This is a genomic window from Nocardia jejuensis NBRC 103114, from assembly GCF_001613145.1.
Classification (GTDB): Bacteria; Actinomycetota; Actinomycetes; order Mycobacteriales; family Mycobacteriaceae; genus Nocardia; species Nocardia jejuensis.
The window spans coordinates 55,782-110,162 of the sequence record NZ_BDBU01000002.1 but is presented as its reverse complement, the minus strand read 5'-3'; the positions used below and the strand labels follow the sequence as shown (position 1 = coordinate 110,162).

64 protein-coding genes (1 of these 64 cut by a window edge) are annotated in these 54,381 nt (G+C 65.8%); 29 read left to right on the top strand and 35 right to left on the bottom strand.

All coding sequences use genetic code 11. The features are described 5' to 3' along the window. Positions 1-908, bottom strand: the 5' portion of a protein-coding gene (locus NJ1_RS00940; RefSeq protein WP_067686009.1) for a KasA/KasB family beta-ketoacyl-ACP synthase. Its footprint begins 337 nt before the window's first position; only the first 908 of its 1,245 coding nucleotides appear in the window; the start codon lies at positions 906-908; its stop codon lies off the left edge, out of view. 39 nt (positions 909-947) lie between these two features. Here NJ1_RS00940 and NJ1_RS00935 point away from each other — a divergent pair, with 39 nt between their 5' ends. From NJ1_RS00935 to NJ1_RS00910, 6 genes are all read left to right on the top strand, one after another. Further along, entirely contained in the window at positions 948-1,517 is a 570-nt protein-coding gene (locus NJ1_RS00935) for a TetR/AcrR family transcriptional regulator (protein ID WP_067686793.1), read from the top strand. Positions 1,518-1,668: 151 nt separating this feature from the next. Beyond that, entirely contained in the window at positions 1,669-2,073 is a 405-nt protein-coding gene (locus NJ1_RS00930; protein ID WP_067686007.1) for an NUDIX hydrolase, read from the top strand. A 120-nt stretch (positions 2,074-2,193) separates the two neighbouring features. Continuing rightward, entirely contained in the window at positions 2,194-3,315 is a 1,122-nt protein-coding gene (locus NJ1_RS00925; RefSeq protein ID WP_067686005.1) for an NAD(P)H-dependent flavin oxidoreductase, read from the top strand. A 141-nt stretch (positions 3,316-3,456) separates the two neighbouring features. Continuing rightward, the gene (locus tag NJ1_RS00920) at positions 3,457-3,954 is read left to right on the top strand and encodes a hypothetical protein (RefSeq protein ID WP_245717162.1); all 498 of its coding nucleotides are present in this window, start codon (positions 3,457-3,459) and stop codon (positions 3,952-3,954) included. Positions 3,955-4,322: 368 nt separating this feature from the next. After that, positions 4,323-5,123, top strand: a complete 801-nt coding sequence (locus tag NJ1_RS00915) for an HNH endonuclease family protein (RefSeq protein ID WP_067686001.1) — start codon at positions 4,323-4,325, stop codon at positions 5,121-5,123. 35 nt (positions 5,124-5,158) lie between these two features. Beyond that, the gene (locus tag NJ1_RS00910; protein ID WP_084477609.1) at positions 5,159-5,383 is read left to right on the top strand and encodes a hypothetical protein; all 225 of its coding nucleotides are present in this window, start codon (positions 5,159-5,161) and stop codon (positions 5,381-5,383) included. A 64-nt stretch (positions 5,384-5,447) separates the two neighbouring features. Here the strand turns inward: NJ1_RS00910 and NJ1_RS00905 are convergent, their stop codons facing one another. Further along, entirely contained in the window at positions 5,448-5,894 is a 447-nt protein-coding gene (locus NJ1_RS00905) for an SRPBCC domain-containing protein (RefSeq protein WP_067685997.1), read from the bottom strand. A gap of 98 nt (positions 5,895-5,992) precedes the next feature. Between NJ1_RS00905 and NJ1_RS00900 the strand changes: the two genes are divergently transcribed. After that, positions 5,993-6,523: an NUDIX hydrolase gene (locus NJ1_RS00900; protein WP_067685995.1), complete on the top strand. Its 531-nt coding sequence runs from the start codon at positions 5,993-5,995 to the stop codon at positions 6,521-6,523. 66 nt (positions 6,524-6,589) lie between these two features. On the opposite strand, the gene NJ1_RS00895 is transcribed toward NJ1_RS00900, so the two are convergent. The 3 genes from NJ1_RS00895 to NJ1_RS00885 form a co-directional block, all read right to left on the bottom strand. Then, positions 6,590-7,747, bottom strand: a complete 1,158-nt coding sequence (locus tag NJ1_RS00895) for a serine hydrolase domain-containing protein (RefSeq protein ID WP_067685993.1) — start codon at positions 7,745-7,747, stop codon at positions 6,590-6,592. Between the two features lie 139 nt (positions 7,748-7,886). Further along, complete coding sequence (locus NJ1_RS00890) at positions 7,887-9,296, bottom strand: MFS transporter (RefSeq protein WP_067685991.1); 1,410 nt, start codon at positions 9,294-9,296, stop codon at positions 7,887-7,889. A gap of 14 nt (positions 9,297-9,310) precedes the next feature. Beyond that, positions 9,311-10,117: an acyl-CoA thioesterase gene (locus tag NJ1_RS00885; protein WP_067685989.1), complete on the bottom strand. Its 807-nt coding sequence runs from the start codon at positions 10,115-10,117 to the stop codon at positions 9,311-9,313. A 53-nt stretch (positions 10,118-10,170) separates the two neighbouring features. On the opposite strand from NJ1_RS00885, the gene NJ1_RS00880 reads away from it, so the two are divergent. After that, positions 10,171-10,650: a winged helix-turn-helix transcriptional regulator gene (locus NJ1_RS00880; RefSeq protein WP_067685987.1), complete on the top strand. Its 480-nt coding sequence runs from the start codon at positions 10,171-10,173 to the stop codon at positions 10,648-10,650. A 171-nt stretch (positions 10,651-10,821) separates the two neighbouring features. Here the strand turns inward: NJ1_RS00880 and NJ1_RS00875 are convergent, their stop codons facing one another. The 4 genes from NJ1_RS00875 to NJ1_RS00860 form a co-directional block, all read right to left on the bottom strand. Next, the gene (locus NJ1_RS00875) at positions 10,822-11,742 is read right to left on the bottom strand and encodes an NADP-dependent oxidoreductase (protein WP_067685985.1); all 921 of its coding nucleotides are present in this window, start codon (positions 11,740-11,742) and stop codon (positions 10,822-10,824) included. A 321-nt stretch (positions 11,743-12,063) separates the two neighbouring features. After that, a complete protein-coding gene (locus NJ1_RS00870) occupies positions 12,064-13,176 on the bottom strand; it encodes a winged helix DNA-binding domain-containing protein (protein ID WP_084477607.1) in 1,113 nt (370 codons plus the stop codon). A gap of 141 nt (positions 13,177-13,317) precedes the next feature. After that, positions 13,318-13,509, bottom strand: coding sequence for a DUF397 domain-containing protein (locus tag NJ1_RS00865; RefSeq protein WP_067685983.1), 192 nt, complete (start codon positions 13,507-13,509; stop codon positions 13,318-13,320). Further along, on the bottom strand, positions 13,506-14,408 hold the full coding sequence (locus tag NJ1_RS00860) for a DUF5753 domain-containing protein (RefSeq protein ID WP_157573674.1): 903 nt from the start codon (positions 14,406-14,408) through the stop codon (positions 13,506-13,508). Before NJ1_RS00860 ends, NJ1_RS00865 begins: the two co-directional genes overlap by 4 nt. A gap of 69 nt (positions 14,409-14,477) precedes the next feature. Here NJ1_RS00860 and NJ1_RS39950 point away from each other — a divergent pair, with 69 nt between their 5' ends. Together NJ1_RS39950 and NJ1_RS00855 are read left to right on the top strand one after the other, a co-directional pair. Further along, a complete protein-coding gene (locus tag NJ1_RS39950; RefSeq protein ID WP_174557035.1) occupies positions 14,478-14,681 on the top strand; it encodes a hypothetical protein in 204 nt (67 codons plus the stop codon). Positions 14,682-14,818: 137 nt separating this feature from the next. Continuing rightward, on the top strand, positions 14,819-15,193 hold the full coding sequence (locus tag NJ1_RS00855; protein WP_245717161.1) for a GFA family protein: 375 nt from the start codon (positions 14,819-14,821) through the stop codon (positions 15,191-15,193). A gap of 29 nt (positions 15,194-15,222) precedes the next feature. Here the strand turns inward: NJ1_RS00855 and NJ1_RS00850 are convergent, their stop codons facing one another. Together NJ1_RS00850 and NJ1_RS00845 are read right to left on the bottom strand one after the other, a co-directional pair. Next, positions 15,223-15,759, bottom strand: a complete 537-nt coding sequence (locus NJ1_RS00850) for a DUF5134 domain-containing protein (protein ID WP_067685976.1) — start codon at positions 15,757-15,759, stop codon at positions 15,223-15,225. A 5-nt stretch (positions 15,760-15,764) separates the two neighbouring features. Next, a complete protein-coding gene (locus NJ1_RS00845) occupies positions 15,765-17,156 on the bottom strand; it encodes a linalool dehydratase/isomerase domain-containing protein (protein WP_067685974.1) in 1,392 nt (463 codons plus the stop codon). A 335-nt stretch (positions 17,157-17,491) separates the two neighbouring features. On the opposite strand from NJ1_RS00845, the gene NJ1_RS00840 reads away from it, so the two are divergent. The 3 genes from NJ1_RS00840 to NJ1_RS00830 all read left to right on the top strand — a co-directional run bounded on the left by NJ1_RS00840 (position 17,492) and on the right by NJ1_RS00830 (position 19,663). Next, entirely contained in the window at positions 17,492-18,400 is a 909-nt protein-coding gene (locus tag NJ1_RS00840) for a hypothetical protein (RefSeq protein WP_245717160.1), read from the top strand. A gap of 304 nt (positions 18,401-18,704) precedes the next feature. Next, positions 18,705-19,310, top strand: coding sequence for a TetR/AcrR family transcriptional regulator (locus tag NJ1_RS00835; protein ID WP_067685972.1), 606 nt, complete (start codon positions 18,705-18,707; stop codon positions 19,308-19,310). After that, the gene (locus NJ1_RS00830) at positions 19,307-19,663 is read left to right on the top strand and encodes a DoxX family protein (protein ID WP_067685970.1); all 357 of its coding nucleotides are present in this window, start codon (positions 19,307-19,309) and stop codon (positions 19,661-19,663) included. Before NJ1_RS00835 ends, NJ1_RS00830 begins: the two co-directional genes overlap by 4 nt. Before the next feature lie 58 nt (positions 19,664-19,721). Here NJ1_RS00830 and NJ1_RS00825 read toward each other — a convergent pair whose 3' ends face one another. From NJ1_RS00825 to NJ1_RS00810, 5 genes are all read right to left on the bottom strand, one after another. Continuing rightward, positions 19,722-20,234 (bottom strand): nitroreductase/quinone reductase family protein, encoded by a 513-nt coding sequence (locus NJ1_RS00825; protein WP_067685968.1) that lies wholly within the window; start codon positions 20,232-20,234, stop codon positions 19,722-19,724. A 501-nt stretch (positions 20,235-20,735) separates the two neighbouring features. Continuing rightward, entirely contained in the window at positions 20,736-21,527 is a 792-nt protein-coding gene (locus NJ1_RS39945; protein WP_174557033.1) for a hypothetical protein, read from the bottom strand. A gap of 164 nt (positions 21,528-21,691) precedes the next feature. After that, a complete protein-coding gene (locus tag NJ1_RS00815) occupies positions 21,692-22,420 on the bottom strand; it encodes a nucleotidyltransferase domain-containing protein (protein ID WP_157573672.1) in 729 nt (242 codons plus the stop codon). Positions 22,421-22,464: 44 nt separating this feature from the next. Next, the gene (locus NJ1_RS40090) at positions 22,465-22,647 is read right to left on the bottom strand and encodes a DUF4265 domain-containing protein (RefSeq protein ID WP_339380940.1); all 183 of its coding nucleotides are present in this window, start codon (positions 22,645-22,647) and stop codon (positions 22,465-22,467) included. A 58-nt stretch (positions 22,648-22,705) separates the two neighbouring features. Continuing rightward, on the bottom strand, positions 22,706-22,942 hold the full coding sequence (locus tag NJ1_RS00810) for a hypothetical protein (protein WP_067685964.1): 237 nt from the start codon (positions 22,940-22,942) through the stop codon (positions 22,706-22,708). Positions 22,943-23,256: 314 nt separating this feature from the next. Between NJ1_RS00810 and NJ1_RS00805 the strand changes: the two genes are divergently transcribed. Further along, positions 23,257-23,787, top strand: a complete 531-nt coding sequence (locus NJ1_RS00805; RefSeq protein ID WP_157573670.1) for an SMI1/KNR4 family protein — start codon at positions 23,257-23,259, stop codon at positions 23,785-23,787. Between the two features lie 30 nt (positions 23,788-23,817). Here NJ1_RS00805 and NJ1_RS00800 read toward each other — a convergent pair whose 3' ends face one another. The 3 genes from NJ1_RS00800 to NJ1_RS00790 form a co-directional block, all read right to left on the bottom strand. Beyond that, positions 23,818-24,039: a DUF2283 domain-containing protein gene (locus NJ1_RS00800; protein ID WP_067685960.1), complete on the bottom strand. Its 222-nt coding sequence runs from the start codon at positions 24,037-24,039 to the stop codon at positions 23,818-23,820. 221 nt (positions 24,040-24,260) lie between these two features. Further along, a complete protein-coding gene (locus NJ1_RS00795; RefSeq protein ID WP_084477605.1) occupies positions 24,261-24,839 on the bottom strand; it encodes a DUF3885 domain-containing protein in 579 nt (192 codons plus the stop codon). A 108-nt stretch (positions 24,840-24,947) separates the two neighbouring features. Further along, the gene (locus NJ1_RS00790; protein WP_067685958.1) at positions 24,948-25,259 is read right to left on the bottom strand and encodes an EthD family reductase; all 312 of its coding nucleotides are present in this window, start codon (positions 25,257-25,259) and stop codon (positions 24,948-24,950) included. Between the two features lie 155 nt (positions 25,260-25,414). Here NJ1_RS00790 and NJ1_RS00785 point away from each other — a divergent pair, with 155 nt between their 5' ends. Further along, a complete protein-coding gene (locus tag NJ1_RS00785) occupies positions 25,415-26,317 on the top strand; it encodes a LysR family transcriptional regulator (protein WP_067685956.1) in 903 nt (300 codons plus the stop codon). 167 nt (positions 26,318-26,484) lie between these two features. Here NJ1_RS00785 and NJ1_RS00780 read toward each other — a convergent pair whose 3' ends face one another. Beyond that, a complete protein-coding gene (locus NJ1_RS00780; protein ID WP_067685954.1) occupies positions 26,485-27,354 on the bottom strand; it encodes an alpha/beta fold hydrolase in 870 nt (289 codons plus the stop codon). Between the two features lie 97 nt (positions 27,355-27,451). Between NJ1_RS00780 and NJ1_RS00775 the strand changes: the two genes are divergently transcribed. Then, positions 27,452-27,856, top strand: coding sequence for a winged helix-turn-helix transcriptional regulator (locus NJ1_RS00775; RefSeq protein WP_067685952.1), 405 nt, complete (start codon positions 27,452-27,454; stop codon positions 27,854-27,856). Positions 27,857-28,001: 145 nt separating this feature from the next. Here NJ1_RS00775 and NJ1_RS00770 read toward each other — a convergent pair whose 3' ends face one another. Next, entirely contained in the window at positions 28,002-29,585 is a 1,584-nt protein-coding gene (locus NJ1_RS00770) for an MFS transporter (RefSeq protein WP_067685950.1), read from the bottom strand. Between the two features lie 75 nt (positions 29,586-29,660). On the opposite strand from NJ1_RS00770, the gene NJ1_RS00765 reads away from it, so the two are divergent. After that, positions 29,661-30,878, top strand: coding sequence for an AraC family transcriptional regulator (locus NJ1_RS00765; protein WP_157573669.1), 1,218 nt, complete (start codon positions 29,661-29,663; stop codon positions 30,876-30,878). A gap of 236 nt (positions 30,879-31,114) precedes the next feature. Further along, the gene (locus tag NJ1_RS00760) at positions 31,115-31,729 is read left to right on the top strand and encodes a dihydrofolate reductase family protein (RefSeq protein WP_067685946.1); all 615 of its coding nucleotides are present in this window, start codon (positions 31,115-31,117) and stop codon (positions 31,727-31,729) included. Positions 31,730-32,086: 357 nt separating this feature from the next. Here NJ1_RS00760 and NJ1_RS00755 read toward each other — a convergent pair whose 3' ends face one another. Next, on the bottom strand, positions 32,087-32,665 hold the full coding sequence (locus tag NJ1_RS00755) for a TetR/AcrR family transcriptional regulator C-terminal domain-containing protein (protein WP_245717159.1): 579 nt from the start codon (positions 32,663-32,665) through the stop codon (positions 32,087-32,089). Here NJ1_RS00755 and NJ1_RS00750 point away from each other — a divergent pair. Continuing rightward, a complete protein-coding gene (locus NJ1_RS00750; protein WP_245717158.1) occupies positions 32,644-33,471 on the top strand; it encodes an FAD-dependent oxidoreductase in 828 nt (275 codons plus the stop codon). The genes NJ1_RS00755 and NJ1_RS00750 overlap by 22 nt on opposite strands. Positions 33,472-33,661: 190 nt before the next feature. Here NJ1_RS00750 and NJ1_RS00745 read toward each other — a convergent pair whose 3' ends face one another. Continuing rightward, positions 33,662-34,030, bottom strand: coding sequence for a hypothetical protein (locus NJ1_RS00745; protein WP_067685944.1), 369 nt, complete (start codon positions 34,028-34,030; stop codon positions 33,662-33,664). A gap of 214 nt (positions 34,031-34,244) precedes the next feature. Here NJ1_RS00745 and NJ1_RS00740 point away from each other — a divergent pair, with 214 nt between their 5' ends. Further along, entirely contained in the window at positions 34,245-35,366 is a 1,122-nt protein-coding gene (locus tag NJ1_RS00740) for an epoxide hydrolase family protein (RefSeq protein ID WP_067685943.1), read from the top strand. Between the two features lie 343 nt (positions 35,367-35,709). Here the strand turns inward: NJ1_RS00740 and NJ1_RS00735 are convergent, their stop codons facing one another. Continuing rightward, complete coding sequence (locus NJ1_RS00735; protein ID WP_067685941.1) at positions 35,710-36,210, bottom strand: hypothetical protein; 501 nt, start codon at positions 36,208-36,210, stop codon at positions 35,710-35,712. A 209-nt stretch (positions 36,211-36,419) separates the two neighbouring features. Here NJ1_RS00735 and NJ1_RS00730 point away from each other — a divergent pair, with 209 nt between their 5' ends. Further along, complete coding sequence (locus tag NJ1_RS00730; RefSeq protein ID WP_157573668.1) at positions 36,420-36,995, top strand: chloramphenicol phosphotransferase CPT family protein; 576 nt, start codon at positions 36,420-36,422, stop codon at positions 36,993-36,995. Between the two features lie 254 nt (positions 36,996-37,249). Beyond that, complete coding sequence (locus tag NJ1_RS00725) at positions 37,250-37,456, top strand: hypothetical protein (RefSeq protein ID WP_067685937.1); 207 nt, start codon at positions 37,250-37,252, stop codon at positions 37,454-37,456. 175 nt (positions 37,457-37,631) lie between these two features. Here the strand turns inward: NJ1_RS00725 and NJ1_RS39610 are convergent, their stop codons facing one another. Next, positions 37,632-37,841, bottom strand: a complete 210-nt coding sequence (locus NJ1_RS39610) for a hypothetical protein (protein WP_169813064.1) — start codon at positions 37,839-37,841, stop codon at positions 37,632-37,634. A gap of 157 nt (positions 37,842-37,998) precedes the next feature. Between NJ1_RS39610 and NJ1_RS00715 the strand changes: the two genes are divergently transcribed. Then, positions 37,999-39,210 (top strand): alpha/beta hydrolase family protein, encoded by a 1,212-nt coding sequence (locus NJ1_RS00715; protein WP_169813063.1) that lies wholly within the window; start codon positions 37,999-38,001, stop codon positions 39,208-39,210. Positions 39,211-39,303: 93 nt separating this feature from the next. Here NJ1_RS00715 and pip read toward each other — a convergent pair whose 3' ends face one another. Beyond that, entirely contained in the window at positions 39,304-40,275 is a 972-nt protein-coding gene (gene pip, locus NJ1_RS00710; protein ID WP_067685931.1) for a prolyl aminopeptidase, read from the bottom strand. Positions 40,276-40,348: 73 nt separating this feature from the next. After that, positions 40,349-40,987 carry a DUF3558 family protein gene (locus tag NJ1_RS00705; RefSeq protein WP_084477603.1) on the bottom strand — a complete coding sequence of 213 codons (639 nt, stop codon included), beginning with the start codon at positions 40,985-40,987 and terminating at the stop codon, positions 40,349-40,351. Between the two features lie 514 nt (positions 40,988-41,501). Here NJ1_RS00705 and NJ1_RS00700 point away from each other — a divergent pair. Next, positions 41,502-42,269 carry a 2-phosphosulfolactate phosphatase gene (locus NJ1_RS00700; protein WP_084477602.1) on the top strand — a complete coding sequence of 256 codons (768 nt, stop codon included), beginning with the start codon at positions 41,502-41,504 and terminating at the stop codon, positions 42,267-42,269. A 90-nt stretch (positions 42,270-42,359) separates the two neighbouring features. Here the strand turns inward: NJ1_RS00700 and NJ1_RS00695 are convergent, their stop codons facing one another. Continuing rightward, a complete protein-coding gene (locus NJ1_RS00695; RefSeq protein ID WP_067685925.1) occupies positions 42,360-43,526 on the bottom strand; it encodes a thiolase family protein in 1,167 nt (388 codons plus the stop codon). Positions 43,527-43,663: 137 nt separating this feature from the next. Between NJ1_RS00695 and NJ1_RS00690 the strand changes: the two genes are divergently transcribed. Together NJ1_RS00690 and NJ1_RS00685 are read left to right on the top strand one after the other, a co-directional pair. After that, complete coding sequence (locus NJ1_RS00690; protein ID WP_067685923.1) at positions 43,664-44,383, top strand: YoaK family protein; 720 nt, start codon at positions 43,664-43,666, stop codon at positions 44,381-44,383. A gap of 88 nt (positions 44,384-44,471) precedes the next feature. Next, positions 44,472-45,074, top strand: a complete 603-nt coding sequence (locus NJ1_RS00685) for an HdeD family acid-resistance protein (RefSeq protein ID WP_067685921.1) — start codon at positions 44,472-44,474, stop codon at positions 45,072-45,074. A 76-nt stretch (positions 45,075-45,150) separates the two neighbouring features. Here the strand turns inward: NJ1_RS00685 and NJ1_RS00680 are convergent, their stop codons facing one another. Genes NJ1_RS00680 through NJ1_RS00660 form a run of 5 tightly spaced genes read right to left on the bottom strand, consistent with a single transcriptional unit; the run spans position 45,151 to position 50,134 of the window. Continuing rightward, positions 45,151-46,029 (bottom strand): phosphoribulokinase, encoded by an 879-nt coding sequence (locus NJ1_RS00680; RefSeq protein WP_067685919.1) that lies wholly within the window; start codon positions 46,027-46,029, stop codon positions 45,151-45,153. Positions 46,030-46,068: 39 nt separating this feature from the next. Continuing rightward, positions 46,069-47,145, bottom strand: coding sequence for a class 1 fructose-bisphosphatase (locus tag NJ1_RS00675; protein WP_067685918.1), 1,077 nt, complete (start codon positions 47,143-47,145; stop codon positions 46,069-46,071). Positions 47,146-47,158: 13 nt separating this feature from the next. Further along, positions 47,159-48,211 (bottom strand): AAA family ATPase, encoded by a 1,053-nt coding sequence (locus NJ1_RS00670; RefSeq protein ID WP_245717157.1) that lies wholly within the window; start codon positions 48,209-48,211, stop codon positions 47,159-47,161. 26 nt (positions 48,212-48,237) lie between these two features. Then, the gene (locus tag NJ1_RS00665; protein WP_067685916.1) at positions 48,238-48,660 is read right to left on the bottom strand and encodes a ribulose bisphosphate carboxylase small subunit; all 423 of its coding nucleotides are present in this window, start codon (positions 48,658-48,660) and stop codon (positions 48,238-48,240) included. Positions 48,661-48,676: 16 nt separating this feature from the next. Beyond that, complete coding sequence (locus NJ1_RS00660; RefSeq protein WP_157573667.1) at positions 48,677-50,134, bottom strand: form I ribulose bisphosphate carboxylase large subunit; 1,458 nt, start codon at positions 50,132-50,134, stop codon at positions 48,677-48,679. Between the two features lie 124 nt (positions 50,135-50,258). On the opposite strand from NJ1_RS00660, the gene NJ1_RS00655 reads away from it, so the two are divergent. Next, the gene (locus NJ1_RS00655) at positions 50,259-51,134 is read left to right on the top strand and encodes a LysR family transcriptional regulator (RefSeq protein ID WP_245717156.1); all 876 of its coding nucleotides are present in this window, start codon (positions 50,259-50,261) and stop codon (positions 51,132-51,134) included. Positions 51,135-51,146: 12 nt separating this feature from the next. Here the strand turns inward: NJ1_RS00655 and NJ1_RS00650 are convergent, their stop codons facing one another. Further along, positions 51,147-52,073 carry an SMP-30/gluconolactonase/LRE family protein gene (locus NJ1_RS00650; protein WP_067685912.1) on the bottom strand — a complete coding sequence of 309 codons (927 nt, stop codon included), beginning with the start codon at positions 52,071-52,073 and terminating at the stop codon, positions 51,147-51,149. Between the two features lie 565 nt (positions 52,074-52,638). On the opposite strand from NJ1_RS00650, the gene NJ1_RS38635 reads away from it, so the two are divergent. Both NJ1_RS38635 and NJ1_RS00640 read left to right on the top strand, forming a co-directional pair. Further along, positions 52,639-52,830, top strand: a complete 192-nt coding sequence (locus NJ1_RS38635; RefSeq protein WP_157573666.1) for a hypothetical protein — start codon at positions 52,639-52,641, stop codon at positions 52,828-52,830. A 78-nt stretch (positions 52,831-52,908) separates the two neighbouring features. Further along, positions 52,909-53,439: a GtrA family protein gene (locus tag NJ1_RS00640; protein ID WP_067685908.1), complete on the top strand. Its 531-nt coding sequence runs from the start codon at positions 52,909-52,911 to the stop codon at positions 53,437-53,439. Between the two features lie 92 nt (positions 53,440-53,531). Here the strand turns inward: NJ1_RS00640 and NJ1_RS00635 are convergent, their stop codons facing one another. Continuing rightward, positions 53,532-53,930, bottom strand: a complete 399-nt coding sequence (locus NJ1_RS00635; RefSeq protein ID WP_067685906.1) for a copper resistance CopC family protein — start codon at positions 53,928-53,930, stop codon at positions 53,532-53,534. Positions 53,931-54,381: the final 451 nt, after the last annotated feature.

Here is a 54,381-nt window from a genome sequence, read left to right as displayed (position 1 = left end):
TCCTCGGCCGAAAGCCCGGCCGCGGCAACGGCTTTGCGCATGGCCCGGGCCGCGCCGCCACCGTCGGGCGCGGTGCCGGTGATGTGGTAGCCGTCCGAGGTGATGCCCGCGCCCAGGACTCGGCCGAGGATTCGCGCGCCGCGCGCCGCGGCATGCTCGTGCGATTCCAGGACCAGCAGCGCGCCTGCTTCGCCGAAGACGAATCCGTCCCGATCGCGGTCGAAAGGCCGTGAGGCGCGCTCGGGTTCGTCATTGCGGGTGCTCATGGCCCGCATCATGGCGAAGCTGGCGATCGGCACCGCGTCGATATGTCCCTCGACGCCGCCCGCGACGACCACGTCCGCTTCCCCGGTGGCGATCAGCCGCCAGCCGTGCGCGATCGCCTCCGATCCGGACGCGCACGCCGAGACCGGCGCGTACACTCCGCCTTTGGCCCCGAGTTCCAGGCCCACGGTCGCGGCCGATCCGTTCGGCATGACCATCGGCACGGTCATGGGCGGCACCTTCCGATACCCGCCCGCCCGCATCGCATCCACCGCGTGCACGAGCGCCTCCCCTCCCCCGAGGCCGGTCCCGACGGCCACCGCCAGCCGCTCGGGGTCGAGCTCCGGCGCGCCCGCCTCCTGCCACACCTGCCGGGCCAGCACCAGCGCCATCTGCTGCACGAACGACATTCGCCGCTGCTCGATCCGGGTCAATCGCGCCCCGGGCTGCTCGGTCAGGCGCCCGCCGATCCGCACCGGCAGGTCGTTGGTCGCCACGAATTCGTCTGTCAGCGGACCGATTCCGCTGTCCCCCGCCAGCAACCGAGTCCAGGTGCTCTCCAGATCGGCCCCGAGGCAGGTGGTCGCCGCCATCGCGGTGACCACCACACCGCGCCGAGTTTCTGTACCACTCGCTACACTCATGCCGACATGAATACCTGTAGCACCCGCTACAGTCAACTCGTGCCGCGCCCACTCGACCATGCCCGCCGCGCCGACCTGCTGGCGGGCGTCATCACCTTCATCGCCGACCACGGCCTGGCCGAGCTCTCCCTGCGCCCGCTGGCCGAGCACCTCGGCACCAGCTCCCGCATGCTCATCCACTACTTCGGCACCAGGGAGCAGATGCTGGTGTCCGCCTTGGAAACCCAGCGCCCCGACATCGCCGCCCTCTTCCTCGACGTCCACGACATCGGCCTGCTGCGCGACCGGCTGACGCACTCGTTCACGCTCAACACCACCGGACCGGACGACATCAGCCTGCGCGTGCTGCTCCAGGTGCTGGGCGCGGCCACGGTCCCCGGCAGCCCCTTCAAGCCCTACGCCGTCGACGCGATCCAGGTCCTGGTCACCGCCATGTCCGAGGCGATCGGCCGGATCGACCCCACCCATCCCGATCCCGAAGCCGCCGCCACCCTGCTGATCTCCGGTATGCGCGGCCTGATTCAGGACTGGTGGATCACCGGCGACGCCCCGCGAGTCCACCGGGCGATCAACCTCCTTGTCGATCAGGCCATTCCGCGCCCGGCCTGAGCACCGGCCACACCCCGGAACAGCTTCGGCCACAACGTGTTCGACGGGTCCCGCCGGGCGTTCGGCGCGAGCGGGACGCCGAATCCCGCGCTCGACGCCGGTGCGAGCCGCCCGGCCCCGTCGCGCGCGTGGGTGTCGATAAGGTGCGGGGATGCGGACGGAGCAGCGGTTGATCGACACGGTGGCATGGGTGCACATCGTGAACGGCGAGATCCTTTGCGCGCGACCCCGGGGGAAGGGAATCTTCTACATCCCCGGAGGCAAGCGCGAGGAGGGCGAGAGCGATCTGCAGACGCTCGTCCGGGAGATCCGCGAAGAGCTGACCGTCGAGGTGCTGGACCGGACCGCCGCACACGTGGGCACCTACGAGGCCGCCATTCCCGGAGCCCTGGTCCGGATGGCCTGCTACACCGCCGAGCACCTCGGTGAGATCGCGGTGAGCAGCGAGATCGAGGAACTCGCCTGGTTCACCTACGCCGACCGCGACCAGGTCCCGCCGGTGGATCAACTGCTGTTCGACGATCTGTGGCGCGACGGCCTCCTGCACCGAAACTAGAACTTGGCGGCAGTATTGATCGACCGATCGGCTTGGCGGCTCTGGTCGAAATGTAGAACATGTTCTAACGTGAGTGGCAACGACGTTCCAGAGCCGGAAAGTTAGAGGAGCCACCCACACATGCGTACCGAGATCTGTGATCGCCTGGGCATCGATGTCCCGATCTTCGCCTTCACCCATTGCCGCGACGTGGCGACCGCGGTGAGCAACGCGGGCGGACTGGGAGTGCTCGGAGCGGTCGGCTTCACCGCCGAGCAGCTCGAGGTCGAGCTGTCCTGGCTCGACGAACATGTCACCGGCGTCTACGGCGTAGACCTGGTCATCCCGTCGAAGTACGAGGGCAAGGGCGTCGAGGGCCTGTCCCCCGAGGAGCTGGAAGCCCAACTGGCCAAACTGGTTCCGCAGGGACACCGCGATTTCGCGGAGAAGCTGCTCAACGACCACAACGTGCCGCATCTGCCGCCCGAGGAGCGGCACAACCAGCTGCTGGGCTGGACCGCCACCACGGTCGCCCCGCAGATCGAGGTGATTCTGAAGCACCCCAAGGCCAAGCTGGTCGCCAACGCGCTGGGCACCCCGCCCGATGACGTGATCAAGCAGATCCAGGACTCGGGCCGCCTGATCGGCGCGCTCTGCGGGTCGGTCAAGCACGCGCTCAACCACAAGAACGCGGGCCTGGACTTCGTGGTCATGCAGGGCACCGAGGGTGGCGGGCACTGCGGCGAGGTGGCCTCGATGGTGCTGTGGCCGCAGGTCGTGGACGCGATCGGCGATATGCCGGCGCTCGCGGCCGGTGGCATCGGCAACGGCCGTCAGGTCGCCGCGGCGCTGGCGATGGGTGCGGCGGGCGCGTGGACCGGCTCGCTGTGGCTCACGGTCGAGGAGGCCAATGTGCCGCCCGCGCAGATGCAGACCTACATCGACGCCACCAGCAGCGACACCGTGCGCTCGCGGTCCTGGACCGGCAAGCCGTGCCGCATGCTCAAGAACGACTGGACCGAGGCGTGGGCACAGGCCGACACCCCGGATCCGCTGGGCATGCCGCTGCAGATGATGGTCGCCCTCGACGGCGTCAAGCGCGGTCACCGGTACCCGGAAGCCGCGGTGGACGTGAACTTCAACCCGGTCGGCCAGGTCGTCGGCATGATGAACAAGATCGAGCGTTCCACCGATGTGGTGCAGCGGCTCATCGCCGAGTACCTCGAGTCCTGCGAGCGGCTGAACAAGCTCAACAACGCCTGATCTCGAACGAGGGAGGTCGCGCCCGCCGACACGGCGGGCGCGACCTCCCTCGACACGCCCGCCGATGTCGGCGGACACGCGGTGGCGACATGTGGGCCGAGTTTCCCGGACAAGCGACCTGATAGCGCTACCGTGGGTCGTGTGACGAGCAGCGAACGCCTTCTGCGCACCGCGTACTACGCGGTGATCTCGTTGCCGATTGCCTTCGCGCCCAGTGCAGTTCGAGCCAGAAACACTCGGCGTGTGCTGCGTACCCCGTTCGATCTGAATGCGCCCGGTCCCCTGCGGACCGTGGCGCATTCGCTGTTGTCGGGCGCGGTCGGGCTGCTCACCTGGTTCGCGATGTTCCTCGCGTGCGTCGGCGCGGTGCGCGGAGCCCTCTACCCGCTGATCGCGGGCAACGATCTCGAACACTCCTGGGGCGGCCCCGGTTTGGCCGGAGCCTGGGCGGTGCACGCGGCGCTGGGCATCGGCCTGCTCCCGCTGTGGCTACTGCTGACCGCCGCGTTCGGCATGATCCAACTGCGGCTCGCACGCCGCCTGCTCGGCCGGACCGGACACTGGTGGCCCGTCCCGCTGGCGCTGGCGCTGATCCTTGGCGGCGCGGCGTTCTTCACAGCCTGGTGGCATCAAGCCTGACCCGGTCTCCTCGCAACACGCCCGACACGACGGGCGAGCCGAGGATTCTTCTGCGAATTCCTGTGCGAGTCCGTTGTTCTCGATCTTGACCGGCGTCAGTATGGAAGTAGCGTCGCGTTCGCCGTCACCCCATACGCGCGGGGACATGTGAGACCCGTCTCCGAACCGACCGTCTGACTTGCTGTTTCAGGGATCGGATTGCGACGGTGAACAGGATATGACACACACCGAGCCGCCCCGCCCACGCAGACTCGCCCGACCACCGGCCGGTGCCGCATGAATCCACCGCTAGGAGAGCATTGTTCGGTCGCTCGTGATCTGATCGCCATGAGCGACAAGGGTGTTGTCGACAGTAGTGGAGTGTTGTTGTGAAAAAGTCGTCATTCCGACGTCCGCCCGGGGCCCGGCGCACGGTGTCCACCGCCGCGGCGATGGGACTGGCCGCGGTGCTGGCCGTCGTCTGTGTCGCCTGCGGGCAGACCAAATCCGGGAACACCGCCGAGGGCGGTTCGGGCAACCCGGCTCCCACCGGCGCGGTGGCCGTCGGCTCGGACGTCACCGCCTCGGTGAACAAACTCGTTGTCGCCGAGGAACTCTCGATGAGCGGCTACAGCCGCGAAAAGTTCCCGCACTGGGACACCAACCCCCAATCCCATGGCTTCGACGCCAAATTCGCGCAGTACAGCAAATGCACCACGCGCGATGTGATGATGCTGCGCGACTCCACCGGATCGGTGACCCTCGATCCCAAGACGTGCGATCTGAAGGTCGGCAAGGGCGGCGGCTGGCAGGATCAGTACGGCGTGCTGGACGCCAAGACCGGCAAACTCAAGCCGTACAAGTTCATCACCGATCCGGCCGGTGTGGATGCCGAGCACATCGTTCCGCTCGCCGAGGCGTGGCGTTCGGGCGCCTCCAAGTTCGACGAGGCGACTCGGCAGAACATCGCCAACGACGCGATCAATCTGATCGCCTCGGATCCGTCCGCGAACAGGTCGAAGGGTGACCAGGACGCCGCGCATTACCTGCCGCCGGGCGCATTCCGGTGTGGCTATCTCGATCACTACGTCCAGATAAAGATAAAATACAACTTGACCGTTGATAACGACGAGCTCAAAGCACTGCGCACCGCAGTCGACGACTGCGTCAAACAAGGAGGGTTCAGATAATCGACGTCATCGAGATCCTCGAGAAAATAGCCGTTATGACCCAGGAGGAAGGGACGGTATCAGGTGATCTCGATGTGGCCGTCGACTCCTCCGGAGTGGGCATGGTCCGCTATCGCGACACCGAAACCTGGTACCACATCGGAAATCTGGACGACCGGCCGCCGGTGACGTGGTCCACCATCAACGATCTGGTGGTGGCCATCGAAAAGGGCCAGGGCGCTCGCGACGCGGCCGGCAATACGATTCCGTTCGAGGCGTAGCGAACCCGTCTTTCTCGGCGACCGGCACGCGTGCGGGTCGCCGAGAAAGCACGGGCCGAGTACGTCAGCCGCGCACGAGAGTTTCCGCGCGCTGTTTGAGGCCGTCGGCCATCGAGTTGAAGCCCTTGTTCAGCGGCTTGCCCATCAGCGCGCCGACCACCACCGACAGCGGACCGCCGATTTCGAAATGCGATTCGTAGCGGGTCCGGCCGTCGCCGAGCGGGGTCACCGTATGCGTGCGCAGACTGCGCAGCAGGCCCAGTGGGACCGGCTTCATGCTGTAGCTGAATTCCTTGCCCGGAGTGTGCGTCCGGATGAACTCGCGCTGATCCCGTGGCGACGAACCGCCGAGACGCACCTTCATGTCGATGGGCGTTCCCGGTTCCAGGGTGGTCTTGCACTCGGGGACGAATGGGTTCCATTCGCCGTAGTTGTCCACGTCGGTGAGCACCTGCCACACAAGCTCGGCGGGTGCCTCGATCTCCATGATGTTGTCGATGACGAAGGCCATGGGGGAACAATACTGAAACAAGTTCTACCCGGCAGCGCGGCCCGGTGTTCCGGTCGCGCACCCTGACGAGCGCGCCCGGTCCCGACTACCGTCGAACCATGACCCTCGCCGCGCGCTACCCCGTTCTCTTCGCTCCCGCCCGCTGGGAATGGGGCGGTCTGGACGTGCAGTTCTCCACCGAGCTCCCGCCCGACGAACTGATCACCAATATCCATGTCATCGCCTTCACCGGCGATCGGATCGTGCTGTGCCGCGACGACCGGGGTTTCTGGATCGTCCCCGGTGGCACCAGGGAACAGTCCGAGTCCGTCCACGACTGCATCGTGCGCGAACTCGCCGAGGAGGCCGGAGCCCGATTGTCCGGCCCCCTGCACCATTTCGGCGCGCACCTGGGAACCTCCGATCACCCGGCCCCGTATCGGCCGTGGCAACCGCATCCGCGCAAGGCGTGGCTCTGGAGCACCGCGGATGTCGAGCTCACCGGGCCGCCCACCAATCCCGATGACGCGGAACAGATCCTGGAGGTCCGGGCCTTCGAGGCCGAGGAAGCCATTCGGCTCTCCGCCACGGACGGTCCGCACATGCCCGAACTTCTCGCCCTCGCCGTCGAGGCCCACCGCGCACGCTGACACAGCGCCGGTGCACACGCGGATTCGCCGAGAGCGCACGGTCCCGGCGAATCAGGAAGCCCGCCGCTACGGGCAGAGGGCGTGGCCGAGGATGAGCATCACATCCGGGCTCTGCTCGGGAGGCTCGGTCAGGGTGAGGGTCACCGCACGCCCCTCGCGGGTCGCACCGGCGATGGTGACGAATCCCGCGATGCCGCCGGTATGACCGAAATACTCTGCCCCGCAGGACAGCTGGGTCGAGCCGATTCCCATCCCGTAGTTCATCGTCGAGTCGGGCATCCGCGAGGCGGGCGCGAGCATCTCCCCCAGCTGCGCGTCGGCGACGATTCGGCCCGCCAGCAGCGCGAGATAGAAACGGTTCAGGTCCGCGCCCGTGGAGACCAGCGCGCCCGCCGCCCAGGGGACCGAGGGTTCGGATCGGGTGACATCGGTGCGGACGCCGTCGATCCGCGCGTACCCCTGCGGGTGCGGCGGCCGGATATCCAGCTCACCGGCCGCGGGCAGGTAGGTTCCGCTCAGCCCCTCGGGCGTGAGGATCCGCCCGGACAACTCATCGGAATACCCTCGGCCCGTCACCTTTTCGACGATCATCGCGGCGACGATGTAGTTGGTGTTCGTGTACTCGAAGGTGGCGCCGGGTGCGAACTGGGCCGGAAGGCGCAGGGCCATGGCGATTTCCTGGCCGGGGGTGTACCTCCGGCCTTCGAGTCCGGCCCGGTATTCGTCGACCTCGGGCACATCGGTGAGTTCGGGCAGGCCGCTGCGGTGCTGCAGCAGCTGGCGAACCGTGATGACCTTGCCGTCCACACCGTCACCGACCAGCAGACCCGGCAGATAGGTGTCCACCGGATCGTCCAGGCGTACCCGGCCCTCGGCGACCAGCTGCATGATGATCGAGGAGACAAAGGTTTTCGAGATGCTGCCGACTCGCACCTCCTGGGGTGGGTCGAGCGGAATCGGCTCGTCGGTGGCACGGTCCGCGACGCCCGCGGTGAGGCTCATCGTCTGCCCGTTCTCGGTGAGCGTGGCGATCACGCCCGCGATGCCCGAGCGCGCCAGGGCGTCGATATCGTCGCGGATCAGGCTCACCCGCTCGGGCGACACCGAGATCGGCGTGGTGGTGACGACCGCGGGCGATCCGGAGTCCGGCACGCTCGAACATCCGGCCGTCGCGCAGAGCGCCAGCGCCAGCGCGATCGGCATCGCAATCGGCTTGATTCGCATGGTTGGACGGTAGGGAGTCAGGGGCCGCCGAGACATCCGGACAACCCCTGACTTCCGCCCTGAGAATCTCCCGGCGCACACCCCGCCCTGAGGAGGATGCGCTCGCTCGACGAGGCGACCTGCCCGCTCGACCGACCCGCTAGGGCGCCGTGTTCGGCGCGACCGGACGCGGCAGCCGGGCTGCCAGTCCGACGATTCCCGCCGCGACGGCCGCTCCCGCGATGACGTACCAGCCGCGCTGGAACGCCTCGAGCGTGGCGTCGGGTCCGACGGGCGCACCCAGCACGGCCACGAAAACCGCCACCCCGACAGCCAATCCGAGCTGACGAGCCATGCTCAGCACCGCCGATCCGGTCGCGAACCGCTGCGGTGGAAGACCGGCGGTGCCGGCCGCGAAGGTGGTCGGCAGGGTGAGCCCGACGCCGAGGCCGGTGACCAGCATGCCGCCGAGCAGCCCGCCCGGATAGTCGGGCGTCAGGGTGACAGCCAGTGCCCACCACAGGATTCCGGCACCGAACACCACGCCGCCCGCGGCGATCACCGGTCCCGCGCCGATCCTGCCGATGAAGCGCCCCGCTGCGATCGCGACGATCGGCACCAGCAGTGGTCCCGGCGCGATGGCCAGGCCCGTCTTCAAAGCCGACCAGCCCCAGACGTTCTGGGCCCACAGCACCACCGAGAGCAGCATCCCCGCGAACGCGATATTGAACAGCACCGCATTGCCCACCATGAGCGCGAAGTTCGGCAGGCGCAGCAGCGCGGGATCCACCACCGGGCTCGCATGCCGCCGCGAGGACACCGCGAACACGACCGCCAGCACGACCGCGACAGCGAAGGCCGTGAGCACTCCGGGTGAGCTCCATCCCCAGTCGGTGCCCTTGACCAATGCCAGGATCAACGAGGCCACGGCACCGATGAGAGCCAGTGCCCCGAGTCCGTCGGGAAGCGGACCACCGTCGCCACGGGTGTTGGGCAGCAGCCGCCAGCCGAAGTACAGCGCCGCCAACCCGATCGGAACGTTCACCAGAAACACCCAGCGCCAGTCGATTTCGACCAGCAACCCGCCCAGCACGGGCCCGAGGGCCGCGCCGAGTCCACCGAAGGCCACCCAGAGCCGCACCGCCATGGCTCGCCGTTCGGGCGGGGTCGCGGTGAGCACCAGACCCAGCGACGCGGGGGTGAGCATGGCCCCGCCGATCGCCTGCAGCACGCGGAACGCGACCAGTGCTCCCGTGTTCCAGGCCAGCGCGCACAGCGCCGAGCCCAGCACGAATACGGCCAGCCCGATCAGGAAGGTCGTGCGGTTGCTCCCCCGGTCCCCCAGTCGTCCGGCGGGCACCAGCAGCGCCGCGAACACGATCGCGTACGCGTTCAGCACCCAGGACAGGCCGCTGATCCGCGCGCCCGCGAAATCGACCGCGATCTCCGGCAGCGCCACATTGACGATGAACAGATCCAGGCTCGACAGCAGCACGCCGACCGAGACGATTCCGAGCACGACCCGCGAATCGACCGCGCGGCGTTCTTGTTCTGCGACAACGGTATTCATCTCACTACTTTCGATCAGCCGAGTACTCGCCGGGTCTGGCGCGCCTGCGCCAGCAACCGACCGGAACGGTCGCGGATATCGATGTCGTCCACCGACCAGCCCGCCGCGGTGGACGTGTTCGAGGCCCGTACCAGCACCGGTTGCGCGGGCACGTCCGCGAGATCACCGTGCAAGTAGACCGACAGCGTGACCGTGGGCACGGCCACGGGCGCGCTCAGCGTCGGAAACACCGCGGGCGGAAGCGCATCGGCGATGATGATGAGCGCGGCCGCGTCGGTCGTGGTCTCGGGTACCAGCGACACCCAGGCGCACATCCGGGCCTCGTCCGATCCGGTCAACGGCAGCGGTCCCGCCGCCGGTCGGATATCGAAATGTGCTCCCACCGGGACGATTTCGCGCGGAATCTCGAAGGGCGCGCACATCTCGGGCTCGGCGACACCGAGATCGGCCATGTCGATCCGAGCGGCGAGGGCGGTCGCGGCGCCGTGGCCCAGGGTCACCGAGCCCGCCGCCACCACGACGGCCTCCTGGCGCACCACCACATCGACCACGCTGGTGGTGCGCCCGACGGCGTGCACGATCGGTTCGAACGTCAGGGCGCCGTCACCCGGTCGACCGAGGAACCGCACGTCCACCGCCCGCACCGAGCCGCGATCAGGTGCGGCCGCCTGTGCCACCTCGGTCAGGAGGCCGGCGATCACGCCGCCGTGCGGTCCGGTCCAGCCGCGCCAGGATTCGTCGACGTCCGCGACCCAGCTTCCGGGTGCGGTGTCGGTGAGCGCGAACAACGTCCGCACCGACCTTCGAGTGAGTTGCTTCATAGAACGGACCATAGGCCAGTGAGTTCTTTCAAGCAACCGACTATGCTGTGGGAATGCGCCGCGTCAGCTTCGAGGACATGAACTGTTCCATCGCCCAATGCCTGGAGGTGGTCGGCGAATGGTGGACGCTGCTGATCGTGCGGGACGCGCTGTTCGGCATCACCCGCTTCGACGACTTCCGCTCGCGCCTCGGCATCGCCCGCAATGTGCTGACACAGCGCCTGGAACACCTTGTCGCCCAAGGGATCATGGAAAAAGTCCCCTATCAGGACAACCCGGTGCGCTACGACTACACGCTCACCGACAAGGGTCGCTCACTCTGGACGATCCTGGTCGCCATGCGCCAGTGGGGCGACACCTGGGCCGCCCCCGAGGGCCCGCCCGTGGAGTCCCTGCACAAGCCCTGCGGCCACACCACCACCATCCAGCCCACCTGCTCCGAATGCGGCGACGCCGTCCACCTGCGAGACCTGCGCGCGGTTCTCGGCCCCGGCGCCCACGATCCCGACTTCCTCCCGGCCCGCCGCGCCTGATCGCGCCGCGCCCGATCACACCCGCCCGATCGCATCAGGAAAGCGCTCCGCGGCCCCGGGCACCGTCGAGTCGCGGGTGTCATGGTGCCGGGGGCGGATGCGGCCGCCGCACTGCCCGGCAGCCTGTTCCCCGCCGCTCCGCCCGGCAGCCCGTTCGCAGACGGGGGTTGATCAGTCGCGCTGATCCACGGGGTCGTTCACCAGTACGAGCTTGCCGCGCACGCGCCCCTCTTCGCCGACGCGATGCGCCTGCGCGACGTCCGCGAGTGCGAAGGTCCGCACCTCCGGCAGCGTGAACCGCCCCGATTCGATCAACCCGCCGATCTCGTCGATCACGTGCAGTGCCCTCCCACCGTCGCCGCGACTGAACCGCACTCCGAACTTCTGCGCACCGTCGAAATCGGCAAGTGTCACAACCTGTTCCGCGCTGCCCACGAGTTCGACGAGTTCGGGCAGGACCCCGCTGCCCGCGACATCCAGCGCACGATCGACGCCGTCGGGCGCAATCGCCCGGACCCGCTCGACCAGCCCTTCGCCATACGACACCGCCTCGGCCCCCAGTGCGCGCAGGAACTCGTGGTTCGCCGGTCCGGCGGTCCCGATCACCCGCACCCCCTGCGCCACCGCCAACTGCACCGCCGCCCCGCCGACATTCCCCGAGGCCCCGCTGATGAGCAGCGTCTCCCCACTCCGGACACCGAGTTGCTCCAGCGCCCGCGCCGCCGTCTCCAAGGCGGCCGGGAGCGCCGCCACGTCGACGAAACTCACCGACTCCGGAATCGGCGCGAAATACGACAGTACCGCCGACTCCGCTTGCGCCGCACCACTGGTGGCGAACCCGAACACCCGATCCCCCACCTGCGCGGTCGAGACGCCCTCGCCCACCTCGTCGACGACCCCCGCCGCCTCGTACCCCAGGGTCTGCGGCAGTTCCTGATCCATCAACCCCGCCCGCTTCTTCCAATCACTGGCATTCACCCCCGCCGCCCGCACCGCGATCCGCACCTCCCCGGCACCCGCGTGCGGCCGCGCCACCTCCACGATCTCCAACACCTCGGGCCCACCGAACCGACTGAACCTGACCGCCTTCATGCTCCCTCTGTTCTCGAGTCCCGACGTGACACTCCGAAGTCTGCCAGCCTCCGAGGCGGTGGTGCTGTCACCGCCCCGACCAGGTAGTGGCTGGGCACGATCGTCCCCTCGTACCGGCGCACCGAGCGGGCTGGTTCATCCAGTGGCGCACACCATGTCGTCGCCGTCGATTCGGCCACCGTGTTCGCCCACGACCGCACCATCCGTTCCGATGCCGAACCCTGCCGCCAGGGATTTCATCACCATCGCCCGAGCACCATCGCCCGAGCCGAACGGATCACGGGCACTGCACGACGTGCTCTTCGTCCACTATGCCGTCGACTAGGCGGCGCGAACGGTCAGTCCCGGTACGCCGAGTGCTTCGGCCACCCGGGGTAATTCGGGAGTCAGACCCGACAGCGGAACAGGGGCATCGTCGAACATGGTCACGGCGAGCTCCGCTGCGGCGGTTTCCCAGGTGCCCGCGATGCGGCCGTCGACCAGCACGAGCGGCGAGATCCATCCGGCGGCGCGGCTGACCCGGGCGCGGTGGGCGGCAGGCAGGAGCGCGGTGTCGCCGGTGCCCGGGGCCAGAACGTACTGATCGAACGAGCCGAGCAGGTGAGCCGACGACGTCGGCACGGTCGCGGCCAGCGCCTCGGCGTGCTCGGTGAGCACGAAGGCGGCGCGACCCTCTATATCCACCTCGGTGAGCCGATCCCCCAGCGCCGAGAACCATTGGCGCAGTGTGGTTTTACGCAGGCTGCCGCGAGACAACCAGGCATCGAAGGCCTCGGGGGTGGCAGGACCGTGAGCGGACAGGTATGCGGTGATGAGGTGCGCGGCGGCCTCGTCCGGCCCGGGGATGCCCGGCCAGCCCGGAATGAGGTGGGAGGGGTGGGCGAAGGTGACGGTGGTGCCCTCAGCGGGGCCGTGGCAGAGCGCGCCTTGCCAGGCAAGCGGTTTGAGCAGCGCACCCCAGCCGGAGCGCAGTTCCTTCTCCAGGGGATGGAAGCGTGCCTCGGACAGCAGGGCCGTGACCAGTTCGTCCCGAGTGAGAATCGCCCCGTCGAGGATTTCGCCCACTGCCTCCACCAACGCCGCCACGTCCTCGGGCGATGCGTCGAAAGTCTTGCGCCACGACGGCTTCTCCCACGTCCGTGCCGAGCCCATGAGCGACAGCGCCGACGCCGCGATATCCGGGGTCAGGGCATGGAGGGTGCCGCGCATCGCCCAGGTCTTCACCAGCGTGCGCTCCGCGAGCGCGCGAACGACGGCACCCGGGTCGGGCTCGGTACTTCGCAGTGCCACAGCGGTTTCCGCAGCCGAGGTCACCTGAGCCTGAACACCACACAACCGCCCGACGATCTGCACCACATCACCACCGCCGGGTTCCCCGATGAACTGCCGCCCCATCCGCCAGGCGAACACCTGATCCCACGAAACCCGCACCACGCCTCCACCTTCACCCGAAGCCACACGAACCCTCGCCCCACAGTACAAAGTCGCACCGACACCGATCGGCTATAGGCTCCACGAGAAGTAGCTACGGGCAACCGCTCCGACACCGACGAATGCCCGGCGAGAGTCGAGGCCTCAGCCCTCCCACACTCGGCTGGCGATGAATATCGACCATGCGTCGACCGGGAACTCGAGGATCGGTCCGCAGCCGTTGTTCTTGGTATCGCGGACCCTGGTCACGGCATCGGTGTGGAACACCTCGACGCACTGGTTGCCGCTATTGGACCTGCTCGATTTGTACCATTCGCCCTTGACCGGCTTGTTCACGCCGCGCGCTCCTTCGCGATCTGCATCACCAGATCCCTGGTGTCCTGCTTGTCCAACGCTACAGCTCGAATGCGTTCGGTCGCTTGACGATACCGATCGACCTCCTCGTCGTGCTCGTGAAAGACGCTTCCGACCGCGCCCTCGGCGTACACAACAGTGGGCAGCGTGAGACCACTCGGTCCCGGCGGAAACGTCAGCCAGTCGAACGCGAGCATGGTCAGCCCCGGATGCACCCCGGCGTCGAACGGAACGACTCGAATGCTGACGTTGTCACGTTCTGCGAGCGTTGCCAGCCAGCCGAGTTGGCTGCGCATCGTCGTTTCGTCACCGACACGGTGGCGAAGAACGGCCTCACCCAGGAGGGCCTCATAGGTGAATCCCGACTCATCGAGCCGCGCTTGGCGTTTCATCGTCAGTTCGATGCGGCGTTCCAGATCGACCAGCGACAGACCCGCTTCATTGACACGATCCAGTGCGCGCCTGTAGTCGGCGGATTGCAAGAGAGCCGGGAAGATCACGGGGTGATGAGTCACCACCTTGTCGGCAATCCCTTCCAGCCGAAGGAATTTGCCGGTGTTGGGCGCAACCTGATCTTTGTACGCCTTCCACAGACCCCGCACCGGACCCTGCGCCCTGCTCGACTTCTCCTCGGACTTGATCTCGTCCCACAGGGTCAATGCTTTCAGCCGAGCCTCGGGACCGACGCTGTAGAAGTCGAGTAGCGCGTTGATATGCAGGGCGCCGAGCCGCGTGGGCGACCCATCCTCCATGCGGTCCAGGGCTTGTCGAGAAGCTCCGATATGAGTCGCGGCGGCCAAGACCGCCGGCCGTGGGGCTCGCATCCTCAGCTCTCGCATGTAGTTTCCGAAGTCCAGGCGAGAGACTGTCAATCCGGTCATTTTGCCAAGCCTCGCTTCCTCGAGATATTCCGCTGCGGGGCCGGACCGTCCGCGACCTCAGTGCGGGGAGTGACGAATCCCGTGAATCGCCGGTCGAACTCGGTTGGTGGCACCGGTTTTCGCCCTGAGGTTGGTGATATGGGTTTCGACGGTGGCGATTCCGAGGGTGAGGCGGTCGGCGATCATGCCGTGGCGATGCCGCACTGGGCGTCGTTCGACATCCCCTGTCTCGGCCGCGTCGCCACCCTCAACGAAATCGCCGCATCGCCCTGACTCTCGTCTCCCCCGAACACCCCTACCTCACCGGCACACAACTCGTCATCGACGAAGGCAGAACCGCTCACGCCTCACATGCTGCGACACTGCGCCGTTGCGCTGCTGTGTCGTTGTGGCTGGCTAGGATTCGCGTCGTGTCCCAGACCATGCACGGCGGTTGCCTCTGCGGCAATATCCGGTTCTCCGCCACCGGTGACCCGGACTTCCCGCACCTGTGTTCGTGTGCCCACTGCCAGCGGCTCTCGGGCGCGCCGGTGGTGTCCTGGGTGTCGTTTCCGGAAGAGGGATTCGCCTGGACCGGTCCGGGCGGGGAGCCGACCTGGTTCGAGACATTCCCGGGGATACGCCGGGGGTTCTGCCCGCTGTGCGGATCGACCGTGGCGTCCACAGGAGACGAGGCCGGACTCGTCGGGGTCACGATGATGGCGCTGGACGATCACACCGGCATGGTCCCGGTCAGGCAGAGCTTCGCCCACAACGCGGTCCCGTGGCTCCCGCCGTTGTCGTGACCGCGGGCCTCGCGACGACCGTCCGGAACTCATACCAAAACCACTGCCAGCATCGAGGCCATGGCGAGATCCATGACCAGATGCGGGAATACGGTGACCAGGAAGTCGCGGCGGGAGGGGGTGGCCGGGGTCACGGCGACCGCTGCGACTACTGCCGCGTCGAGTAGAAACAGGGCGGTGAGGGTCCAGCCCAGGACCGGGAGCGAAACGGTGTGATGGGCGGAGCCGGCGTACAGCATCGCCAGCGCTGAGACACAGTGGTACGCCGCCGATCCGATGCGTTCCGTGCGCGAGCCCGCATACCCACGGGTCAACAGGGCCAGCAGCGCCGATGCCGCGAGTGCCCCGAATACCGCACGCCAGAGCGTGATCGGGAGCGACGTATCGCTCCACATCACGGCCATGGCCGTGAGCATCGCGAGGTGGTTGAGGTCGGAGGCCCGGCCACTGTAGAGAGCGTGTTCGGTCGGATGCGGCCGCAGGAGGTGTGCGGCCGCGACAACCGCACCGCACAGGCACAGGGCCGTCGCGATTCCCATGATCGCGGGCGGGAGGGTGGTGTGCACGGATGCTAGGCCGGGGTGAGCTGTACTTCGTGACGGTCGATCAGCTCGACTTCGATGGTGGCACTGCCGGATTCGTCCGCCGTGAGGTGCGGTTCGACGGCGCCTCGGACGCGATAGCCGCGGTGCGGTGTAAGTCGTTGCAACGCAAGGCGAACGCGTTTGGCGCCATCACCCGGACGCAGCACCAGATCGAGTGAATCGCCATCGGTGACCGCCTTGGCCACCAACACGTCCGGGTAGGCCACCGAGGCCAGGATCGGACCGGTTCGCCACTGCTGCGGCACATTTCCGCCGATCAGGTCGCGCAGCCCGTCGGGCCGCGCGAACCGGGCCAGCGCGTGATGTGCGTTGGTGACCGTGGAGACCTCGGCGAAGCGGCGCGCGCCGTTGCGCTCGAGAACACGGTAACGGTCGTGCAGGGACTCGGTGAGCGCGCGAGCGAGGTCGGGCTCGCCGAGTTCGGCGGCGGCGGTGGCCAGGAAGACCCGGGTCATGCCATCACCCTTGGTGAAGTTGTAGTTGCCGAGATCGATTCTGGCTCTTGCGTTTCCGCGCAGTCGCAGGGTGCCGCCGTCGAAGTCGACGTATCGATCGCGAATGGTGCGCCAGGTGCCCCGGGCGAGATCGGGCATCATCGCGTTGAGCCAGGCCGCCATGCCCGCGTCGTAGGCCAGCACCGGCGGGCACGCGTTGATCGACGGGCCCAGTCGCCCGGGAATGAAGCGCCCGTTGCGAAGTCGCCACCCCTCGTGCAGGTAACTGTGCCGGATGCGCTCGACCAGATCGCCGGTGAGTTCGGTGCCGTGGATGCGGTCGTGCATCACCAGGGTGTTGAAGGCGAAGGTGTTGCAGATCGGATAGATGAGGTGGGGTTCACACGCGTACTGCGGGCAGTTCTCGTCGGCCAGCATGTTCGTGCGAATGGCCCGCGCCAGGCGCTCGAAGTCGTAGTCGTGACTCCGGCGCGAATTCCATTGCAACCGTAGCGATCCCGGTCGATCGAAGGTGGAGTCGGGGTTGAGCGTTTCGTACAGCCCGATCATCACGCCGAAGAATCCAGTGTACATGACATTGGCGTGCTTGATCGGATCGGTGTTGATCCTGGCGTAGCCGAGCAGGCTCTCCGCCGCCCAGTAGCCCCATACGCGTTTGTCACACATCTTCGTGATCGCGTTGCGCTGAGCCTCGGCCAGGTAGCCGGTGAAGGCCGGCGTTCGGGTGTACTGCGCCATCGAGAGCGCGTAGCCGATGAAGTTGAGCTGGTAGCGCAGTGCGCTGCCACCGATCTGTTCGATGCGGTCGAATCCGTCGAAGCGATCGAGCGGTTGCAAGGCCAGATCCAGGACGAAGCGCTGGAACGCAAGGTCCTCGGCGCTGGATTCGGTGACCTCGGGCATTGTTCGCGACCTGCTGCCCATCAGGCGGCCACCTGTTCCCGCGATGCGGTGGACGGAACCTCGGGGCCATCGCGCCGGGCGGTCGGCGCGAAATCGGCCGGCGCGACAGGTTGCCCGCGTAGTCGACGCCAGAGGGTCAGAGCGCAGGCGGACAGAAACCCGGCCAGGAGACAACACGGCATTGTGGTCACTCGTTTCCACCGAGGCCGCGTCGAACATGCGGCACTGAGACGTTCTTACATTCACTCTATCAACATGTCAGCCGAATGAGCAGGCGATAGACATGTTGATAGGGTGAGCATGTAATCGTCTCATCTATTCACGCGGGAGAAGACATGAGCACCACGCATCGCCCATCCGGTCCGGTCAAGACGCTGGCAGGGCTGACCAGCCTCCTGATCGGCGCCGCCATGGCCACCGGCACCGCGGACGCCGATCCGAACATTCAGCTGCCAGGCTGGGACGACGGCTTGCCGAACTGCGCGGTACTCAACGTGAACGCCTTCGCGGGGTACATCGGCACCGGCGACCCTCAGCCGACCCGCCCGATCGACGAGCACTTCACGACCGCCCCCGCCGCCGACTGGTGCACCACCAATGTCGGGTACTCGACCACCACCTACGGTGCCGACGGCGTCACCATGATCAACCCACCCACCCTGGAAGGCGTGTTCCCCTACAACAATTCGGAGATCCTGCCGAAGCCGATCTTCGAGCCCGGGCAGACCATGACCATGGACATCAAGGGCGCACCCGATCTGACCTCCCACAACGGCACAGCCGGATGGGGCGTGTCCAATCGCGCGATCGATCCGCTCGGACTCGAGCTCGCCTGGTTCATGTACAACGGCTCGCACGGATTGGTCGGCGCCGCAAGCGAACTCACCCGCCCGATCTTCAACGTGCTGGGCCAGGAACTACCCCGAGGCTTCTTTCTCATGGTCAAACGCGGTGGTGAGCTGATTCCCCAGATCCAACCATTGGACCCCGCACTGCTGTCCGGCGATCACGCCTACGCCGTCCGGCTCGACGACGATCACGTCAACTTCTTCATCGACGGCTCCCCCCGTCGGCACCTTCCAGAACCCACCCCACGGCCGGGGCGTCAACATCCTGCAGAAGCCCGTCCCCCTCATGGGACAACTCTGGCTCGACGGCAGTTACTGGTTCCCCCTTCCCATTCCCGAGTACAACGACCACGAGCAGCGCCTGACCATGACCCGCTACCGGCAGGGTCCGAGTGAGGTCACACCGCTGACCTGATCGCACGCGGCACGCCGGGCATCCGGCCCGAGCTCGCACGAGAAGGTTCTCCCCGCACGCCGCTCACGCGGATGTGCCGGGACCTTCGCCCACCGACGTGACTTCCCCCCCGGGCGTTGACCTTCCCGCCGCCGGCTCGGGCCCAGGCCCTGACCGCGCCGAGCGAACCGGCCACCGCGGCATCAGATGAACACACCGCGATCCCCGGAAAGTTCCTGCGGCCCATCGCCCCTCGCCTGATCCAGCAGATGGTCTTCGCGCCGCCTTCGTGATAGCGTTCTGAACATGTTCAGTGAACATGTTCAGTCACGGTCGGAGCAACAAGCAGCGACCCGGCAGAAGGTCTTGGCGGCAGCCGAACGGCTGTTCCGCGCCCAGGGCTTCAAGGCGACCACGATTCGTCAGATCGCCGCCGAGGCGACGGTGAGCACCGGGACGGTCATGGCGGTCGGGGAAAAGGACGCACTGCTCGTCTCGCTCTTCGACAACTGGATCAGCGCGGTGCACGACAGCAGGAAAACCGGACTCACACCCTCGACGACCGCGACCACGACCGCCGAGGATGTGCTGAAGCTCTTCGAGCCCTTCGTCGGATATTTCGCGGTCGACTCCGAGCTCTCACGCGAGTATTTGTCGATCCTCGTCCGTGGAAACCATGAGTCCGCGATCTTTCGAGACCTCGCGCTGGCACTGCTGGGCGAACTCGAAACCGTGCTCGGCCGATCAGCACTGCCCCGCGGCGAGGTCGGCCGCGGGGCTCGAACCATCTATCTCGCATACCTCGGCGTGCTGATGACCGCATCCAGCGGTGCCATCGCGATGCCCGACGCGGCCGACCAGCTACGACAGACCATCGAATTCGTCATCACTCATCCGAGGGGGAACCAATGATCCACGCGCCTGAACCATGGTGGCTACCAGCACTACTCGCGCTTTCGCTGTTCGGCGACGCGCTCATATCGGTGCGTCCGCCCCTGTTCATTCAGCGATGCCTCGACGGCGTCGGGTTTCCACGCGAGTGGTGGTGGGCGCTGATCGCCATCAAGCTGGCGGCCACAGCCGGCCTGCTTGTCGGACTGAAGTATCCCGGCGTCGGACTCGCCACCGCGGTCGGCGTGATCGCCTATTTCGTGTGCGCCGCGTTCGCCCATTATCGGGCCCGGTTCCTGGGGTCGGAGTTCTGGATCAACTGCCTCGGCATGCTGGCCCTGGCGGTGGCGGCGGCGCTCCCGTTCGTGGTGTGAGCGCTGTTCGCGGCCCGGCGCGCGCGATCGTCACGCGCCGGGCGGGAGGGTGGAACGCTCAGTTCTCGCCGTCGAGAGTCAGTACGACCAGCGGCAGGGGCCGGTCGACCTTGGACTGAAAGTCCGCCAGCAGCGGGTTGTCGGCAAGCACCCAGGCCGCGAACTCCTCATATTCCTTGCCTTCGAGCACCTTTCCGGCTCCCTGGTGGGTCGTGCCCCGAAACTCGATAGTCACCCGCGGATTCGCTTTGATGTTGTGCCACCACGCCGGGTACTTGTCCTCGATGAACGAGCTCACGTACATCGTCTCGCCCCGATACAGCGGCCCCAGCGGAGTCGTATGCCGCTTGCCGCTCCTGGCCCCCGTGGTGGTGAGCAGGATGAGGTCCCCGCCCGCATACGCACCACCCACCTTGCCCGAGTTCTCCCGGAACTCCTTGATCACATCGGCGTTCCAGTCGGCGATGCCGCCTTCCCGATCCCCCGCCTGGTTCCATGGTGCGTTCGGATCGTTGTAGTCGGTGATGTCGGCCTGATCCGGCTGTCCCACAGTCGATTCGGTTTCGCTCATGAGTCGAGTGTTTCGCAGAGATAGGACAGCTACGGTCCTAATTCGACGAGAATCCGTGATGCGATTCGCTCGAACTCGCGGTTCGTCGGCTCCTACCGCGAAGCGAGGCGGCCCCATCGCGGTTTCCGGCAGGCCTAGAAACCCAACCATCCGCCCCGGCTGGTGCTCGACTGGGCCACAATGCGGTCGCCCTTACCATCAGAGGGCCGCCACGGTGCATCGCCGTATCTGGTCGCGCACCTGTTCACCTACACCGACGCATGGTTACCCTACGATCTGCTGGGCCGCCCTCAACCCATGACCGCGTACCGGAACTCCCCACGATTGACCTTGGCGCTCAACAACATCGCCGCAGCCCTTGTAGGCCCTTGTAGTCGATACCGACCCCGACGACCCTTCCTACTTCGCCGGCGCCACCCCTACCGGACTTCTCAACCAATTCGACAGCAGTGGGTGCGCCTACGACGTATGGAGCATATCCAACGAGCACGATCGCCAACGCTACTGACAATCAACTACATACACGACTTCCATGTGTAGATGTCCGCACGGACAATGGTCGTTGTCGACCAGATCGCCGTCCTCGAACTTTTCAGCCAAATGGACTACGGCAGACGTTCCATCAGACCTCGCCAGGCCCCATAGCCAAGGGTCCGGCCGTTCGCCGAAAGCGCCTAACAAGTCGCCCCCGAGATAGTTCGCCAGCCAAGACGCGAAGGTTGATTCGTTGAGATTCGCTGTGTCGGCCAACCCCGCTTCGACACTGAGCGAGAGAGCCGACTCGAAGTCTCCCCCTACCTGTTCATACGTGCAGTAGACCGCGAAATGATGGTCAGCCGGAACCTCATGAAGCGCTTCGGTCTGACACTCATCGGCGCTGACGAAGACCTGAGATTGCGAGACGCCGAAGCAGCCCAGCAGGGCCGTGCGCAGAGCCTGCGTGTCGAGACGACAGGTCGACAGAGCGTCGAAGAGGAGTAGCGGCACACAGCTGAACGTATCGAAATATGAACTGCTGTGCCGAAAACACTCAGGCGTGGCGACGCTCTGCAATATCGCATCGAGCGCGGATTGAGTGCGGCGCAGTCGATGTCGTGATCGGGTAGGCCGTTCGGCCTTCCAGATCTTGTCGGCGAGACCGACCAGGAGGTCGTCGATATCGATGTCGGGTTCGGCCCAGGTGGCATGGGTGCGTGCGAACCGCGCGGCGCTTCGTCCACTCCGTGGTTCAGCAGCAGGTTGTAAATCCGGCCTGAACCTCCATGAACTGCCCCTGGCAGTCAGTTTTCGCACTGTCGGGGGGCCAGAATGGAGGTCCAGGCCGGATCGAGATTCGAACGGGCGCCGCCACCGAATGCATTACATTGCCGCGCACCGTGCGGAGGCAACCGGCAAGCGCGACTGGTGCGGGATCGGCGGGCAACCCCATCTCGATGCGGCAACCCACGACGAGCCGATTACACAGTGGTCGGACCGGCGACACGGTATCCGTCGAACAGTCGTCCGCCGAACAGGTCGAGAACCTCGGTGACGACATCGACCATCGGTTCGTCCGCACCGGACACGACCGATGCCACCGCATTCGCCAGCGTTTCGGCGTACGCGGTCCCTGCTGTCCGATCGAATGCCGCGAGTTCGCGGTGCAGCCATTTGCCGCTGCCCGTCCAGAGCCTGTTCCCGATCAGCAGAAGGTCCGCCGCGGCATGCCATACCGTGGTCGCGATCATCAGCCGCTCCGCAGGGTCTTCCGATCCGATGAGGTCGTCGAGCAGATCGGTGATGCGGTAGCGCGCGGATCGTAACTCGTTGTCTGTCAACGGATCAGGACCCGAGGCCAGCTGCTTCGCATACGACTCTCGAAAATGCGCACCACTGCCGTCGGCATCGAGGAGAACGCAACTGTGCCCGATCAGCCGTAGCGTGCTCGGGCGCCGTTCAGCACGTTCCGCGGCGCGGAAGTGTTCGAGGGAATTCTCGGTCTGGACGAACAGCTCCACGGGCCACCCGCCGTAACGCATCGACGCACGGTAGGGCGCAGGCGAACCCGCCAACAGCACGGTGATATCCAGATCGGAAGTCACCGTTGCTATTCCGAGTGCCACACTGCCGCCCAGCCACGCCGCCCGCGCTTGCGGAAAGTCACGCCTGACCAATTGCCGAGCAACATCCACCCCGTCGATGACCATCCCGCGAGTGTGTCATCTGCACCAATCGCCAGGGCAGGTTGCCATCACCCTCGCTCGGTGACAATCCAAGCCGCAGTGACGCACCCTTCCTCCCAGTGCCACCAGCCCTGCTCCGCGCCGTGTTCCCGCAACTCGCGGATCTTCGGCAGATCCGCCTCCGGCGGCACATCCAACGCCACCATCCGGAAACGCTCGAGGCCTTCGCCAGGGCTGTGAACGCACTGAATCGCCGACGAGCGTGCTGCTGCTCGTGGGTCGCCCGGCCACCGTTGTCGAGTCGATCCGTTAGTCGACAGGCCCTCGGGCCATCAGGACGGCCCTGAGCACATGCTCGACCGCAGACTCGAACAATGCTCCCCGTAGCTCATTTCGTGCAGCGAGGTTGCGGGTGGCGAGGTCGAGTACCTGGTCGGGGGTCAGGCGGCGCACTACCAAAGCGGCAACGTCTTCCAGATCGAGGTCGCTGTTCGCGTTATCCAGTCTGGTCAGGGCGAACGAGACGATGATCTCCTCGTCGGTCATACTCCGCCTCCACCCTCCGAATGTTCGGCCACGCTGTGGGGGCCAGGTCCAATACTACTTCGAGAGTGCGTCGCTGGAACTCCACCGCGGGTTCGAACCCCGCCTCCATGGCTTCGAGCACGAACGTACGGAAATGCCACGTACAGCGCCGATCGGAGCGGCCACACAAGCACGCCCGAAGATCATCGAGTCTGCGACGAATCAACGGGTAACAATCGTCTCAGCGCCGGTAACACACCCACATACCGAATATCGTGAAGCTGAACTGACCTGGCTAACCTCCTCGTAGGAGAGACCATCCGATGGGGAGCGGCATGAGTACACCAGTAGGTCCGGATGTCTGGCGAGACTTGTTCGAGCGGTTGGTGGCCCAGAAGCAGCGACTGTTGGAAACCGGTGGCACGGAAGCGGACACCTGCCCGAATCCCGGTGCAGCGGAAGCACAGTTGGCCACCGCTGAGCGGAGGCTCGGTCGGCCCTTGGCGGCGCGATACCGAGAGCTGCTCTCGATAGCTGATGGGTGGGACTACTTCTATCTATCGTTCTCCTTACTCGGCTCCGCTGACATCGGCGTCGGTCCTCGCTGGGAATCAGGTCTGCAAATCGCACAACTCTGGTTCGATGACGAAGAGTGGGGCGAAGAGATCGGTGCAAATGTCACTGCCGCCGACTTTCAGCCCCTCGTGACCAGCGACAACGGCTACAGCAACACGGCCTTCTTGTTCATCGGGGATTCTGATGTGCTTCGGCCCGGCTCTGTTGTGGAGCTACCGATCGATGAGCCCTATCCCGACCTGTACAGCTACCTTGTCACCCAGATCGACGAGATCACGATGTATGGATAGCCCGGGCAGTGCTGTTCGTTCATTCGCGGTTCACTCGTCAGGCAGGAGGTCCGGATCAAGTTTCGCACTCGCACCGAGTATCTCGATCCCGACTATGACCCCGTCGGCGTCGAGATCGAGGTTGACCATCCCTCCGATCGCGATCGGATCGACCGGGACCATCTTGGCCACACCACCTGACGGAATATCTTGCGTCAGGTAGATGTACGCGGCGTCGGCTACGGGGTCGTAGGTGACCCTGGGGGTGATCATGTCGACATCCTGCCAACACCCCATTCACCCTGTGCACTCAACTGCCACGTAGGACGTTCATCGGAGACGCCCGAAGATCTACGGGCCGAGCGCATCTCGATTATCCGTGGCACACGACATCAGGCGGTCATCGCAACATCCCTCGAGTGCTTCTGCTGGTATTCCGGATCAGACGCCGCTCGTAGGCGCTACTAGTGAATCCGTTTCTGTCCGTATGGAACTCAGAATCCATTCGGGTGCTGGGAAAGCCAATCCGGGTGGCGGCGCACGAGCGCGTCGCGTTCGGCGCCAGTGGGTAGGAGCACATCCGCGCCGCCGTCGTAGGGATGGTAGATCCGTTCCAAGGACAGGTCGGCGATCATGACTCCGGCGGTGGCGTCGTCGGTTACTGCATGCAACAGGGCGTCGATCGCGCCGCGATGCCAGACCAGTCGTTGGACGAACAGGTGTGTGTAGGAGATGAACTCGGGATCGGTCTCGGTCGGATCGGTGCGGACCGAGGTCCAGTAGCGGGCCTCGGAATTCCACCGGCTGTCGGTGCGTGCGGGCGGCTCGGGGCGATTGGACCAATCACAGGTGAGGAGGTGGATCTCTTTCTCGCTGAACAACTCGTCCAGGACCGTGTTGTACCGGTCGAGCACGATGCCGTATTCCGCAGCGGTTTCCGGGTAGCGCTTGGACCCGGGCAGACTGTGAAATCGCACCCATCGATCCCGGTAGGCATGCTTGAGTTCATCGGCCAGCGGAGGACATCCCGGCCACCGTTGTTGCCAGAGCTCCGACAGATCATCGCCGCACATCCGATCACAGTATCGGCGAACGAGTGTGGTGCTCACGGCCGAGCCGGATCGCCGACCGCTGACAGCCCTCGTAGCCCACCGCGATACGGCGGTGCCTCGCCGCCAGACTCAGCAGGTGCCGCTCTGCACCGGATAGTCGATGACCACCACACCGCCGGTGGCGTAGTTGACGACATCGGCGGCCGCCCGCCGGCCGTACGGCGACTCCCGCGACGCGGCCAGGGCGGCGGCGTCGGCGAAGTCGGCTTCGAAGACCGCGAAATACGGCGCTTCTCCCTTGGCCGCCGCCACGTCGAAGCTGTAGCGCCACCCAAGCAGGCCCGGCCATTTCATGACCAGCGGAAGGTGGTTGGTCACGTAGTAGTCGCGGAAATGGTCAGGGTCGGCGGGCTTGGGATAGAGGACCACCAACTTATGCACGACTGCCTCCTGCAGCGCAGGGTGTGAGTGCGATGTCCGGTATCGCGACCGGTTGAATCGTCATATTCGCAGGTTAGAGCCTGATGCGTGGCCGAGGGAAAGACCGGATCGGGATAGACTCAGAACCGATCGTTATCAATCGATGGGGAGGGCACGTGGCGCCGGATACGGTGAGCCTGCGGTACTTCCTGGTGCTCGCGCAGGAGTTGAACTTCACCCGCGCGGCCGCACGGATCGGTATCGCGCAGCCCGCACTCAGTGCCCGGATGCGCCGATTGGAGGCGGAACTCGGTACGAGCCTGCTGGTGCGCGACACCCGTAGCGTCGTATTGACCACGGCCGGTGCGGCTTTGGCGGAGTCCGCGCCGCCCGCGCTGGCAGCATTGGACCGAGCATGGGACACCGCCCGGAACGCGGGCGCCGGTGAACTGGGCACGCTGCGCATCGGATACAGCCTCAGCGCGGGGGCCGAGACGGCGCCAGCCTTGGTGGACAAGCTCATTCGCAGCAGCCCGGGACTCGAGGTCAGCGCGGTCCCGATGGCCACACCGGATATATCCCCCGCGGTCGCCGACGGCCGCATCGACGCGGGGATCACCCGCGGTGAACAGCCGGGTCGCGGCGTGCGACGGTTCCCGCTGCGGCATCAGCGCGTCGGAGTGCAACTGGCACAGCATCATCCGCTGGCCGAACACCCGGAGATCGAGATCGCCGACGCGGCCGCGTATCCACTGCGACTCCCCGATCGCACCGCCAACCCCGTGATTCACGATCAGCTGTCCGCACTGTTCCGCGACTCCCGGCCGATCCCCCGATTCCACACGCCCGCTGTCTCTTTCGACATGTCTCAGCGCGACCTGTTCGACGGACTCACCCTCGCCCCGGCCAGTGAAGCCGCGGTCACGGTGGCACCGGCGGGTATCACGTGGCGACCACTGCGGGGCGCACCGACCATGACGATCCACCTGGTTCTCCCACGCGAGCTGTCACCACTGCACCGCCGCATCCGCACCATCGCCAAAACCCTGGCACACGAACTGCACTGGCTGCCGGACTGACGCGCGGCAGGTCACGCGCGATGCCATCGGTGACTGCGCATCGAACTCCGGACGGCGCCCTTCAGCGGATGCGAGTTCGCCGTAGGCCAGCACTGTGAATCGGAAATTGAACTGGCCCCAGCGATCCAGCGGGACGGACTCACATGCAGAGTTGGCCGAGTTGTGGGTTACACCCGGTCGGTGGCGAGGAACGGCATCATGAGGTCGAGCAGTTCCTGTGGCCTGTCCAGCGGGATTATATGACCGCACTCCGGAATGAGCTGTCCCACAACGTCATCGGCGATGGGTCGAAGCTGTCGCTCCAGCGCGTCGCCGACGGGATGGGCGCCGATCGCCAGGGTGGGCGCGGTGAGCCGCTCGGCCGCCACGGCCTGAGCGAGCTGGCGGGCGCTGGTCGGCAGGGCACGGTAATAGGAGAACGCGCAGCGCAGGGCGTCATCACCGGTGAAGGCATCGACGAACGCGTCGTGGATATCCGCCCGCACACCCCGCCCGCGCGTACCGGTGCTGAGAAACCATTCGATATACCGCGCCTCGTGCCCGAGCAGGACCGTTTCGGCGAGACCGGGCACGGCGTGAAATCCGAACCACCACGGCGGACCGGCGGCGAGGAAGTCCTCCGCGCCGGGGAGTCGGCCCAGCAGTGCCTCCATGACCACCAGCCGTCGTACCCGCTCGGGATGGCGCAGCGCGAGCAGGACCGCGACGGGGGTTCCGGCATCGATCGCGACCACGGCCGCGGTGGGCTCGTCGAGGGCATCGAGGATCCCGGCGATATCGGTGGCGAGCGTGCCGGCGTCGTAGCCGTCCAGCGCACGGGTGGTGGCGCCGAACCCGCGTAGGTCCGGGGCGATGACCCGGTAGTGCTCGGACAGCGGGCCGATGATCTCGCTCCACAGGCGCCAGGTGTGCGGAAAGCCGTGCAGCAGAACGACTGCGGGACCGGAACCGGCAATCGCGACGTTGGCGCGGATGCCGTTGGTTTCGATCCCGCGCAGCTCGACGGGGGCGGTCTGGTGCGGTGGCGGATGGATCATGGGTCCTCCATGCGGTTACCATTGGTTACCAGAAAACGGTAGGTAACCTCGGTTGCGCTACCAAGAAGGCACTTCGAATACAGGTGGTGAGGTCCAGGTGACCACTCGCTCAGCGCACGCGAAGACGCCGGTTCGCGGTGATCTGTTCGATTCCCAATGCCCGACACGTCAGTTGCTGGACCGCATCGGCACGAAATGGACGTCGATGGCGGTCAAGGTCCTCGCGCAGGCCGCTCCGGGCGAGGTGCGGTTCGCCGAACTGCGGCGGCGGATGCCCGGCGTATCCCAGAAAATGCTGTCGGTGACCCTGCACAACCTGGTCCGGGACGGTCTGGTCACTCGCCGGGTGGAGCCGACAGTGCCACCGCGCGTGCACTACCGACTCACCGAACTTGGCCTGTCCCTGGAGATCCCGCTGGCGGCGTTGCGCACCTGGGCCGAGGATCACATGGCCGAGATCGACAACGCCAACACCCTCACCGACGCCCGAACCACCCCGTAGCTCCCCGACACGTGCTCGTACCGTGTCGGGCATTGATCGGCCGCGCACCGGATCGATTCGGCGGTGGCACGATGCCACCACAATCCGAAACCGCCAAGCCACTGGTCGATCAGTTTCGTAACGGATGCTCAGAGATGGTCGTTGGTCAATGCCGGTGGTTCGATGGCGCCAGGTAACCGGCGACACGGTTTGTCTCCGAGGGGTTCGTGAGGTCGTCGGCGCGCGCGTGTGGGCGTGGTTCGAGTAAGAGCCACCCAGCGACAGCGGCGACTGCTGCCACACCTCCGGCGACAAGAGACGCAGTGTGGAAGCCATCGAGAAACGCACCTTTGACGACATCACCGAGTTGGTCCCCGGTAGGGCCCGGAATCGAGCGAGCGGCCTGAATCCCGGTCAACATGGAATTCGTGGCTGCCTCGTGTGCGGTCTGAGGCAACGGTATGTCTGCCACGTCGGTCGCTATCTTCCCGGAGTAGACCGAAGCGAGAATCGAGCCGAGTACGGCGACTCCCAGAGTCCCGCCGAGTTCGCGACTCGTGTCGTTGACTGCAGATCCCGCACCGACCTGCCCGGTTGAGAGCTCGTTGAGCACCATCAAGGTTGCCGGCCCCGCGACAAGTGACACGCCTGCGGCCAACGTGACCATAACGGGCACAATCACTCCCCAGTACGACGTGATCGCGTCGTACCGGATGGTGAGCCAGAAGGCCAGGGCCATGACCAGTGATCCGAGCACGGCGGTACGGCCCGCTCCGATCTTCGATCCCAACCACATACTCGGTCCGGCGAAAACCGTCATCGCGATGGCGAATGGCAGTGTTCGGAGGCCGGTGTCCAAAGGTGAAAACTCTTTGACGCCTTGGAAATATTGAGTCATCAGGAATACGAATCCCATGAGCGCGAACATGCCGAATGTCAGCAGTAGCGCCGCCGCAGCGAAGTTGCGGTCACGGAAGAGTCGGATGTCGAACAATGGTGATGGGAATCGGTTCTCCCAGACGACGTACGCTGCGATGACCGCTACACCGACCAGGATCCCACCGATGGTGCGGATGGTCAGCCAGCCGTGATTCGGGGCCTCGATCACGCTGTAGACAACGATCGAGATGCCGACCATCGACAGCACCATGCCACCGAGATCGAAGCGTCCAGCGTCGGGATTCCGACTGGGTGGAATAAGCGCCGCAACCGCGAACAGCGCTATGGCACCGGCGGGAACGTTGATCCAGAAGATCGAACTCCACGAATAGTGGGCGAGCAGCCAACCTCCCACTACCGGGCCGATCGCGGCGGCGACTCCGGCAACCGCGGCCCACGTCGCCACCGCGATCGCTCGTTCGCGGAGGTCGTCGAACAGGATCACCACGATGGCAAGGGTGGCCGGAAAGACAAGTGCGGCAAACAGTCCGAGGCCGGCTCGCGCTGCGATCAGTTGCCCCAGGTCTCTCGATATCGCCGCGAGTGCGGACACCACCGCGAAACCTGCGATTCCCACCAGGAGCACGATCTTGCGACCGAAGCGATCACCCAGATACCCGCCGGTCAGAAGTAGGCCGGCGAACACGAGTGTGTACATGTCCACTACCAACTGCAAGCCAGATGTGCCGGCGTTCAAATCCAGTGAAATCTTCGGCAACGCGACATTGACGATGGTGTTGTCCAGGAATACCAGCAACTCGGCAAAGCACAGAGCCGCCAGTCCTAGCCATCGAATCACAATGGAACGCATCGGTTTTGGACCTTCTTGTCTGTGGCGGACGGTACCGCGTCGGAGCTGAGAGCGAATCGCTCTCTGTGTGCCCCAGTGCATGCGCCGAATTCCGGTTGGCCTCAGGCCACCGTACGAGCCGGCCGGTGCGGCGGGAATGATCCGATGGGACCGAATCGTGATACTTTCGGCGCGGTGGAGGCAAAGTCGTGGGACTTCAGGCGCGGCGCCATCGGAATTCGGCATATGGTCCAGGTCGGAATCGATCACGGGATCTCGGGGCGTCGCCTGCTCGCCTCGACGGGGCTCCATCTCGCTGATCTGGACGCCGACGACCTGGAAGTCGAAGGCGCGCAAGAGCTATCGGTGGCCCGGAATCTGGTGCAGACACTCGGAGACCGTCCTGGGCTCGGTACCGAGGTCGCGATGCGCTTCTCGTTGGCGAACTTCGGCCTACTGGGCTTCGCCATGCTCAGCAGCCCGACTGCCGGCGAGGCCCTGCGAGTCGCACTACGAACGTTGCAGATCGGCAACCGATTCATCGACATCACGGTCAGCCTCACCCAGACGACGGGGCGGATAACGTTCCAGCACAAGAACCTTCCTGCCGAGGTCCGCGCCTTCCTGCTCGAACGTGACATCGCCATCATCTTCGGAGTGATCGTGTTGCGGTGTCTCAGCCCGCAACTCGTCGATCGACTCGGCGATACGCGCTTGGAGCTGGCGCTTCCTGACGACCGGGCGGCGAAACTGGTCGATGGCATGACTCGGATGCTCACCGACCTCGCACACGATCCGATCGGACGATTCCCGATCATTGCCGACCGCCCGAAGACAGAACTGACGTTTCCACTCGATCTTCTTGCCGAACCGATGTCGATGCCGGATCCGGCGACCGCTGCTCTGTGTGAGCAGCATTGCCTGGATCTCATGCGGAATCGACTGACCCGCGGCCCGCTCGCTGCCAGAATCCGCGCCGTGCTCCTGCACGAGATCCACGCCGCGCCTGCTGCAACCGAGATTGCGGCCAGACTGAACATGGACCGCCGCACCCTGCATCGACGCCTCGCCGAGGAGGGAACCAACTTCCGAATGCTCCAAGAGGAGACTCGCTGTGCGCTGGCAATCGATTTGCTCGATGTCCTCGACCTCACGGTGACGGAAACCGCGGCCCGCCTCGGCTACGCCAGCGCCGCGGCGTTCAGTAGATCGTTCACAAGATGGACCGGCAATCCACCCAGTGCCTACCGGCGGCGTCCGGAGCCCACGCGACGCGACATCGGTCGTGCCGAAACCTCGATGCCCTCGGGCTGAATCGATCTCGACGACCTCTCGCGCCTCAGACAGCGACGTTCTCACGGTGACCCGGGTGATTGCGACCTTCAGCTGCAAGGTCTCCTCATCGGAAGAGACGCCCAACTTATTGGACCACTCTGCTTGCAGTACTTCGAATGAAGTGCTTTACTGATCCAGTTCCAACAGAGCTGATAGCTCGGTGAACGTCCGGTTCGGGCCGGACACTCACCATCCGATCGACGAAGGGCCCTTTTTTGCGCAAGCTGGTGTATCTCATCGCCTCCACTCTCGACGGCTTCATCGCGGGCCCGGACGGATCGGACCCGACCGGGCCCGGCGGCTTCTGGACTCCGTCGGAGGACTACCTGAAGCACCTCATCGAGGAGTACCCCGAGACGCTGCCCGGGGCGGCGCGAGCAGCGTTCGGCATCACGGCCGAGAACGTTCGGTTCGACACTGTCGTCGAGGGCCGCAAGAGCTACGAGATCGGGCTGGCGGCCGGGGTGTCCGATGCCTACCCGCATCTGGAGCATGTGGTCTTCTCCCGGACCCTGACCGAAAGCCCGGACCCACAGGTGAAGGTCGTGGCCGATGATCCGGCGCAAACGGTGCGCGAGCTGAAACGTCAAGGCGGCAAGGACATCTGGCTCGTGGGCGGCGGAGACCTGGCAGGCGCGCTCTACGGCGAGATCGATCAGGTCATCGTCAAGCTCAGCCCGCTCACCCTCGGAGTGGGCATTCCGATGTTCGGCCGCTCGGCGAGCTTCGCTCCCAATGCGTGGAACCTCGTCGAGCACACAGTCCTCGGCAGCGGAGCGGCCTTCCTCACCTATGACCGGGTCGCCGATACGACATCGCCCGCGGAATAGCCGGAACGACCTGACCATCGAGGACCTTCCCGACCAACACTCGCCCATCAACGTAAGACGTTCAGGATCGCGATCACTCGCGCTGACCTCGGTCAGCGCGAGTGATCGGCAATGGCGCCATCCGCACGTTGGGCGGCGGCAGTCCGAATCGGTTGACCGGCAGTGCTTCCAGCGCGCCCATGCAGGCCAACACAGCCGGCTCGCCGGTGGTCGGTCCTCGTTCCCAGCACGAGCACTGCCTCGAACGCGCTCATCCGCCGCGACCCGCGAGATCCGAAGTGGTTATCGCGGACCTGTGGACGATCGACGGTCAGAGGGACGTTAAACACAGTGAGACACGTTGCCCTCCTGAAGAATTCAAGCTGATTCGACACCCGCATCGGATCGACCGGCCGCAGGCAGCAGATTGTTCACGAGCAGACCGAGGGCGAACCGGAAGCGGTCGGGTCCGGTGCCGGAGATCAACTCGGTGGCATGGCGTCGAGTGTGCGGGAATTGCTCGGCGGGCAGCGCGGTGAAACGGTCCAGCAGCTCCTCATGGCTGAGCACCCATTCCTGATCCTGGTGCCGTCGTCGTTGCTGGACCAGTGACTGCTCCAGCGCGTAGGCGCTGACGTAGAGGGACATCGCGTCGCGGGCCCAGCCGGCCGTCTTCGGTTCGATGCCGCCCGCGAGCAGGATTGCCAGGATGCCTTCGCCGACCCGCAGAGTGTCGAGGTTGGTCGACACCATCGCCAGCGCGGCGCGCGAGACTCCGGGGTATTTCAGGTAGAGGTCGCGGATCTGCGTGTACACCCCGAGTAGCTGGTCGCGCCAGATCTCCGAATCCGGTTCAGGGAGAACGACTTCGGCGAATAGCCTGCCGATCAGCAGATCGTCGATGTCGTCCTTGTTGACGATGTGCGCGTACAGCGATGACGGACCGGTGCCGAGCACGGTGGCGACCCGGCGAATGGTCAGCGCGTCATACCGCGCTGACCGACTACGACGTACTGCCCGACGGCAAGGTCCGAGCCCGATTCGCTCACCGCGACCCGGTCACCGCCGACCTGCTCGTCGGCGCGGACGGTGTCACCTCCGCGGTCCGCAGTGTGTTGGCACCGCAGATCACCCCGACCGACACCGGCGTCCGATTCGTCATCGGCCGCACCCCCTTGACCGACGAGTTCGCCGGTCTGTCAAAGGCTTTCGGCTCGAAGATCGCGGGAGACGGCGTCAGCCTGTTGCTCGGCGCGATGCGTTTTCGCACTCCGCCGAAGCAAGCTGCCGAGCAGTTGGCACCCGACGTCACGTTGCCCGACATCGGCGATTACGTGCGCTGGGCCATGATCCTGCCGCCGAACGGCTCACTACAGGACCTGACCCCGCAGGACGCCGTGCTGTCCAGGATGCACGGCTGGCACCCGCAACTGCGCGCGCTGATCGAGCAGGCCGACCCGGACAACAGCACCTTGCTGTCCATCCGAGTGGTCGAGCCCCGCGAGCGCTGGGCATCCGGCCCGGTCACGCTGCTCGGCGATGCCATCCACGCCACCTCCCCCACCGGCGGCAACGGCGCGAACACCGCACTGCGCGACGCCGATCTGCTGCGCCGCTGCCTGATCGAGGCAAACGAAGGTCGTCGGGATCTCGGCGGCGCGGTAGACGACTACGAGCGGCAGATGTTCGAGTACGGCGCCGAGGCCGTGCGCAGCAGTCTCGAGAAGCTTCCCGCCTTCGCCCCCGAAGCGAAACTTCCCTAGACCCAACCCGTCGCGGGCAACTCCGGGTCGTATGGTCGAGGGAAAGACCTCGTCGTTGTCTCCGATGCCGAAACCATAGCGGTGCAGGATTTCTCGCACATTCTCTCCCATGGAACCGACACTGTTCCGGGCGGAGACATGGACGTCGTAACTGACGAAACCTGCACGTTTCCGGCCACCGCCGATGTGGTCAGGGGAGCTGGCCGCCGGTGCAGTTGGTGGTGCAGGGGGAAGTGCTCCCGGAGGACAGGCTGATCAGGAATTTGGCGAAGGCCTCGGCGACGGGTATCCGCAGGGCGGCGGGGAGCATATCTTCGACACTGCTCAGGCCGTGGCCGGAGGGCTCGAGGATTTTGATCAGGGCCGCCGAGCCGGAGTCGGACGTGGAGGAGCCGACGGCGGGGTCGAGAGAGCCAGTGCTCGAGCCTACGTCCGCAGCCGTCTCGGCCGGGGATTCGAGGGTGATTTCCGCGTAGGCGGGGCCGGCAGCAGCGGTGATGGCCGCGGCCAGGGTCAGCGTTGCCAGTCCTGTTCGGAGCGCCTGCTTCTGGAGAGACATGGACGCAGGTTATTTGAAATCCACCTGCTTCAGATGAGATTGGTGCCCATAGTTTCAGGGGCATGCCATCGGGACTGCAGGGTGCGGTCGAGTGCTGGCATGCTGGGCGGAGGTCAGATCAAGATCAGGTCCGTATCCGGAACGTGTGGGCCATCAGCTCCGATACCGACCTGCGCCTGGTCCGATAACGCCTTGACCAGTGAGGAGCCTTGCCATGTCCGCCGAGCCATTCCAGGTCAGCATCACCGAAGCCGAGATCGCCGACCTGCGTGAACGATTGCGACGGACGCGGTGGCCCGAGCCCGAGCCGGTGGACGACTGGTCACAGGGTTTGCCGCTGGCGTATGCGCAGGAGTTGTGCCGCAGCTGGGCCGAGGACTACGACTTCGGGTTCGCCGAGCGGCTGAACGCCTTTCCGCAGTACCGCGAGACGATCGACGGGCTGGGCATCCACTTCCTGCACGTCCGCTCGCCGGAGCCGGACGCGTTCCCGCTCGTGCTCACCCACGGGTGGCCGGGTTCGGTGCTCGAGTTCCTGGAGGTCCTGGGCCCGCTGACCGACCCGCGTGCGCACGGCGGCGATCCGGCGGACGCGTTCCATGTGGTCGCGCCGTCGTTGCCCGGATACGGCTGGAGTGACAAACCGTCGACGACCGGATGGGGTGTCACGCGCACCGCGCGCGCCTGGGACACGTTGATGGTCTCGCTGGGTTACAAACGGTACGGCGCACAGGGCGGCGACTGGGGTTCGGCGGTATCCGGCGCGCTGGGCGAGGTGGCGCCCGAGCGGGTCGTCGGCGTGCACCTGAACCTGGGATCCGTGGCGGCGGGCACGTTCGACGACCCGACACCCGCGGAACTGGCGAATCTGCAGGCCGAGAAGCAGTTCCAGCGCACCGGCCGGGGATACTCGGCGATTCAGGCGACCCGGCCGCAGACACTCGGCTACGGCCTCACCGACTCCCCCGCGGGCCAGGCCGCCTGGATCGCCGAAAAGTTCTGGGCCTGGACGGACAACAACGGCCACCCCGAGGACGCGGTGTCCCGCCGGCAGATCCTCGACGAGATCTCGGTCTATTGGTTCACCGCGTCGGCCACGTCGTCGGCGCGCCTGTACTGGGAGAGCTTCGCCAACTTCCGGGACAAGGTGAGCGCCCCCTCCGGACTGTCGATCTACCCGCGCGACATCACCCGCCCGTCGAGGCGGGAGGCCGAACTGCGTTTCACCGACCTGCGCTGGTTCGAGGAACTGCCCCACGGTGGCCACTTCGCCGCACTCGAACAGCCGCAGTCACTGGTCGAGCAGGTACGCGGATTCTTCCGCCTGTTCCGCTGACTGTCCATGCCATTCATGTAAGTACGGAGCGGCGAAATATCAACGGGCGGAGCATCATACGACCACCAATATTGCGTGATCATGCCGACGAGCGCACTCGCAGATCGGAGGGCACCCGGCCTGACCCTCCATGAACTGCCGCCGGCAGTCAGTTTTCACACTGTCGGGTGGCCAGAGCGGAGGTCCAGGCCGGATCAGGATTCGCGCGGGCGCCGCCGAATCCACGACATTGCCGCATACCGCGCTGCCCGAACCGGTCGACGGGGAGCGACTGGGGGCGAGACCGGCTGTCGCGCGGGCACATCCGCTCCTGTCGAGTTGAGTGTGTGGCTGGGTGTCCCGTCTAGAACCCGAAGTCGGTGGGGTTCGGTGGGACTGTGTTCACGCCCAGAGCCTGCAGTTCCTCGGCGCTGATCACTTTGTCGGCGTTGTCGCCGAGAAGCACACCGAGCAACGTGGTCAGAATATCCAGGTGAGTCACTCTGGACTCTTCGTTGAGTTCGGCGATCCAGCCGATGCCAGACAGGAACGCATCGTGAATTCCGACCTGTTCCAATCGGTCATGGATCAGCCCTGCTTCCAGATAGCCGTCCATGGGCCCCGCGATGGACGCATATGATCTCGCCACGCTCCGGAAGACCAATAACACCGGGCGCATACCGGCGGGTACCGCCGCCATTTCCAATGTGATCCCGAACAGCCGTTCAATGCCTGCCAAGAGGGCAGTCCGATGCCCGTGCAGCGCTTCGGGGTAGCCGACACGCTCGGCATCGAAACCGATGTCCGAAGGGTTGTTCGCATCGATGTAGGCCAACGCGAATCCGCGACGGTCGTATGTTTTCACGTTGTCGAAGTCTAGGGACAAGGTCGTAGGTACGAGATCAACCATCCGGGGGCAGGCTGAAATATGGAACGCTGCGTTGTGCACCCAGCCAATCGGCCAGCGCCGGTCCTAGCGCTTCTCCTGATTACTCCCCCGCCGAACGCACGAAGTTCGGGCGATCCGAACCAGCTTCCGTCGCGTTCGGCGTATCGAGGCTCTACGGTGGGATGATGATCTCGGCTCCCGACGGCGCTGCGCCAGGGCAGGTGATCCTGCTCAACGGGGTATCGAGTTCCGGTAAGAGCAGTCTCGCTCGTCAGCTTCTCGGTGATCTCGACCGCCCCTTCTTCCACATCGGTGCGGACATGATCGGCACGATGCGTTCCGAACCACAGACACATCTGCTGGATCAGGACGCGCTGCAGCAGGTGCTGTATCGGACGCGGGCCGGATTTCATCGAGCGGTCGCCGCAATGGCGTTGGCGGGCAACGACATTGTGATGGATCACGTATTGAGTGAACCGTGGCGCTTGCGGGATTGCCTGGAAGTCATGACCGGGATCGACGTGGTGTTCGTCGGTGTCCATTGCTCGCGGGACGAACTGGTTCGGCGCGAGAAGCAGCGCGGCGACCGGCTCGTCGGTACCGCGATCGCACAATTGGCCGGCACACATCGGCACGGTGTCTACGACTGCGAGGTCGATACAAGTTCACAGAAATTGGCCGACTGCTCGGCCGAGATCCGGCGATGCGCTGGTGCTCGTGGGAACCCTCGGGCTTTCGACAGGCTCCGTACTGCGCTCTGACACGGGCTCGGCCGAAGCACACAGGATCGTCGGGACGGTTCCGGACTCGTGTGCCTGGCGTGATGCCTGGCCAAGTCCCCGAGGAGGCGACCTGCACGGCGGTCGGTCGGTGTGCAGTCCACATAACCGCAGGCGGGGAGGTCGTCGGATCGCGGTCCGATGTGACTGTGGGGCAACAGATCTCCTTATTGTCCGCGACGCTCTAGAGTTGCCGCTGGGTCGGGCGGACCGACCCGGGATAGGCGGGAGAGCCGATGAGTGAGCACGAAGACGACCTCAAACATGCGCTGATCGAGGAACAGAACAAGAACCGTGAATTGGACGTCAAGGTAGCGGGTCTCGAACGGCAAGTCGGCGAATTGCAAGCCGACCTCGAAGCGGCGACCACGCGGTACGAGGAACTCGACGGCCTCTACAAGAAGGTCCTGACCGAAGCCGCGGACCTGATTCCCGAATCCTGAGTCACGCCCGGGTGGAATTCGGCACCCGGGTCGATGTCGACGATGGGTAGCCGTCATGCCGAGCCCGCCGCCGATGGCCGCGAGCTCGGCACGGTGGTGCTCCAGCCGCTCTGCCGCCGAACGATTTTCGATGCACCCGCACGGCGCGACCCCGCGGCACCGGGCACGCGAGGTTTCAGCGCGCCTCGCCACTGGGGCTATCCCGGTTCGCTGTGTCTCGCGCCCTGACTTTGCGTTGCTCTGCGCGCAGTGCCCGCACGAACACCACCACGACGGCCACCCCGAGAACGGCGACCCCGCCCAGCGCGCTGCCTGTCGCCCAACTCGCGACCATGCTGATCACAAGCAGTGCCACTCCGATCGGTGACGACCGTATTCGTTTCATGATGAATCCCCCTCTACCCGACAGCCTTTCACGCCGATACCGCAGAGATATACACGCACTTTCGAAATCCCGAGCTTTGCGACGATCAGTGGTCCACGATCATTTCAGATCTTGTATGGTGACCAACCGAGGCTCACACTATCTCGGGGGAATCAACTTGGAACACAAGGCTTTACGACGGCATATCCTGGCCGTCGCGGCAGCGGCGATGGCGGCCACAGCCGTCACCGGCGTCGCGGACGCGAGCCCCGGCATGCCTGCGGAGACGGCTGTCACGATCGCTTTGCCCGCTCCGACCGGACCGTATCCGGTCGGTGTCACCGACTGGCATCTCACCGATGCCGACCGCGCCGATCCGTGGGATCAGAGCCGACGCCGCGAACTGATGGTGCAGATCTGGTACCCGGCCGACGACGCGGGCAGCTCACCCCTGGCACCGTGGTTGCCGCCGGGCGGCCGAGAAGAACAGCGCTACGGTCTCGCTCAGAGCGGTGTCGCTCCCGACAGCTGGACGCTCGCCCCCAGCCACAGCCGCAGTGACGAGCCGGCCCGGGTGGGCGGCGGGCAGTTTCCGATCCTGTTGAATTCTCCGGGCCTGGACGACACCACCGGGTTGAATACCGCCCAGGCCGAGGATCTCGCCAGTCACGGCTACATCGTGGTCGCCGTCAATCACACCCACGAATCCTTCGCCGTGCAGTTTCCCGACGGTCGCATCGAACGCACGATGGTGCCGTTGGATTCGCCGCCGAGCGTCCTGTCCGACCAATTGCTTCCGGTTCGAGTCGCCGACACTCGGTTCGTTCTCGATCAACTCGCTGCGACAGCTCGGCACTCCACTGCGGGTCCCGCGTTGCCGCCGAACCTCCCCGACATTCTGGATGTGACGAAGGTCGGGATGTTCGGTCATTCGCTCGGCGGGACGACCACCGCGCAAACGATGCACGACGACCGACGAGTCGCCGCGGGCATCAACCTGGACGGGCCGATACTCGGCTCGGTGGCCGCCGACGGTCTCGATCGCCCGCTGCTGATGCTTGCCAGCGATACCTCCCCCTGGTTCGCCAGCCCCGGCTGGGAACCGTACTGGGCCGACAACACCGGACCGAAGTTCCCCCTGCGCATCGCGGGCACCAGGCATATGTCCCTCACCGACGCGCAGGTGTTCGTGGCGGATCTGGCGACCGCCGGTCTGCTCAGCGCGGACGTGCGGAACGCCGCGATCGGCCCGATCGACGCCACCCGCTCGATCGATCTGCAGCGCTCCTATCTGCTGGCCTACTTCGACGCCGTGTTCGGCCGCAGCGCCAGGTCCCCCGTGGAAACCATCCAGCGACTCGCGCAGCCGGAGATGCTTCCGCATCCGTGAACCGATGCCGGTGTCTCGACAATCATTGCCGCACTGCGTAACCGGGTGCTGCGGGACGGAACCCGGCGCGCCGATCCGACGTGCCGGGTGGGTTCAGCCGGCGAATCGGGCGACGGCGTCGTAGATGGCGCCCACCATGGCCGGGCTGCCGGTGTGCCCGGAGTCCTCGATGATCTTCAGTTCCGCGTCCGGCCACGCTCGGGCGAGCTCCCACGCGGTGAGTGACGGCGCGGACAGGTCGAGACGCCCATGGATCAGAACACCCGGGATCCCCGCGAGCCGATGGGCCTCACGCAGCAGCTGGTCGTCCTCGAGCCAGGCCCCATGCGCGAAATAGTGCGTGCAGATTCGCACGAACGCGAGCAACGCCGCATCCGGCTTGGCACTGTATTGCCCTGGCGCGCCCAGGGTTTCGTGGGCGATCGCCGCGTCCTCCCAGGTGCACCAGTCGTGTGCGGCCTGCTCGCGCACAGCGGGATCCGGCTGTTCCATCAACTGCCGATAGCCCTCGACCAGGTTCCCGTCGCGATATTCGGCAGGCGCCCCACTCCGGAACCGTTCCCACTCGATCGGCAACAGCAACCGCAGGCCGTGATAGAGCCAGTCGATCTCCTGCGGCCGGGTCATGAAGACTCCCACCAGCACGATCCCGATGACCCGGTCCGGGTGGCGCTGAGCGTAGGCGAGGATGAGGGTGCAACCCCACGAGCCGCCGTAGAGCACCCATCGCTCGATCCCGAGATGCTCGCGCAGCCGCTCCATATCGGCCAGCAGATGTTCGGTCGTATTGTGCGCCAGGTCGACACCGGGGTCGGAGGCGTGCGGCAGACTCTCGCCACAGCCGCGCTGATCGAACATGACGATCCGGAACACGGTGGGATCGAATGTCTTTCGAGCTCCCCGCCGTCCACCACCGCCCGGACCGCCGTGCACCACCAGGACGGGCCGGCCGTCCGGGTTTCCGCTCGTCTCCCAGTAGACGCGATCACCCTCCCCGACATCGAGCAAACCGGACGCATAGGGCTCGATCTCGGGAAACGGTGGCCGCGCTCCAGACCCAGACATGGCCGCAACGCTACCTGCGCGTGCCGAAACCCCTGCCGGGAACTCGACACGCGAGCGGCGCCGACCGGCTCACTCAGTGCAGATAACCGGTCAGCCCGTCGCCGACTCGACGTGCGGCCGCACACGGTTCCTGCGGTGCGTCCGCCTGCAGATTGCGCGTGACGAACAGGACGAGCCCCATGGGTACCGTCACCCCGATGTAGCAGCCGATCTTGTTCGTATCCTGCGCTGCCCGATACTGATCGGCCGGTCGAGCCGCGACCGTGACGGCGCTGAAGTCCACGTAGCGCCCGCCCTGCTTGAAGTCGTCGATCGTCTTGCGTGTCGCCACGATCGTCACTTCGGACTTGCCGGTCACCGACTGCCAACGGCAGCTGACATCACCGGAGTTGTCGGTGCCGGTGAGCACCGTTCTGCTGTCCGCACGGAACCCCAGCTTCGTGATGTCTGCCTCGGAGATCCCGCAGGGATCCCAGAGCGCCACCGGCTCTGTCGTCGCGGGCTGTCGATCGATCGACGTCGCCACCGTCGGGGTCTCCGGCGCGGTTCCCGGCTCGTCGTTCCCCGCGGTGGGCACGGAGGACACCGACGCCGCCGATCGCGAACTGGGCGGGGCCGACTGGCCACTGCCGGTGTCGCTATCGCATCCGGACAGCAGCATTGCCACGCCGGCAGCCGCCACCACCACTCCTGTAGACCTACTTCCGAGCATGACGAAACTCCTTCACAGCAAATCTTTTCAGCGAGACTCAGCCATCCATGCCCCGAATGTCGGGTAGCCGAGATCCGGCGTCACGAACGGATGCCGAACTCGGGTCGCAGTGGGCCCGGTTCACATCTCGGCGAGCCATCAGAACGCGCCGCAGCACTCCGTTCCCCATTGCGACCTCGATGACTGAATCGACGACACAGCTCCGCCTGTTACACGCAAATTCCGACACAGAGCGCGGATACCGTTGGGGCAGTGCTTGTTTCGTTACAATTGACAACGCCATAACACGTGAAGGGATGCTGCACCAGACACCATTCATGGGGTTGCGGAGCCGGACCGGCAGTGGCGCAACGACATTCCGGCAGGCGCGCCCGGGCGGGCAGAGAACACGCCCTGACATCAGTTCAGGTCGTAGGTCGCTCCCACCCGATTCGATGCCGTTCGGCACACTCGCCTGATCTCTGACACACTGACCAGTCGCCAGAATTGGGTCAGGCACGTGAAAGGGGCGGGGATGGGCGAGGTTCCGGAGTGGTCGAGGCAGATGCCGTCGGGCGTCCGAGTCGATTGGGGTTTGACGGGCGCGCGGGCGCTGGGTCCACAGAGCGCGGTGGTCGTGGTGGTGGACGTCCTGTCGTTCACGACATCCGTCTCGGTCGCGGTCGATGCCGGGACCCAGGTCCTGCCGTACCCGTGGCGAGACGGGAGCGCCGCCGAATTCGCCGCCGAGCAGAACGCGGAACTGGCGGTCGGCCGCTCCGCCCTCTCGGCACAGCAGCCGTGGTCGTTGTCGCCCGCGTCCCTGCGCCGTGCGCCCGCCCCGGCGCGGTTGGTCCTGCCCTCCCCGAACGGATCCGCGATCTCCGCCGCTGTCACCGGCATTCCGGTGATCGCCGCGTGCTTGCGCAACGCATCGGCGGTCGCGGACTGGATAGCCGGTCGTGGCTGGGGAACCGAGTCGAGTCCCGTCACGGTGATCGCCGCCGGTGAACACTGGCCCGGCACCGACGTCCTGCGGCCCGCGATCGAAGACTGGCTCGGCGCCGCCGCCGTCATCGCCGCACTCGCCGAACGCGGTACCGGCCCACTGTCCCCGGAAGCGTCGCTCGCCAAGGCCGGCTACGACGGCATCGAGGACGTTCGCACGCTGATCCTCGATTGCGCGTCCGGCCGCGAACTCGCCGCGATGGGATTCGGCGACGACGTCGCCATCGCCACCGAAATCGAAACCAGCAAGAGTGTCCCGCTCCTGGTCGATGGAGCGTTCGTCAACGCATCCTGAACGAGCGACGCACGCCCCGATGTCGTTGGGTCGCAAGCGAATCGTGGTTCCCCGCCCGTCGGGGAACCACGATCTCGCGAGTCGCCGAGCTCAGAGGCGTTCGATGATGGTGGCGTTGGCCAGGCCGCCCGCCTCGCACATGGTCATCAGTCCGTAGCGCCCGCCGGTCTGCTCGAGATGATTGACCATGGTGGTCAGGATCCGAGTCCCGGAGGCGCCGAGGGGGTGACCCAGGGCGATCGCGCCGCCGCGGGGGTTGAGTTTAGCGAGGTCGGCACCGAGTTCGTGTGCCCAGACCAGCGGGACGGGGGCGAAGGCCTCGTTGACCTCGTAGGCGTCGATGTCGTCGATGGACAGCCCGGCTCGGGCCAGCACCTTGCGGGTCGCGGGAATGACGGCGGTCAGCATGAGCAGCGGATCATCACCCACGACGGAGAAGTTGTGGAAGCGGGCGCGCGGCCTCAGGCCGAGCTGGTTCGCCTTCTCCTGGCTCATGATCAGGGCCGCGGAGGCGCCGTCGGTGAGCGGGGAGGAGTTGCCGGGCGTGATGGACCAGTCGATTTCCGGGAAACGCGCCTTGAACTCCGCATCCACGAACGCGGGCTGGAGCCCCGAGAGACCCTCGACAGTCGTTGTCGCACGGATGGTTTCGTCCGCCGTCAGCGTGCCCGCGGCCACGAGTTCGTTGTCGAACCCACCGTTCGCGGCGGTCTCGGCGGCGAGTCGATGTGAGCGGGCGGAGAATTCGTCCAGCGCGGCACGGTCGAACTTCCAGCGCGCGGCGATGACCTCGGCCGCGATCCCCTGTTGCACAAGCCCGTTCGGGAATCGGTGTGCCAGCGGCGCGCGGTTGGCGTCCTTGCCCTGGGCATTGGAGAACATCGGGGCTCGCGACATGGATTCCACGCCGCACGCGATCGCGATGTCGTACGCCCCGGCGAGCACGCCCTGGGCGGCGAAGTGCGCGGCCTGTTGACTCGACCCACATTGCCGGTCGACTGTGGTGGCCGGCACGGTATCCGGGAATCCGGCCGCCAGCGCGGCCGTCCGCGAGATATTGAACGCCTGCTCACCACTTTGCGTTACGCAACCACCGATTACATCATCGACCAGGGCGGGATCGATTCCGGTGCGCTCGACGAGCGCTTCGAGCACTCCGGCGAGAAGCGTTGCCGGATGTACTTCCGACAGTCCACCACCGGCTTTTCCCTTCCCCGACGGGGTGCGTACGACGTCGACGATGACGGCGGAGGTCATGTGTACTCCTTGTTCGTGCCAGCCTCACCGGATGTGAATTCCGGTTAACATAAGCACTGTACCCCAGGAGCGGCGCGCGGTCAGCCACGAGTTTTCGCCGCCCGGCCAAGTAGCCGAATGGTTGCTAGCCTGTCGCTATGACCACCCCCGATGACGAATCCCCCGAGCCCTTCTGGACTCTGGAGGCTCGCCTGTCCACCGCGTTGCTGATGCTGGCGGGCTTCGTCGGCGCGGCCGCGTACGCGCATTCGGCCGGTTACTTCGTCACCTTCATGACCGGAAACACCGAGCGCGCCACCATCGGCCACTTCGTCGGCGATCACACCATCGCCCGCAGCGCCGCGTTGCTGATCCTGGCCTTCCTGTCCGGCGTCTTCGTCGCCTCCCTGTGCCGGCGCTACTGGTGGCGCAACCACCCGCACGGCGCGACCGTGCTCGCCACGGTCGCACTGATCGGCGCGGTCGCCGCGGACGCCTTCCAGGAACAACAGGATGTCGGCATCGGTCTCGCGCCGATCCTGTTCGTGGCCTTCGGAATGGGCGCGCTCAACACCTCGTTCGTGAAGAACGGCGAAGTGTCGATTCCGGTCTCGTACATCACCGGCACCCTGGTCAAGCTGGTGCAGGGCATCGAGCGGCACATGGCCGGCGGCACCGTGCGCGACTGGCTCGGCTACGCGGTGCAGTACGGATCCTTCGTCGTGGGCGCACTGCTGGGCGGTCTGGTGAGTCTCGTGGTGGACGGCCCGTTCATGCTCGATGCCGCGCTCGTCGGATCCGCGCTGGTCGCGGCCTATACCTGGCGTGCGGACGAGCGCTGGTACCGACGGCAGTGCGCTCGCGAACAACAGGCCTGACGGTCGCTTGGTTGGCGAGTATCACAACCGCGCACCACACCGGGCAAATAAACCGCAAAACGTCCTATTTGGGCATATTCTCCGAATTATGACAACCAGCAAAGAGGAAGTTACCGAGGGGCCGGTGCACATGCTGGCCCGAAGCGCGTGGCAGTCCATCCTGGTCACCGGTGTGCTCTCGGTGATCCTGGGCATCATCATCCTCGCCTGGCCGGGCAAGACTCTGCTCGTCGCGGGCATCCTCTTCGGCATCTATCTGATTGTGTCCGGTGTGTTCGGTCTGATCGCGGCCTTCGGCCTGCACCTCAGCCCCGGCATGCGCATCCTGGGGTTCATCAGCGCGATCCTGTCGCTGATCCTGGGATTCCTGTGCTTCCACGACTGGACCGACCGCGGCGAGGCCACCGCGATCCTGCTGCTGGCCATCTGGATCGGCATCAGCTGGATCTTCCGCGGTGTCAGCTCGCTGATCACCGGCGTATCGGGAGACGGTCTGCCGGGCCGTGGCTGGGCGATCTTCTTCGGCATCGTGCTGATCATCGGTGGCGGCTGGCTGATCGCGGCGCCGTTCGGCTCGCTGCTGACCCTGACCCTGGTGGCGGGCTGGTGGTTGATCTTCATCGGCATCATGGAGATCATCAGCGCGTTCCAGGTGCGCAGCAGCAGCAAGACAGTGCCGCAGGCACTCTGAATTCACGCTCCGGTCCGGCGGTCGCCTCGTGTCGAGGCGGCCGCCGGTTCCGTTGTGCGGCAGACGGTTTCCCGATTCAGCGCGGACGCTTGGGCCGCTTGTCCATCAGCCGCAGAATCAGCGGCGTGAAGATCAGCTGCATGGCCAGGTCCATCTTGCCGCCGGGCACCACGATGCTGTTGGGCCGGGACATGAACGAATCGTGCAGCATGGACAGCAGATACGGGAAGTCGATCACTTTCGGATCCGCGAACCGGATCACCACGAAACTCTCATCCGCGGTCGGAACGGTGCGCGCGGTGAAGGGATTCGAGGTGTCCACGGTCGGCACCCGCTGGAAGTTCACATACGTGCGCGAGAACTGCGGACAGATGTGCTTCACGTAGTCGGGCATGCGCCGCAGGATGGTGTCGATGATGGCCTCGGCGGAGTACCCGCGTTCGGTCTTGTCGCGGTGCACCTTCTGCATCCACTCCAGATTCACGATCGGCACCACCCCGACCAGCAGATCGGTGTACCGGCCGACATCGACGTCCTCGGTCACCCCGGCCCCGTGCAGACCCTCGTAGAACAGCAGATCGCTGCCCGGCGAGAGCTCCTCCCACGGGGTGAACGTGCCCGGGGGCTGACCGTACGGCTTGGCCTCCCCCTCGTCGTGCAGATACCGCCGCACCGCGCCGACGCCGGTCTCCCCGTAGTCGCGGAACAGCGCCTCCAGCTCACTGAGCAGATTCGCCTCCGGTCCGAAGTGCGAGAAGTGCAGGTTCCGGTTCTGCTCGGCTTCGGCCATGGCCAGCGCCATCTCGTTGCGGTCGTAGCGATGGAACGAATCTCCCTCCACGATGGCCGCATTGATGCCTTCTCTGCGGAATATCTCCTGGAAGGTCCGCGTGACGCTGGTCGTCCCCGCACCGGACGACCCGGTGATCGCGACCACGGGATGTTTGACCGACATGGCACCTCCTCGATTGCCGGACAGCGATTTTCGCGGTTCTCAGCGTTCGGCCGAACGGAACAGCGACCGCGACCCGAACAGCGAGGCGTCGAAGGCCGGCCCCTCCTCGGGTTCGCGGTGGTAGCGCGCGATGCGCTCGACTTCGTTGCGGGATCCGAAGATCACCGGGATGTGCTGATGCAGTTCCTCCGGCTGCACCTGCAGCACCCGCTCGTGCCCCGTGATCGCCGCTCCCCCGGCCTGTTCGACGATGAAGGCGATCGGATTCGCGCCGTACAACAGCGACACCCGCCCCGGCCGTGCCGGATGGCGGGTGTCGCGCGGGTACATGTACAGCCCGCCACGAGTCAGGATGTGAAAGGTGTCGGCCACCAGTGAGGCCACCCACCGCATATTGAAATCCCGCCCGCGCGGGCCGTCCACGCCCTCGAGACATTCGTGGACGTAGCGGCGCACCGGGCGTTCCCAGAAGCGTTCGTTGGCGGCATTGATCGCGAAACCCGAAGTGTCGTCCGGTATTCGCATGCGCGGATGGGTGAGCACGAACGCCCCGACCTCACGATCGAGGGTGAATCCGTCCACGCCGCTGCCGGTGGTGAGCACCAGCATGGTGGCCGGTCCGTACAGCGTGAACCCGGCGCACACCTGCTGTACGCCGGGCTGCAGGAAGTCACCGCCGGTGGGCTCGCGCGAGTCCTCCGGTGCGCGCAGCACGCTGAAAATCGTTCCCACCGGCAGATTCACATCGATATTGCTGGATCCGTCCAGCGGGTCGAAGGCCAGCAGATACTTCCCTCGCCGAAACTCGCTGGGCACCAGATGAATCCCGCTCATCTGCTCCGACACCAGCGCCGAAAGCGGCCCCGTCCACTGGCTTTCGGACACCATGATGTCGTGCGCGATGGCATCCATCCGCCGATGCACGCTCACCGGCAGGCTGTCCGCCGCGGCCGCGCCGAGCGACCCCACGATCGCGCCGCGGGTCACCTGATTCGCGATGATCTTCGTCGCGGTGGCGAGCACGTTCAGCAGGGCCGAGAACTCACCCGAGGATCCGGGATGCTTGTGCTCCTGCTCGATGGTGTAGCGAGTGAGGGTCTTGTGTCCTTCGGGCATTCCGCTCAATTCCTCACTGGGGAGCCCCCTCCGTCGCGGGGGTCTCTGTGAATACACTGCTGCCGTAGACGTCGCCGTCGGTCAGGGTGATCAGGTCGGTGCGGCCGACCGGGCGGTGCAGCTCGACCAGCCGCTTGGCCTGGCGCAGGCGTAACCGGTCCAGGGCATTGCGCACGCTGCGGGCGTTGGCGAAGCGCGGGCGGGCCATGCGCAGTTCCAGATAGTCCGAGAAGGCTCGGCGGGCCGCGTCGTCGAAGCGGAAGTTCTCCTGCCGCACCATGAGATCGGCGATCTCGACGAGTTCGCCGTGCGAGTAGTCGGGGAACTCGATGTGGTGCGCGACGCGGGAGGACAGGCCCGGGTTGGCGGAGAAGAAAGTGTCCATGCGGTCCGGGTATCCGGCGAAGATGACCACGAGGCTGGTGCGCTCGCTCTCCATCTCCTGCAACAGGATCTCGATCACCTCCTGCCCGTAGTCGCGTTCGTTCTCCGGGCGGAACAGGTAGTACGCCTCGTCGATGAACAGCACGCCCCCGGCGGCTTTGGCGAGGGCCTCCTTGGTCTTGGGCGCGGTGTGGCCGATGAACTGGCCGACGAGATCGTCACGGGTCACCGTGTGCACCTTGGGTTTACGGATGTATCCCAGGGCGTGCAGCATCTCGGCCATGCGCAGGGCCACGGTGGTCTTGCCGGTGCCCGGACCGCCGGTGAAGCTCATGTGCATGGTGGGGCGGGTGGCCTGCAGACCGAAGCGCTGACGGGCGCGGTCGATCAGCAGCAGCGCCGCGATCTCACGCACCCGGCGTTTGACGTTCGCCAAGCCGACGAGTTCGGCGTCGAGCCGGGCCAGGGTCCCCTCGACGTCCTTGCCCGCCACATCCGTGGACAGATCGAGCAGGGCGTCGTCGGCCAGCGTCTCGGGCGGCGCGTCCTCGGCTCCCTCGGTGGTCGTGCCGCGCCCCGGGACCGAGCCCGCGGCTCCGGGTCGATACATCTGGAAGCCGCCGGCCGAGCGGCCGGGAGCGGACTCCCGGCCGTTCGGCGTCGCGGGCGCTTCGCCGCTCACGATGATCCTCCGCTGTGCACAGGCATTCAGCCGCCGTACCTTTCACCGGAACGCCGATCCAGGGCGTACGCGTGGAAGCCGTAGTGCTGGGACCGATCCGCGCCCTCGGTGCGGTCGAGCCGGAATCCGGGCTCCTCGGCCGGGCGCTGCACCAGGAAGCTCAGCGCCGTGGTCTGCCGACCGTAGGAGGCGTCGTACGCGATCACGCGAATGTAGTGGCGCGGGAACGTCGCCCGGCAGGCGTTGATCTCCGCGAGCACGCCGTCGGGCTCGTCGAGATCGAACAGGGGCAGCCCCCACATCTCCCAGTACACATTGCGGGGGTGCGGATCATCGGTGTATTCGATGGAAACGGGCCAATTGTTCAGGAGCGCGTACCTGACCTGTGCGGCGATCTCGGTATCGCTGAACTCGGGCAGGTACGAGAAGGTGCCGTGACGCAGACGCATTGCGGTTCCTCGCTTTTCAGTGTGTGACCGTGGGCACGGCGTCGGGAGCATCGGTGGAGGTGTAGTCGAAGGTGACATCACCCCAGGTGTCCAGCGCCGCCCGCAGCGGCTTGTTGATCTCGGCGGCGCGGCGCAGCACGTCCGGGCCCTCCTCGAGCAGATCGCGACCTTCGTTGCGGGCCTTGACGACTGCCTCGAGCGCGACCCGGTTGGCTTCCGCGCCCGCCGCGATGCCCATCGGATGGCCGATGGTGCCGCCGCCGAACTGCAGGCAGACGTCGTCGCCGAACAGGTCCAGCAGCTGGTGCATCTGGCCGGCGTGGATACCGCCCGATGCCACGGGCAGCACGCCGGGCAGACTCGCCCAGTCCTGATCGAAGAAGATCCCGTTGCGCGGGTTCGCCGGAATGTGGTTGTCGCGCAACGTGTCGTAGAAACCCTTGACCGTGTACGGATCACCCTCGAGCTTGCCGATGACCGTGCCCGCGTGCAGATGATCCACGCCGATCAACCGGCACCACTTGGCCAGCACCCGGAAGCTCACCCCGTGCGTCTTCTGCCGCGTGTAGGTGGAGTGCCCGGCACGATGCAGGTGCAGCAGCATGCCGTTTCGACGGGCCCACTTCGACATCGACTGCATCGCGGTGTATCCCACGGTCAGGTCCATCATGATGATGACGCTGCCGATGGACTTGGCGAACTCGGCCCGCTCGTACATGTCCTCCATGTCCGCGGCGGTGACATTGAGGTAGTGCCCCTTGACCTCACCGGTTTCGGCGGTGGCGCGGTTCACGCCCTCCATGGCGAACAGGTAGCGATCACGCCAGCGCATGAACGGCTGCGAGTTGATGTTCTCGTCGTCCTTGGTGAAATCGAGTCCGCCCTTGCAGGCCTCGTACACCACGCGCCCGTAGTTTCTGGCGGAGAGACCGAGTTTCGGCTTCACCGTCGCACCGAGCAACGGGCGACCGTATTTGTTGAGATATTCCCGTTCCATAACGATTCCGTGCGGCGGCCCCTGGAAGGTCTTGACATATGCGACGGGAATCCGCATATCTTCCAGGCGCAAAGCGCTCAAAGGCTTGAAGCCGAATACATTTCCGATGACCGAGGAGGTCAGATTGGTGATCGAGCCCTCCTCGAACAGGTCGATATCGTAGGAGACGTAGGCGAAATACTCCCCCGGACGACCCGGCACCTCCTCCACCCTGTAGCACTTGCCCTGGTAGCGGTTGTGTGCCGTGAGCCGATCGGTCCACACGACCGTCCATGTGGCCGTTGAGGATTCACCGGCCACCGCGGCGGACGCCTCGATCGGATCCACGCCCTTCTGCGGAGTCACCCGGAACACCGCGAGTACGTCGGTGTCCTTCGGTTGATAGTCCGGGGCGTAATATCCCATCGACGCGTAGGTATGCACGCCCGGATCCCACCGACCGGGCCCAGCGTCCTGGTCATCGACAGCTTCGGCCATCATTCCTCCTGCGAACCGGGTTGGGCCACTTGTGTTTCCAAGGATGACGGCGTGGAACTCCACAAACAATTCGAACTTTTCTCGTCTTACTCAACCGTTTCGTCAGGTTTGCTACCGTCTGAAGATGGGAACGGTGAGCGCGGTTCGAATGGAAACATTTCTCGCCGTGGCTCGTCACAGCAGTATTCGGCGTGCGGCAGCGCAGCTGCACATCACCGAGGCCGCCGCGTCGGCGGCGGTCGCGCACATCGAGAAACAGCTGGGCGCCAAGCTGATCGCGAAATCCGGCCGCGGGATCGCGCTCACCGAGGCGGGGCGGGTGTACGCCGACTATTGCCGCAGCATCCTGGGCCTGATGAAGGAGGCGCACGCCGCCGTTCGCGAGGCCGAAACCGGGCGGCTGCGGATCGGCGTGGTGGCCACCGCCGGCGAATATGTGCTGCTTCGGCTGCTCTCGACCTTCCGCAACCGCTACCCTGAGATCGAGCTCGGGCTGTCGATCCAGCCTCGCGATGTCCTGTTCCTCGAATTGACCCACCACGAAACAGATCTCGTGATCGCAGGGCGCCCGCCCCGCGACGGGGGTCTGATCACCCGTGCGCGCAGACCCAGCCAGCTGGTGGTGGTCGGAGCGCCCGGGCGCTGGCCCGATCCCTTCGAGGCGACCTGGCTGTTACGCGGATCGGGCTCCGGAACGCGCGATACCACGCTCGCACTGTTCGATCGGCTCCAGATCCGGCCGCCGACGCTCACCCTCGGCACTCACGGCGCGGCTCTCGCGGCGGCGCGAGAAGGGTTGGGCGTCACCCTGATTCACTCCGACGCCATCGAATCCGATCTCGCCGACGAGCAGCTGGAGATCGTTCCGGTGGAAGGGACGCCGTTGAACCGGCCCTGGCATGCGGTCACCACTCGCACGCCGACCCCGGCGGCCCGGCTGTTCCTGACGCATATCGTCGATCCGGATCGCGTGGGCGACAGGGCATTCCGCGCAGCGTGAACGGTGGATCCGTCAGCGCGGCGAGAGGCGGGTGACGGTGCCGAGGTAGCTGCTCACGTAGAGGGAGTTGCGGTCCCAGCCGGGTCCGTCGCCGAACTGCACATGGGTGCTGAGCGGGAGGTTCTCCGCGATCGTGCACCAGTGACCGCTGTCGGGATCCACCCGCACGATCCGGCCGCCGACATTCAGTGCGACATAGACCATTCCGTCCGGACCGATGCTGAGTCCGTCCGCCGCGTTCAGAGGTCCGAAGCCGGGCAATTCGATGCGGGTCGACTCTTCGGGCCGAGCCGGGTCGATCACGGAGATCGCCGTGGTCGGGTCGAAGGTGCTCGACACGTAGATCCGTTGTCGCGCTGCGTCATAGGCGACGCCGTTCGTGGATGTCGCCGCCGAGGAATACGGTCCCGCGGCCGCTCCCCCGCGCACCAGTGTCAGCCGGGTGTCGTCGGACATGTCGTTCGCGACCACGAATTCTCCGCTCGGCAACTTGGCCAGTCCGTTCGGCTGCGCCAATCCGACGGCGATGGTGTCGATCACGCCGGTGCCGAGGTTGATCGAGGCGATCGTCCCCTCGCTCTTGGCCAGCTTGGACTGCACGCTGAGCCCGGTGGTGTAGTAGGCGACATCGCCGATGACGCTGATCGGCCCGGCCCCGCTCACCTCCGGGACCACGGTGCTGCGCACGCCGTCCGCACTCAGCCGCCGGATCCCGCCGCCGGTGCCGGTCAACGCCTGCTCGGACAGCAGCATCCCGCCGCGCCCGTCGAAGGCCAGGCTTTCGAGCATTCCGTACCCGCCCGCGACCTGAGTCGCCGTCCACTGCCCGCAGTCCGATCCGGTCGCGGCCTGCGCGCCGATCGGATTCACCAGCGGCACGAGCGCTGTTCCCAGGGTGGTCGCCATCATCGTGCACACTGCGGACACGCGAACTCTCATGCCGAAACTCCCGGTTGCTCATCGATGCCGACCCTGGGCGATCCTCGCCCCGGGCATGCGGCAGAATTTCTCGCAGGCACGGTAGTCGCACTACCTGCGGCGCACGTTCGCTTCACCGCGAATCATGCAACATCACAACACCTTCCACGCAAACCAGGCACGTCGACAACCCGTTCGCACCGCCGACCTTACGCCCCACGGTTTCCCGCCGCACCACCCCCCAAACCGGCCAGCCGATTCCACACCGCGCGCGCCACCGAAAACCACCGGGCCGTTCGGTATCCTCGACCAGCCGCTTTGCGTACTCCCACATGCGTTTTCACGCCGGGCAACTTGGCACGATCCGTCATGTCCGTTGCAGTCAACTATGTCCGTTATGCATGACTGCCCGTCGCTACAGTGGTCGACGGTCCGGAGGGTGTGGGCACTGTCCGGGCCGGATCGAGGGGTGAAGGTCCCGCCCGTGCTCCCGGTGGCTATCTACAAAGTCCGGGCGCGACCTTCACACCCTGAGCACACCGGGCCCGACGCCCACGACGTGCGGTGGTGGAGAGAGGCGGGGGATGTGACGAGCGCCCAGCGGTTGCTGGCCGAAATCCTGGGTCGCTACGGCACCGTGGACGCCTTCCTGGCCCGCCTCAGACGCGCCCTCGACGAAGCCCCCACCATAGAATTCGCCACCCTCACCCCCTGGCCCGAGCCCGCCTGGGCCGAACCCACCACCCGAGGCCGACACCGCCGCACCGACTCGGACTGATGCTCCGCGCTACCCATACGATCGTGGTGATTGTCACCGCGACGGGGAACACATCGGCCGCTCCGATAGCCTGGCTCGATGTTCTTGGTCCAGATTGTGGCGGCGCGGGTGCCGAAGCGAATGCTCTCGATGTTCCTGCGGAACGCGGAACTGTTGAAGTTCCTGACCGTCGGCGGGATCGCGTTCGTCACGACCATGGCGCTGTTCTTCGGTCTGAAGTGGACCATTCTGTCGGGCAAGCCGCTCACGGCGAACGTCGTCGCCACCCTCATCGCGACCGTTCTGTCCTACATTCTGAACCGGGAATGGGCGTTCACCGCACGAGGCGGCCGCCAGGGCAGACACGAGGCGGCCCTGTTCTTCGTAGTGGCCGGCATCGGCCTGGTGATCACCCAGCTCCCCCTGGCGATCTCGAGCTACATCTTCCAGCTCCGAACACCCCACGTATCCGTTCTGGTCGAGAACATCGCCGACTTCATCAGCGCAACGATCATCGGCACCCTGCTGGCCACCGCCTTCCGCTGGTGGGCCATGCGCAAATTCGTCTTCCCCCACCCGGTTTCGACCGAACTCGCACCGGACGAACCGGTTCAGTCGAACCAGCTCTAGCCCAACCACCGATCGAGTGCGGGCCGGCGAACACTCGATCGACGTCGTCAACGGGACGGGCCGGCGGGCAACCGAACCTCAGGCGTGGCCGACTACTGGTGGAATGCGCCTCGTGCCGCAACGGGGTTGGACGCGGGAGCGACGGGCGCGTAGAGGAAGCCGTAACCGTCGCGGAGCAGGTGCCCGTCATCGGAACGGACCGAATAGGCCACGGTGTAAATCCCGGCGGGGCCCAATCCTTTCAGCTGCGTGGAGATCTGCGCATCCGAGACCACCGTCTCGGTCTGGTACTGCAGCCCGTCAGGGCCGGTGACGGTGAGCGAAGCGTCCTCGGGCAGCAGCGTGCTCGCGAAAGTCAGCGTCACCTGCTGCGGTGCCACGGTCACCACCGCCGCAGCGCCCGGGTCGGTCGTGTTCAGCGACGTATGCGCCTCGGCTGCACCACCTGCCGCGAAAACCGTTCCCGCCGTCGCCAACGTCACGACCGTCATCCGCAACCACGCCCTCATACCCACACCCATTTCCTCGAACGATCACCGACATCTCGCGCGGCACGAGCCGCGCCGAATTTCTGCCGAAACCAGCAGGCCACCGTGCGTGACCGAGGCGCTCCAGCGCGAGAGATTGTGCCCCACAATGCTCTTGGGCTACAACACCGCAGTGGCCGTGGTCACAGCAATCCATCACCGGACCCGAGGCGCGAGACCTCGTCCACCGGGCCGCGGAGACGCGATCCCGCAACAGATCCGGGCCCCGGCCGACACCGTTGGCCGATAAACGCTGAGAACGGGAGCGCTGGATGAGGACGGTGATCATGATGTCCAGGCCCAGCAGGCGTCCGGCGACCCGATTCCGACGCCTATCAGCGAGCACTCCGAGTCATCGCACGGAACTTCACCGGCCCTGAAACTATGTCGGATAGTAGATTCGGCGTGCGGGTTC

What these genes read in the sequence shown, in the direction of transcription:
- NJ1_RS00930 (WP_067686007.1), top strand. Translation starts at nt 1,669, where the DNA reads ATGCGGACGGAGCAGCGGTTGATCGACACGGTGGCATGGGTGCACATC.
- NJ1_RS00925 (WP_067686005.1), top strand. Translation starts at nt 2,194, where the DNA reads ATGCGTACCGAGATCTGTGATCGCCTGGGCATCGATGTCCCGATCTTC.
- NJ1_RS00910 (WP_084477609.1), top strand. Translation starts at nt 5,159, where the DNA reads ATGACCCAGGAGGAAGGGACGGTATCAGGTGATCTCGATGTGGCCGTC.
- NJ1_RS00905 (WP_067685997.1), bottom strand. Translation starts at nt 5,894, where the DNA reads ATGGCCTTCGTCATCGACAACATCATGGAGATCGAGGCACCCGCCGAG.
- NJ1_RS00900 (WP_067685995.1), top strand. Translation starts at nt 5,993, where the DNA reads ATGACCCTCGCCGCGCGCTACCCCGTTCTCTTCGCTCCCGCCCGCTGG.
- NJ1_RS00895 (WP_067685993.1), bottom strand. Translation starts at nt 7,747, where the DNA reads ATGCGAATCAAGCCGATTGCGATGCCGATCGCGCTGGCGCTGGCGCTC.
- NJ1_RS00890 (WP_067685991.1), bottom strand. Translation starts at nt 9,296, where the DNA reads ATGAATACCGTTGTCGCAGAACAAGAACGCCGCGCGGTCGATTCGCGG.
- NJ1_RS00885 (WP_067685989.1), bottom strand. Translation starts at nt 10,117, where the DNA reads ATGAAGCAACTCACTCGAAGGTCGGTGCGGACGTTGTTCGCGCTCACC.
- NJ1_RS00880 (WP_067685987.1), top strand. Translation starts at nt 10,171, where the DNA reads ATGCGCCGCGTCAGCTTCGAGGACATGAACTGTTCCATCGCCCAATGC.
- NJ1_RS00875 (WP_067685985.1), bottom strand. Translation starts at nt 11,742, where the DNA reads ATGAAGGCGGTCAGGTTCAGTCGGTTCGGTGGGCCCGAGGTGTTGGAG.
- NJ1_RS00860 (WP_157573674.1), bottom strand. Translation starts at nt 14,408, where the DNA reads ATGACCGGATTGACAGTCTCTCGCCTGGACTTCGGAAACTACATGCGA.
- NJ1_RS00845 (WP_067685974.1), bottom strand. Translation starts at nt 17,156, where the DNA reads ATGCCCGAGGTCACCGAATCCAGCGCCGAGGACCTTGCGTTCCAGCGC.
- NJ1_RS00840 (WP_245717160.1), top strand. Translation starts at nt 17,492, where the DNA reads ATGAGCACCACGCATCGCCCATCCGGTCCGGTCAAGACGCTGGCAGGG.
- NJ1_RS00835 (WP_067685972.1), top strand. Translation starts at nt 18,705, where the DNA reads ATGTTCAGTGAACATGTTCAGTCACGGTCGGAGCAACAAGCAGCGACC.
- NJ1_RS00830 (WP_067685970.1), top strand. Translation starts at nt 19,307, where the DNA reads ATGATCCACGCGCCTGAACCATGGTGGCTACCAGCACTACTCGCGCTT.
- NJ1_RS00825 (WP_067685968.1), bottom strand. Translation starts at nt 20,234, where the DNA reads ATGAGCGAAACCGAATCGACTGTGGGACAGCCGGATCAGGCCGACATC.
- NJ1_RS00815 (WP_157573672.1), bottom strand. Translation starts at nt 22,420, where the DNA reads ATGGTCATCGACGGGGTGGATGTTGCTCGGCAATTGGTCAGGCGTGAC.
- NJ1_RS00810 (WP_067685964.1), bottom strand. Translation starts at nt 22,942, where the DNA reads ATGACCGACGAGGAGATCATCGTCTCGTTCGCCCTGACCAGACTGGAT.
- NJ1_RS00805 (WP_157573670.1), top strand. Translation starts at nt 23,257, where the DNA reads ATGAGTACACCAGTAGGTCCGGATGTCTGGCGAGACTTGTTCGAGCGG.
- NJ1_RS00800 (WP_067685960.1), bottom strand. Translation starts at nt 24,039, where the DNA reads ATGATCACCCCCAGGGTCACCTACGACCCCGTAGCCGACGCCGCGTAC.
- NJ1_RS00795 (WP_084477605.1), bottom strand. Translation starts at nt 24,839, where the DNA reads ATGTGCGGCGATGATCTGTCGGAGCTCTGGCAACAACGGTGGCCGGGA.
- NJ1_RS00780 (WP_067685954.1), bottom strand. Translation starts at nt 27,354, where the DNA reads ATGATCCATCCGCCACCGCACCAGACCGCCCCCGTCGAGCTGCGCGGG.
- NJ1_RS00770 (WP_067685950.1), bottom strand. Translation starts at nt 29,585, where the DNA reads ATGCGTTCCATTGTGATTCGATGGCTAGGACTGGCGGCTCTGTGCTTT.
- NJ1_RS00750 (WP_245717158.1), top strand. Translation starts at nt 32,644, where the DNA reads ATGACGGACCGGTGCCGAGCACGGTGGCGACCCGGCGAATGGTCAGCG.
- NJ1_RS00745 (WP_067685944.1), bottom strand. Translation starts at nt 34,030, where the DNA reads ATGTCTCTCCAGAAGCAGGCGCTCCGAACAGGACTGGCAACGCTGACC.
- NJ1_RS00740 (WP_067685943.1), top strand. Translation starts at nt 34,245, where the DNA reads ATGTCCGCCGAGCCATTCCAGGTCAGCATCACCGAAGCCGAGATCGCC.
- NJ1_RS00730 (WP_157573668.1), top strand. Translation starts at nt 36,420, where the DNA reads ATGATCTCGGCTCCCGACGGCGCTGCGCCAGGGCAGGTGATCCTGCTC.
- NJ1_RS00725 (WP_067685937.1), top strand. Translation starts at nt 37,250, where the DNA reads ATGAGTGAGCACGAAGACGACCTCAAACATGCGCTGATCGAGGAACAG.
- NJ1_RS39610 (WP_169813064.1), bottom strand. Translation starts at nt 37,841, where the DNA reads ATGAAACGAATACGGTCGTCACCGATCGGAGTGGCACTGCTTGTGATC.
- pip (WP_067685931.1), bottom strand. Translation starts at nt 40,275, where the DNA reads ATGTCTGGGTCTGGAGCGCGGCCACCGTTTCCCGAGATCGAGCCCTAT.
- NJ1_RS00705 (WP_084477603.1), bottom strand. Translation starts at nt 40,987, where the DNA reads ATGCTCGGAAGTAGGTCTACAGGAGTGGTGGTGGCGGCTGCCGGCGTG.
- NJ1_RS00700 (WP_084477602.1), top strand. Translation starts at nt 41,502, where the DNA reads ATGGGCGAGGTTCCGGAGTGGTCGAGGCAGATGCCGTCGGGCGTCCGA.
- NJ1_RS00695 (WP_067685925.1), bottom strand. Translation starts at nt 43,526, where the DNA reads ATGACCTCCGCCGTCATCGTCGACGTCGTACGCACCCCGTCGGGGAAG.
- NJ1_RS00690 (WP_067685923.1), top strand. Translation starts at nt 43,664, where the DNA reads ATGACCACCCCCGATGACGAATCCCCCGAGCCCTTCTGGACTCTGGAG.
- NJ1_RS00685 (WP_067685921.1), top strand. Translation starts at nt 44,472, where the DNA reads ATGACAACCAGCAAAGAGGAAGTTACCGAGGGGCCGGTGCACATGCTG.
- NJ1_RS00680 (WP_067685919.1), bottom strand. Translation starts at nt 46,029, where the DNA reads ATGTCGGTCAAACATCCCGTGGTCGCGATCACCGGGTCGTCCGGTGCG.
- NJ1_RS00675 (WP_067685918.1), bottom strand. Translation starts at nt 47,145, where the DNA reads ATGCCCGAAGGACACAAGACCCTCACTCGCTACACCATCGAGCAGGAG.
- NJ1_RS00665 (WP_067685916.1), bottom strand. Translation starts at nt 48,660, where the DNA reads ATGCGTCTGCGTCACGGCACCTTCTCGTACCTGCCCGAGTTCAGCGAT.
- NJ1_RS00660 (WP_157573667.1), bottom strand. Translation starts at nt 50,134, where the DNA reads ATGGCCGAAGCTGTCGATGACCAGGACGCTGGGCCCGGTCGGTGGGAT.
- NJ1_RS00655 (WP_245717156.1), top strand. Translation starts at nt 50,259, where the DNA reads ATGGGAACGGTGAGCGCGGTTCGAATGGAAACATTTCTCGCCGTGGCT.
- NJ1_RS00650 (WP_067685912.1), bottom strand. Translation starts at nt 52,073, where the DNA reads ATGAGAGTTCGCGTGTCCGCAGTGTGCACGATGATGGCGACCACCCTG.
- NJ1_RS00640 (WP_067685908.1), top strand. Translation starts at nt 52,909, where the DNA reads ATGTTCTTGGTCCAGATTGTGGCGGCGCGGGTGCCGAAGCGAATGCTC.
- NJ1_RS00635 (WP_067685906.1), bottom strand. Translation starts at nt 53,930, where the DNA reads ATGACGGTCGTGACGTTGGCGACGGCGGGAACGGTTTTCGCGGCAGGT.